This window comes from Rhizobium sp. 768_B6_N1_8 (assembly GCF_051811225.1).
Classification (GTDB): domain Bacteria; phylum Pseudomonadota; class Alphaproteobacteria; order Rhizobiales; family Rhizobiaceae; genus Rhizobium.
In genome coordinates this window covers 3,783,524-3,841,194 of the sequence record NZ_JBPWPV010000001.1, presented here as the reverse complement: position 1 = coordinate 3,841,194, position 57,671 = coordinate 3,783,524, and the positions used below count along the sequence as shown (strand labels likewise).

The following is a 57,671-nucleotide window of genomic DNA, read 5'->3' as shown; positions in this document are numbered from 1 at the left end:
TCAGCGTCATTCTCTGCGCGGATGATCTGTGTTTCAAGGAGTGTCCGCAGGGTTGGTTCCCGCGTTGCCAGATCGACCGCTTCCGTGCGGATTGCCGACCAGACGGACCAGAACGCGCGCGGCTCATCGGCGGCAGCGTTATTCGGAACAGGCATTGTCGGGTCCTTCTCAAAAATCTTCTTGCGACGGCGTGTCAGCGATGGGCTGGGCCGGGATCATACACCGGTTCTGGTAGGCGGCGCCAATGATAGAGCATGTCGGGCTCTCTTTCCTCGTTGCCGCTGCCGTCTGTTTCTTCAATGGACGAGAATCCATGTGATTCATAGAAGGCACGGGCGCGGCGATTTTGCTGGAAGGTCCAGAGGCGAATATCGTCCATATCATTCATTGCCGAAGAGAGAAGCGTCGTACCGATTCCCGCACGCTGGGCGTCGGGCAGAACGTAGAGCTGCTCGATCCAACCATTGCCGTAGGCGGTAACGCCAACCAGCCGTCTGTCGACAAGCGCGCCAAGAACCGTGTGTTCTCGCAGCAGATGTGTTCGCCAGTATTCCTCGTCTTCCTCAGGGGCGTGAAGATCGGGAAGGTGCGGCATCACGCTCCATAGTGCGATGCGCCGCACCATGGCAGCCTCATACATGTCCTTGGAACCCAGGGCTGTAACTTCGACAGCCATGGGATCAGGCCGTCGCAATATCCACGACGCCGCAATCGCCGGTCTCGGAAGCAAAAGCGAGCAGCTTGCCGTCCTTGCTCCAGCTCATACCGGTGATAGCGCCCCTGCCGGGGCGGCGCAGCAGCGCTTCCTTGCTGTCGGCGAGGCGAACGGCAAGGATCATGCCGTCGATGAAGCCAATGGCGAGTATATCCTCGACCGGGTGGAATTTCACCGCAGTTGCCATGATGTTGGAGCGGGTGCCGAGCTCCAGCGGCGCCTTGCCCATCGGACCGTCCTTGCCCTGGAAGGGCCAGACGATGGCGGCAGGCGCACCGGAGGAGGCAAGCCACTTGCCCTTGGCGGACCAGGAGAGCGACTTCACCTTGGCCGGATAGCCGGTCATACGCATGTGGCGGGCTTCGGTGCCCGACTTGACGTCGAGCTTCCAGCCGTGAAGCGCATTTTCCTGCATTGATGTGACCAGGAAATTGCCGTCGGGCGAGAACGTGACGCCGGTATGGGCGCCCTTCCATTCGAGATCAACAGGCTTGGCGCTTGTGCCGACCCAATGCAGCGATACGCCGTTATAACGGGCTGCTGCGATGCGCAGGCCCTTGGGTGCGAAGGCGATGCCTTCGACCGTGCGCTCTTCGGGAAATTCCTTCGTCGTGCCATCGGTGAGGCGCACGAGCGTGCTCTTGCCATAGGAATAAGCGATCGCACCCTGCGGGCCGGCGGCGACTTGCGAAATCCACTTGCGCGGGGCCGAGGCAATTTCGCTGACGCCGCCGTCAGCGCTAATGCGCAGCACCTTGCCATCCTCGCCGCCCGAAATCAGGCTTTCGCTGTAGGGGTCGCGGATCGCTGTCAGCATGCCCTGATGGGCTTCGATCACCTTATCGCCGCCATCGAGCCGGTGAAAGGTACCGTCGGCATTCGCGAAAAAGGGGACATCACCTAAAAATTCGACGGCCAGAACGTGGCCGTCGAGATCAAGCGGTGCAACTGTTGGCATCAGGCGGTCGCCTCGCACGCCTTGAAGGATTCTTCCAGCTTTGCGCGATCAAGGTCGCGACCGATGAAGACGAGACGGCTTTCGTGCTTTTCGCCATCCTTCCACGGACGCTGGTGATCGCCTTCGATGATCATATGCACGCCCTGGACGACATAACGCTCGGCGTCCTCCTTGAAGGCGATGATGCCCTTGAGGCGCAGGATGTTCGGGCCCTGCGTCTGGGTGATCTTCTGGATCCAGGGGAAGAAGCGCTCCGGGTTCATCTCGCCGCCGCGCAGCGAAACGGACTGCACCGTTATGTCATGGATGGCCGACATCTCACCATGATGATGGTGGTGATGGTCGTGGTCATGATCGTGATGATGGTGGTCATGACCATGGTGATCATGATCGCAGTCCGGGCCGCAGACATGATCACCATGGTCATGCTCGAGGAAATGCGGATCGTTTTCCAGCGCGCGCTCGAGGTTGAAGGCGCCCTGGTCCAGAACGCGGGCAAGATCAACGCCGGAACGGCTTGTCTTGTGGACGCGAGCAGCGGGGTTGATGGCGTTCACGATGTCTTCGATCTGGGCCAGTTCTTCTGGCGTGACGAGATCGGTCTTGTTGATGATAACGACGTCGGCGAAGGCGATCTGGTCTTCGGCCTCGCGGCTGTCCTTCAGGCGCAGCGGCAGGTGCTTGGCATCGACGAGGGCAACAACGGCGTCGAGTTCGGTCTTGGCGCGGACGTCATCATCCATGAAGAAGGTCTGGGCAACCGGAACCGGATCGGCGAGGCCGGTGGTTTCGACGATGATGCCGTCAAAACGGCCGGGACGGCGCATCAGGCCCTCGACGACGCGGATCAGGTCGCCTCGGACCGTGCAGCACACACAGCCATTGTTCATTTCGTAGATTTCTTCGTCGGATTCGACGATCAGGTCGTTGTCGATGCCGATCTCGCCGAACTCGTTGACGATGACTGCATATTTCTTGCCGTGGTTTTCGGAAAGGATGCGGTTGAGCAGCGTCGTCTTGCCGGCACCGAGATAACCGGTGAGCACGGTGACGGGGATGGGCTTCTGCTGTGTCTGGATCGCGTCGGTCATGAGAACCTCGAAAGTAGGATATTGACCCCGAGGGCAAAGTGCGGGGCCTGAATGGGTCGGTTTCATATAGGCGCTTGGAAGCGGCAGTTCAAAGGGTTTTGTATGTTATAAGATCACATTGCTTTCTATGCAAAGCCGCGCCTTCATCGCAGCGTTTCTGCGTCGAAAGCATCGACATCCTGCAGCAGCTCCACCAATCCGCTGACCGCATGGGCTATCAGCGCCTCACCCTTTTCTGCAGTCGCCTTTTTCGCATTGCCTGCAGCGCCTTGCGGGTTGAGATCGGACATCTTCCAGCCGAAGGCATGCGGGCCATAGGCGCGCAGGTGCTTGAAGCACCGGGCGAACTCTGTCTGGTTGGAAGGGAAGTCGGCAGCTTTCTCCATATCCACCCTGTCCGGATAGAGCGCCAGCATGACGGATGTTTCGATATCTCCGCCATGAATGTCTACAGCCTTTTCATCCGGCAAGATCACACCCTCCGGCAGGCCGAAGCGGGTCCAGCTCGTGGCGACGGCCAGCATGCTGAAGCGCACACGCGCTTCCGTGGCGACGATGGTCATCAGCGGCGAGTTGCCGCCATGGGCATTCAGCATCACGAATTTGCGGATACCGAGCTTCGAGAGGTTTTCAGCGATATCGAGCCAGCGCTTTACGGCTGTATCGAAAGGGAGCGTCTTCGTTCCTTCAACATCCATGTGCTCTAAGGAGTAGCCGACCGATTCGATGGGGAGTACGGTGACGGGCAAACCGGCCGGCAGGGCGGTTTTCAGCCTGTTGACGATGCCCTGCGCGATCAATGTGTCGGTTTCGAAGGGCAGATGGGGGCCGTGCTGTTCATGTGCGCCGAGTGGCAGGACCGCTATCCACCGGCGGCGTGCCTCCGGAGCGAGTGCCGGATCATTGTCCTCGAAACGGAACGACGGAACCAACATCGGGCGTTGCCTCTTGTTTATGACGAGATGATGGGCAATGTCATAACCCAGCCTGGGCAGTGCTTAAAGATCAAAGGGATGGCAATGGGCAAGAAGCATAAGGACGGCAAGAAGCACAAGAAAAAGAAGGACCAGACCGAGTATACGCTTGTCGATCTTTCGCCGGCTCTGACGCAGGCTGCTCGCTCCATGCGTACGGTCCTGTCGCGCAACCTTCTTGAAAGTGGTCTCTATGCCGGCCAGGACGGGGTCATCACTTCCCTTGCCGAAAGCGATGGTATGACAGCCGGCGGGCTTGCCCAGAAGCTCGGTGTCAAGGCGCCCACCATGACCCGCACCATCGGCCGCATGGAGGCTCAGGGCTTCCTGGAACGCAAGCCTGACGCCGAAGACGCCCGCCTCACCAAGGTATACCTCACTGAACTCGGTCGTGGCAGCGTGCAGGCAATCGAGCTTGCGGCTTCCTCCTGCGACAAGCTGGCGACGCTCGATTTCTCCGAAAAGGAGATCCGCAATCTGGTGCGTCTGCTCAAGGCGATCGACGCCAATCTGCAGGCGGAGGCAATGCATGTCGACGAAGATGAGGAAGACTGAAGATTTCCTCAAAAGGCGAATTGCCTGCGCCGCTTAAATCTTTTAATTAAACTTTTTAAGGCTGGCGTTGCACTGCGGCAGCCGTCGACCAGCTTCACGCGTTGCCTGGAGGAGGAGACGTGGTTCAGAAGATCAAGCTTTCGACGATTGCCGAAACACTCGGCATATCAACAGCGACCGTTTCCCTTGCCTTACGCGACAGTCCGCTGGTTGCCGGCAATACTCGCGAAAAGATCAAGGAACAGGCCCGCGCGCTCGGTTACATCTACAATCGCCGCGCCGCCAGCCTGCGCACGTCACGCTCCGGCATTATCGGCGTTGTCGTTCACGACATCATGAACCCATTCTACGGGGAAATCCTGAAGGCGATCGAAAGCGAACTCGATCGCAGCCGCCACACCTTCATTCTCTCCAATCACTACGATTCCGTCGAGAAGCAGCGCACCTTCATCGAAACCCTGCTGCAGCTCGGTGGTGACGGGGTCATCATGTCGCCGGCGATCGGCACGCCGCCGGAGGATATCCAGCTCGCGGAAGAAAACGGCATGCCGGCGATCCTCGTCGCCCGTTCCATGGACAGCCAGGATGTGCCGACTTATCGCGGCGACGACAGCTACGGCATTTCGCTTGCCACCAACCACCTGATCGGCCTCGGCCATCGCACGATCGCGATGATCGGTGGTACGGACCAGACCTCGACCGGGCGCGACCGCTATCAGGGCTATGTCAATGCGCTGCGCAAGGCCGGCATCGAGGTCGATCCGAACCTGCGCATTCCCGGCCCGCGCTCGAAGCAGGGCGGTTTCGAGGCGGCGGTGCATTTCCTCTCCCTGCCGCAGAAGCCTACGGCGGCCGTCTGCTGGAACGATCTGGTCGCGATCGGTCTTATGAACGGCATAGCGCGTGCCGGCCTCGTGCCCGGCAGCGATATCTCGGTGACCGGCTATGACGATCTGGAGGAAGCCTCGATTGCCACGCCGGCACTGACCACCGTTTGGAACGGCCAGACAGAGGTTGGACGTCTTGCCGCCCGCGCCCTACTTGATCGACTTGCCGGCAGTCATGAGCCTGATGGCATCCATCTCATCAAGCCGGAAATGCGTATCCGCCAGTCCACAAGCCCTTATCGGCCGCGTTCCTGACCGCCGAAGCCAAGAGGAAAAGCCATGTCCCGCATTGCCGTTCTCGTTCCCGGGAAGATACATGATCGCGTTCTCGCCCAGCTGAAGGATCGTTTCGAGGTAGTAACCGTCGATCGCGACGAGACGCTGAAGCTCGATGCCGAGACGGCGAAACGTATTCGCGGTGTGGCGCTCAGCGGGGTTTTTCCGGCCGCCTGGTTCGAACAGTTGCCGAACGTGGAGATCGTCGCCAGTTTCGGGGTGGGTTACGACGGCATCGATGCGAAGCTTGCAGGTTCGAAGGGCATCATCGTCACCAATACGCCCGACGTGCTGAACGACGAGGTGGCCGACACAGCCATTGCGCTTCTGCTTAACGCCATTCGCGAGCTGCCGAAGGCCGAGGCCTGGCTGCGGGGCGGCAACTGGAAGCCGGGTTCTGCCTATCCGCTGACGCGCTTTTCCCTGAAAGGCCGCCATGTCGGCCTCTATGGCCTTGGCCGCATCGGTCTTGAGATCGCCAAGCGCCTGGAACCCTTCAAGGTGAAGATCAGCTATCACACCCGCTCCCGCCATGCCGATGCGCCCTATGATTATCTTCCGACGCTGAAGGGTCTTGCCGAGGCCGTCGACACGCTGATTGCGATCGTGCCGAAAACGCCGCAGACGCACCGCACGATCAACGCGGATGTTCTTTCAGCGCTCGGCCCTGATGGCATCGTCGTCAATGTCGGCCGCGGCTGGACGATGGATGAGGATGCGTTGATTGCTGCGCTCAATACAGGCACCATCGGTGGCGCCGGCCTCGATGTCTTCTATGACGAGCCGAACGTGCCGGCGGGTCTGCTTTCCGCACCGAATACGGTGCTGGTGCCGCATGTCGGCTCGGCCTCCATCCCGACGCGCAATGCGATGGCGGATCTGGTGGCGGAAAACCTCATCTCGTGGTTCGAGCAGGGCAAGCCGGTGACACCCGTTGCGGAAACTCCGGTCAAGCAATAGGCCGTCCCCCACTCCTTCCGTGAAGGCGGAGAGCGCGTTTCGCTTGTTCCTATTTTGCCGTTAGTCTTTTTCCTGTTTCCCACTTGGTCGACCGGGAAGGATTGGCTATTATTACCTCCGGCCGCGTCCATTCCCAGCGGCCGTGATTTCATCGGCGGCATTTCGCCGTCTCAAGCTTACACATAGCGATTTGATCGGGGAGCGTCTGCTCCGCCCGGCGACTTTTCGTGCGGGCAGCCGGCGCCTCTGGAAGGAGGCAGAAATGGATTATCGCAAGCTCGGTCCCAGCGGGGCCATCGTCACCGCATATTGCCTTGGTACCATGACCTTCGGGAAGGAGTCCGACGAGGCGGCTTCCTTCAAGATGCTCGACGACTACTTCGCCTGGGGCGGCAATTTCATCGACACGGCAGACGTCTACAGCAACGGTGTATCGGAGGAGATCATCGGTCGCTGGCTGAAGGCGCGTCCGACGCAGTCAAAGCAGGCCGTCATCGCTACCAAGGGGCGCTTCCCAATGGGTGACGGACCGAACGATATCGGTCTTTCCCGCCGCCACCTCAATCAGGCGCTGAACGACTCGTTACGCCGCCTCGGCGTCGAGCATATCGATCTCTACCAGATGCATGCCTGGGATGCGCTGACGCCGATCGAGGAGACGCTGCGATTCCTCGATGATGCCGTTCGCGCGGGCAAGATCGGTTACTACGGCTTCTCCAACTATGTCGGCTGGCACATTGCCAAGGCTTCCGAGATCGCCAAGGCACAGGGCTATACGCGCCCGGTGACGCTGCAGCCGCAGTATAACCTGCTGATGCGCGACATCGAGCTCGAGATCGTCGATGCCTGCCAGGATGCAGGCATGGGCCTGCTGCCCTGGTCGCCGCTCGGCGGTGGCTGGCTGACTGGCAAGTACAAGCGCGACGAGACGCCGACAGGTGCGACGCGCCTCGGCGAAAATCCCAATCGCGGCGGCGAGGCCTATGCTGCCCGCAACGCGCAGGAGCGGACCTGGGATATCATCAGCACCGTCGAGGAGATTGCCAAGGCACGCGGCGTCAGCATGGCGCAGGTGGCGCTTTCCTGGGTGGCCGCGCGTCCGGCCGTGACCTCAGTCATTCTCGGCGCACGCACATCCGAACAGCTCGCCGACAATCTCGCTGCGGCTGAATTCGTGCTTTCAGCGGAAGAGACGGTAAAGCTCAACGAAGTCAGCGCGCCGACGCCGGGGCAATATCCGTATGGTGCGAATGGCACCAACCAGCGTCACCGCAAGATCGAAGGCGGTCGCTGAGCCACTGAGCTGAAGATGAAGAAGGCCGCCGGAGCGATCCGGCGGCCTTTCCGTTTTCAGGCGATTGCCTGCGCCGGAAGCGATGGCAACTTACTGGCGGCGTAATCTCTGACGGCATCGCCGAAAGCGGTAAAGAGCTTGTTCGAGGGCTTGTCGGTCTCGGCCCAGTATTCCGGGTGCCACTGTACGCCGACTGCGAAGGCCTTGGCGTCAATGACGGAGACGGCTTCGACCGTGCCGTCCTCTGCTGTAGCTTCGACCTGCAGGCGCGGGGCGGTCTTGGCGATCGCCTGGCGATGCAGCGAGTTGACGCGAATTTCGCCGGCGCCGATGATACCGGCGATGCAGGAGCCTTCCTTGACGAAGACGCTCTGGCGGATCGCATACATGCCGTCGCGATCTTTCACATCGGGTTTCCGGTGGTCCCAGATGCCGGGCTGTTCCTGGATTTCGCTCGCAAGCGAGCCGCCAAGCGCAACATTCAATTCCTGAATGCCGCGGCAGATGGCAAGAAGCGGGATGGCCCGATCGATGGCGCGGCGGATGAGCGGCAGGCTGGTGGCGTCGCGGGCCGGGTCAAAGGGGCCATCGGTTTCGGTGGCTTCGATGCCGTAGAGCGAGGGGTGCACATTGCTTGCCGAGCCGGAAACCAGCACGCCGTCCACGCGATCGAGAATGGCATCTGTGTCATAGCCCTCTTCAAAGGCAGGAATGATGAAGGCCATCACGCCGGCGGCATTCAGCGCCGCGCGCACATATTGATGCTGCACGGCATGCCAGGTTGCGCCATCAAGGCTGCGGATATCGGCGGGAATCGCAACGATCGGTTTCGTCATTTTTGCCCCGAAGAAAACAATATCGGACGTTTGTGCGGCCAGATCGGCCGTGAAGTCAACGCTTGGATGCACGCGGTGGCCAAATTGCGGCGGTTCAAAAGTCCGGTGTTTACTGGAAGTTGGCTAAATAATTGATTTTAAAGTTTTCCAGCTCTTTCAAGTTTCAAACGCGACGATATTGGAATGTCGGTAAATACATCCAATATTGTTGGGGATCGTGTTGCCGAGTGTCATCCCTTGAATTACATTCCAGCCGATTTCTGCAACCTGTGTTCGTAATTTTCGTGCGGCTTGACCGTATCGTTAAGAGGACGGACCAAGAGGATTGACGGCATGTCGGAACCGAAGACGACGGCACTCGAGACGAAACCTGACTTCATGCCCTCGATCGCGGCCGGCGGCCCGCCCGCCGTCGTGACCGTCGTGCTTCCGCCGGAAAAGGCTGGCGATATCAGCGATCTGGCAGAGCGGTATCGGTTGGCGACGGCAGAGCCGCATACGCTTGTTACCTTCGGCCAGGAAGCTATCAGCAGTTTCGGTGCCAAGCTGGATACTATTCTCTCGCAGATTACCAACGCCCAGTCGCCGGTGCTTTTCGAGCTTTTCCGCACGATTCGCGAGGGTGTGAAGGATGCGGATCTGAAAGAGCTGGAGGCAAGCATCCGAGAGAAGCTGAAGGGAAGCTTTCTCGAACGTCTGCTGATGGCGGTCGGTCTTGGCGACCCTGCCAAACGGTTGAAGGCCGTGACGGATGAAGTGCGCGGCATGCTACAGAGCAAGGCGAAGTCGCTCAGCGATCTCATCAAGCCGATGGAAGCCCAGATTGATGAGGAAAGCGGCAAGCTCATTCTCGAAGTCTCGCGTATGAGCACCCTGGCGGAGGGATATCGCGATACGATCGTTTCACTTGGGGTTTTCGTCGAGGCCGGCCGTCGCATCATCGCTGGCGCAAGCAGGGATCTAGAACGACTGAAGCAAGAGGCGGTCTCGGGCGATCCGCTCAAGGTTCAGGAAGCTCGCGACTTCTCGCAGAAGCTGGATATCTTCCAGAACCGCGTGCTCGTTCTTGAAACGGCCTACGCCAAGGCGCCGACGGATCTCGACTCGATCGGCATTGCGCGGGGTGCGGCTCTTGCGACGCTCGCTGATACCGTCTCCTCTGCCAATGCCGAATTCAACGACATCAAGTCGATCCTGATCAGGCTGCATGCGCTCTTCCAGATGCAGTCGATCCAGCAGATCAATGCCATGCGGCGTGAGCTGCGGGCCTCGCTGCAGCAATATGGCTCGCAGGTGCTCGAAGATGTTTCGGTCAATGCGGTCAAGGCGGCCGGCGAAACCCGCCTTGCGGATGCCGATCTTGTGCTCGGTACCGCCCAGCGGCTGCGGGCGATCGCCGACAAGGTCATTGCCGAAGGCGAGCGCAACAAGGAGCGCTATGCCGCCGCCCGTACCAAGCTTGAACAAGCACGCCAGATCGTGATTGCCCGCCCGATCTGAGACCTCAGGAGAAGACAGCGCATGGCAACCTTCAATCTCAACAAGGGTCAGTCGTTCCAGATCCAGAAAGAGATCCAGCTCGTTCATTCCGGACTGGTCTGGGATCCGCCGGAAGGCTCCGGCCCGGCCTTCGACCTCGATGTCCATTGTTTTGCGCTGGTTCATCCCGGTGGCGATTCAAACCGGGCGCGGCTCTACAATGACGGTTCGCATGCACTGTGTTACGCATTCGTGCGCAGCTCCAGCAATCCCGAGGGATCACTGTCCAAGAATGCCGATGGATCCTTCCAGACTGATGACGGCTCCATGTGGCATGAGCGCGACGACCGCACCGGACGTGGCGCTCTCACAAAGCCAGACCCCGATGACGATGGTGATGACGATCATCATGGCGGCGGTCATCACGACGAGGGATTTCGCGAGGAGTTCAAGATCGTGCTGGCGAAGCTGCCGCACGAGATTTCCGAGCTCGCCGTCTGGGCAACGATCCACGACGCTGCTCGCAAGAAGCAGGATTTCGGCAAGGTCAAGAACGCCTATATCGAAGTCTGCGATGCCATGGACGACGAGCTCTGCCGATATCAGCTGACGGCCGAATTTGCCGGCAAGACGACGATCCAGGTTGCGTCCTTCCTGAAGCAGGCGGACGGTTCCTGGAAATTCTATGCCGTCGGCGCGGGATCGAATGCCGGGCTCGGCGACGTCATTCAGGCCTATCTCGGCTGAGCGGAGGCTCTGCTTGACCAGCGGCAAGGCAGATGAACCGCCGGAGAAAAAGCCGGGCGGATCGCCCAGGGTGCTTTTCCCGGAAAGTGCCGCGCTCGCGCCTGTCGCCGCTCCGAAAGACGGAAATCAGCCGAAGATACTCTTCGGTGCGCCCCATGCTCCCACGCCCAAGGGCGATCGCCCACGGGTTCTAGCCGCTGGGGAGGTGAGGCAACGCATCTCCTGCGGCGTCGCCGACCTTCAGGGCATGGACGCGAACGCGACCGAGGCTGTCGCAAAAGCGGCCTTGCGGATCGTCGACAGCACCAATCTCGATGATCATTATTTCGATGATGTGGTCCGCTTTGGTGCTCCTCTGCAGACCGAGCACGGCAGACTGGCGGAAAGCGAACTCAAGATCGTCGGCAGTGAAGTTGTGGCAGAGGGGAGACGGTTTGCGGCCGAATTGCTGCAGTGCCTGATGGACCTCGATCCGGAAAGGGTGTTTGCTGTCCGCGGCGGTTTTCTCAATACCGTCAAGGCTCTCGCCGCGCCCCGTGATCCTGCCGGCCTTTTTTCTCGCCTCTATCCGGAGGTGCGGGCTTTGGCGACTGAACTTAACGTGCTTGCGCCCGAGATTGTTGCCGTTGCCAAGCAGGTACGTGCTGTCGGCAAGGCCTATAAGTCACTCTCGAATAACCTTGCCGGGCATATTCTTGCCGGTCGATTTCTCGTCCACCACATCAGTAGCCTTCAAATGTCCGACCGTGAGCGGCAGGTTCATTATGCCTCGCAGTCTGAAGCACTGGAGACACGGACATCAAGCCTTTCGGCCACGAAGGCGACCGTCGAGATGAGTATCTGGACCGTTGCGGCCGTCTCGCAGGAAATCGAAGCGCTCGCCCGCTTGGCCGAGGGCCTGTTGCAGGAAGACCTGCCTGCCTGGCATGCGGCATATTCCGCAGCCCTAACCGCTCAATCGGCCGAGCAGGCAAGGACAACGGCGCCGCTTCGCGACCTTCACACCCGCATTCTTGGAAAACTCAAACTGGAGAGGAATAGGCCGTGACGACATTCAAGCTACAGAAACCGGAGGAAGAGGTTCGCCGCGTCGGCTTCGTTTTGCAAAAGCAGGGCATTCACGAGCGCATTCCGGCGCAGGTCGGCATCAATATCGATGTCTCTGGCTCCATGAGCGACCTTTTCAAATCCGGCGCGGTGCAGGCAGCGCTGGAGCGCATCCTTCCCGTCGCTCTCTATTTCGACGATGATGGCCGTATCGATACCTGGGCTTTTTCCAACAAGCAGAATATGGCGTCACTGACGCCTGCCACGGCCAAGAATTACGAGGGCTACATTCAGCGTGAGATTGTCGGCAACAAGGAAGTCCAGCCGATCCTGTGGGGCGGCACAGACTACGGTCCGGTCATCCGCTCGAACCTCATGACTTACGGGCTGATGGAGGAAGAAGAGGCAGGTGGCCTGCTCGGCATGATCTTCGGCATGCGGCGCGACGCCTTCGGTGAAGAAACGCGATCGGGCATTCCGGCAATCAATTATTTCCTGACAGACGGGGAGAATTCCGACAGGGACGCGGCCTGGGACTTGCTGCAGAAGGCCGAACAGGCTGAATCGCAGATTTACTATGTCATGGTCGGTATCGGCGACGAGAAGTTCGAATTCCTGCGCAGCGCCGCGGAGCATTTCCCGAATGTTGGTTTCGTCAGCGTCAGGGATCTCGGAGAGTTCGTGGGCAGCGACGACGCCTACGAAAAACTGCTTCCGGCCGAGCTCTGCACCTGGCTGAAACATGAGCATGACGACGAGGACGACGATCATCATTGATCGTTTCTCCTGAAGGCAAGCCCGGTCGCTTCATCGCGGAAGCGGCCGGCACGATACAGCTAAGCTGCTGATTCCGATGGATGTGTGGCGTGTGCCACAGAAGCGTCGTGATCCCAAAGACTAATAGACTAAAGCTTGAAACGCTTCTTCCGCCATGCTTAGCTTTGCCATTACTGCGGGTAGGGGTGAGGATTGACCACGCAGTGCCATCTATACGGGAGGTTTTTGATGGATCGTCGTTCATTTATGAAGAAGGCGGGAACAGCCGGCGCCGGTGCCGTTGCCGCGACTGCTTTGGCAGCACCTGCAATTGCGCAGGAAAACCCGAAGATTGCCTGGCGTATGACCTCGTCGTTTCCGAAGAGCCTGGACACGATCTATGGCGGCGCCGAAGATATTGCCAAGCATATTTCGGCTGCCACGGACGGTAATTTCACGATCCAGCCTTTCGCAGCCGGCGAAATCGTCCCCGGCCTGCAGGCCGTCGATGCGGTGGCGGCGGGTACTGTCGAGGCAGCCCACACCACCTCCTATTATTTCGTCGGCAAGGATCCGACCTACGCCATCGGAACGGCCATTCCGTTTGGACTGAACAGCCGCCTGACCAATGCCTGGTTTTACCAGGGCAACGGCAATACACTGATGAACGAATTCTATGCCACGCAGGGCATGTATGCCCTGCCGGCCGGCAATACCGGTGCGCAGATGGGCGGCTGGTTCCGCAAGGAAATCAATACGCTCGACGACCTCAAGGGCGTCAAGATGCGCATTGCCGGTCTCGCCGGTCGCGTCATGGAGAAGGTCGGCGTCATCCCGCAGCAGATCGCCGGCGGCGACATCTATCCGGCGCTGGAAAAGGGAACGATCGACGCGGCAGAATTCGTCGGCCCCTATGACGACCTGAAGCTCGGCTTCCACAAGGTGGCGAAGTACTACTATTACCCGGGCTGGTGGGAAGGCGGCCCGACGGTGCATGCCTTCTTCAACCTCGATAAGTGGAGCAGCCTGCCGAAGCACTATCAGGCAGCGCTCAACGACGCCTGCGCCTTCGCCAACACCAACATGCTGGCAAAATACGATACGAAGAACCCGAGCGCGCTGAAGCAGCTTGTTGCGGAAGGCGCAACGCTGCGGCCGTTCAGCCAGGAGATCATGGAGGCCTGCTTCCAGGCCGCGATGGGCATCTACGGCGAAATCTCAGGCACGAACCAATATTTCAAGAAGATCTACGATGACCAGACTGCTTTCAAGCGGGATGCCTATCTCTGGATGCAGCTTTCGGAATACACGTTCGATACGTTCATGATGATCCAGCAGCGCGCGGGCAAGATCTGAGGAGCCCCCGCCGCTAACATTGGTGGTTTACACGCACACGATACCAGAACCCCGGATTTCGATCCGGGGTTTTGCTTTTTTGCTGGCTATTTGGCAGGCGCCGGCGGCGCTCCCGGCAGGCCATTCAGCGGCGGCAGGGTCAGGCCCGGGATCTGCGGCGAGCCGTTGTTGCCGCCGAGCGGGGGCAGGCCGAGCTGACCGCCGAAGCCCGGGACTTCAATCTTGATCGAGTTCGGGTCGACCTTCGGGCCATGGTCCAGCCAGTAGGTCACCGATTGTGGCCAGAAGATCACGATCGCCACCAGGATCAGCTGCATGCCGACCCAGGGAAGCGCACCCATGTAAATATCCGAGGTCTTGACCTCGCGGCCGGCGATCGAGCGCAGGTAGAAGAGCGCGAAGCCAAAGGGCGGGTGCATGAAGCTCGTCTGCATGTTGACGCAGATCAGCACACCGAACCAGATCAGGTCGATGCCGAGATTGGAGGCGACCGGGGCGAGCATCGGGATGACGATGAAGGCGATCTCGAAGAAATCGAGGAAGAAGGCGAGCACGAAGATGAAGATGTTGACAAAGATCAGAAAACCGACCGGGCCGCCGGGAATGCCCGATAGCATATGCTCGATCCAGCGCGAGCCGTCCATGCCCTGGAAGACCAGGCTGAAACAGGTGGAGCCGATAAGGATCATCACAACCATGGAAGTGATGTGCGTGGTCGATGTCATCGCCTCGCGGATCAGCGGCCAGGTGAGGCGCCGGTTCATGGCCGCGAGCGCCATGGCGCCGACGACGCCGAGCGCGCCGGCTTCCGTCGGCGTCGCAAGACCCATGAAGATCGTGCCGAGCACGAGGAAGATCAGCACGATCGAGGGCACCATGCCCATCAGTACCTTCATGAGCAGCGCCCAATTGAAGTCGCCGCGCACTTCCTTTGGCAGCGGCGGCATCGATTTTGGCCGGAAGATCGACAGCACCAGGATGAAGAGCACGAAGATCGCTACCTGCAGGATCGACGGGCCGATCGCGCCGCGATACATGTCGCCGACCGATTTGCCGAGCTGGTCGGCGAGAACGACGAGTACCAGCGAGGGCGGGATCACCTGGGTGATCGTGCCGGAGGCGGCGATGACGCCGGTAGCAAGGCGCGGATTGTAGCCGTAGCGCAGCATGATCGGCAGCGAAATCACACCCATGGTGATGACCGAGGCGGCCACCGTGCCGGTGATCGCGCCGAGCACGGCGCCGACAAGGATGACAGCATAGGCCAGGCCGCCGGGAACGCCACCGAAGAGCTTGCCGGTGCCTTCGAGCAGATCTTCGGCCAGCCCACAACGCTCTAGTATGGCGCCCATGAAGGTGAAGAAAGGGATCGCGAGCAGCAGATCGTTGGAGACGATGCCGAAGAAGCGCAGTGGCAGCGCCTGCAGGAAGACCTCTCCGAAATGCCCGGTCACAATGCCGATGATACCGAAGAAAAGACCGACGGCGGCGAGCGAAAAGGCGACGGGGAAGCCGTAGAGCATGAAAATGACCATGCCCAGGAACATCGCCGGCGGGATGATACCGTAGTCAAACAAATTTGTTCCTCCAGGCGCGCGTTACTGCAGCGGCTTTTCGTATTTCGTATCGATCTCGATCGTGCCGGACAGCGCGGCGATCCTCTTGATCAATTCCGAAATGCCCTGAAGGGTCAGAAGCGCGAAGCCGGCAAAAAGCACCAGCTTCACAGGCCAGCGGATGAGGCCGCCGGCATTGGCGGAAACCTCGCCCTGCTGATAGGCGAGTAGGAAATAGGGCCAGCAGAGAATGGAAAGGAAGATGCAGGCCGGGATGAGGAAGACGATCAGGCCGACGATGTCGATCCACATCTTTGCCCTGTCAGAGACAGAGCCGTATATCAGATCGACCCGCACATGTTCGTTCTTGCGCAAGGTGTGCGAGGCGCCGAGCACGACGACGAAGGCGAAGAGATACCACTGGATCTCGAGCCAGCCATTTGAACTGTAGTTGAAAGCGTAGCGGACGACGGCGTTTCCGGCGCTGATCAGGCAGCAGAACAACACCATGTATTCGGATAGTTTGCCAATGAACTCGCTGATCGAGTCAATCAGCCGACTGACGGCCAGGAATACCGACATTCGCCTCCCCTTATTGTCTTGCCGTTTTCGGCAGTTCTCCCTCTGCAATCGGTGTAAACTAGGGTTTTTGAAATTGGAAGGATAAATGACCCGCCTTGGAGTATAGTCTTATGCGGCTAGACCCTGTGATCCCTTTGAAAAATTCTGGCAACTCAGCGCGGATATTTTTTTCAAAAACCTCGCGAGAAAGCTGTATTATCGCGCCTTGGATGAGTAGCTCATCCTATGGTTTTAGAAAAATTGACCAAATGTTTGAACCGTTTGAAATCAATTTTTAAAGGGTTCGGTTTACATTTCCCGCGCACAGGGAAAGTATGGATGAAGCCACATAACCCGAACAGGGTCCCTAAGGATGTGTATCTGTCGTTTGTGAGTTCCCTCTCCGGGAACCGCATGACGCTTCTCGCTGGCGTCATTGTACACTCCGCCACTTTCCTTGCTGTTGCTGCTAAGACTGACTCTCCCGTCTATATATTCTTGGCTGTCGCCGTCATCATGGTGTTCTGCGCCCGCATGGCGATTTTCCGGCTGTTCGATAAGGTAGACAAGGAGAAGCTCTCCTTTGCCGAGATCGAGCGCTGGGAGAAGATTCTCGTGGTCGGCGCAGCCGGCATTACGACACTTCTTGGCATCGGCAGCGGCTATGCCATCTTTTTCACGCGTGATTCCTTTGCCGAGCTCGCCTGTATTGCAGTGACCATGGCGACGATGGTTTCGGTCGTCGGCCGCAACTACGGCTCGCGCATGGCGGTCGACCTGCAGACCTTCTCCTGCTGTCTACCGATGATCATCTGCAGCGTCATGACGCTGGATTTCTACCGCGGCATCCTGTCGGTCTTCCTCATTCCGTTCTGGCTGACGACACGGGCCATGGCCACCGGCGTGCGCGAGTTCCTCTATGAGAACGTGATCGCACGGCGCGAGATCGCTTCGATTGCCGATCGCTTCGATACAGCACTGAACAACATGCCGCATGGCCTCGTCATGGTCGACGAGGAGAACCGGATCCAGGTCATCAATCGCAAGGCCTGCGAACTCTTGAAAATTGGCGTGCCGGATCGGCTGAAGGACCGCGATCTCGGCGCTGTGTTGCGTTACGGCGCACGCTACAGCTTCATGGACGCTTCGCAGCCGGAGCTGATCCTGCGGCAACTGACACAAGTGGCCGAAGGCAGCCTGTCGCGCACGCTCATTCATTTCCCTGAGGGACTGTCGCTGGAATTCTCGGCAAGCCGGCGCGCAGATGGCGGTGCGGTATTGATCTTCGAAGACGTTTCGAGCCGTGTGAAGGCCGAGCAGAAGATCCTGCATATGGTGCGCTTCGACGCGCTGACCGGCCTGCCGAACCGCGAATATTTCGGCCATCTCGTGCAGGATTATCTCGCCAGACATTCGAAGAAACGCGGTCCCCTCGGCTTTATGATCCTCGATATCGACGAGTTCAAGCATGTCAACGACATGCGCGGCCATGTGACCGGTGACCACCTGCTCTGCGCCATCGCCGTGCGGGTCAAGGAGATGGCCGGCAACGCCATCGTCGGCCGCCTGATGGGCGACCAATTCATCCTCTTCTTCCCGCATGCGCGTGACCGGCAGGTGTTGGATGCCGACATCCGCAAGCTGCATGCCGCGATCCAGGGTCAATATGAAGTCGATCAGGTGACCTTCCTCGTCTCGCTCAGTGCCGGGTACGCCGTCCTCGAGAGCGACGCCTTCGCCATGGACGAATGGAGCGTCAAGGCTGACCTTGCGCTGTTCGAAAGCAAGTCGCGCTTGAAGGGCGGCATCACCGGTTTCGAGCACGAAATGGACGGTCGCTATATCGAGCAGCAGAAGCTCAAAGCGGATCTGCGCGAGGCTGTGGCTGCAAATGCGCTGCACCTCGCCTTCCAGCCGATGTTCAAGGCTGATGGTACGCGCATCGAATGCGCCGAAGCACTGGCTCGCTGGGTGCATCCGGAAAAGGGCTCCATTCCGCCCGACGTCTTCATCCGCCTCGCTGAAGAGATGGGCATCATCTCGCAGATCACGCGTTTCGTGCTCTTCAAGGCCTGTGAAGAATGCATGAGCTGGCCGGATCATATCGCCGTTTCAGTCAACCTGTCGGCGCGCGACCTGCGTGACGCGGACATCCTGTCGGTCGTTGCGGACGCGCTGGCGTATTCCGGTCTTGAGGCATCGCGCCTGCATCTGGAAATCACCGAAAGCAGCCTGATCGACGAGCCGGCGGTCGTGCGCGCCATCCTCGCCGAATTGCGAAGCCGCGACATCACCATCGCCATCGACGATTTCGGCACCGGCTTCTCCAGCCTCAGCTATCTCGACACGCTGCCGCTCGACATCGTCAAGATCGACCGTTCCTTCGTGCGTAACATCGTTGAAGATACGCGCCGTCTGAAACTGTTGCGCGGCACGGTCCACCTTGCCCGCGAGCTCGGCCTCAAGATCGTCGTCGAGGGTGTCGAGACCCCGGAGCAACTGGCGCTTCTCAACAAGCACCGCAGCACGGATCTCGTACAGGGTTATGTCTTTTCCCCGCCGGTCCCCTCGAAGGAAATTGGCATCCTCTCCCACGCTCTCAACCGCCGCACGGCACCGCGTCGCCGCAGCAAGGTCGCCTGATCAGGGCGCTACCTGACGGTGTGACCACGGGCATATTCGCGGCCGTTAACCTTAATGATTCAAATACGTCCAAAATTCTTATCAAATCTTGCGCTTTACTGAATGTGGTATGATTAATGACCCGTTAACAACGGGGTGCATCTATGGCGTCTGTCCCTTTGAGTACGAGTGACTTTTCGAAAAAGGTTCTCGAAGTTCTTGATAATGTCGAATATCGCCGCGTCGAAAGCACTGAGGACATGGAAGGTGTCGAGCGGCTGCGTTACAAGGCCTACAAGGCGCACGACACGCTGGCGCTGGCCCCAAAGGGACTGCTCGACGACACGGATTTCGACAGCCATGCTCATGTTTTCGGGCTCTATTATTACGGCGAGCTGGTCAGCACGATCCGTATCCACCATGTGACACCGGAACATCGCGTCAGCCAGTCGGCCGGAGCCTTCCCGGAAGCAATCGATGCGCTTCTCGATGCCGGCCTCAGCTTGATCGATCCGGCGCGTTTTGCCGCCGATCCTGATCTGACCGCCGATCTGACCTGGATTCCCTACCTGACGCTGCGGCCAAGCATCGTCGCGGCCGCGCATTTCCGTGCACATCGGGTTCTGCAGTTCGTCCGCCCGCCGCATGCGGCATTCTACAAGCGTGTCTTCTATGCAGACACCGTCGTGCCGGGCCAGAAGGCCAAAAATTACGGGATCGACATGACGCTGATGGCGACCAACGTCGTCGAGGTCGGCCGCAAGCTTCTCACGCGTTATCCCTTCTTCATTTCCAGCGCCAGCGAGCAGCGGATGATGTTCGCGCGCGGCCCGGAAAACACGCTGCCTTCGCTCACTATCGTTCCCACCGCCCGTTTCGTGCCGGAAGGCCAGCTCGGAACGGATCTGCCGCTTTGATTCTTCCATAGGGAATGCCCTCTGCGCATCAGGAGAGGGCGTTCCTGCGGCATTCTCATGCATTGCGCTTTCGCCCGTCATTGTGTAATCCCTGCGGTGGGGATTTGCCTCGCTGAGGCGAGGGAATCAGGCAGCGCTAAGGCATTTCAGGGAGACGATATTCATGGCCGAACATCATACCGGACCGGTCGAGACCGGCGCGCCGATGGACTACAAGGAACATGAAAAGACCTACAACATGTTCATTGCCGGCACGAAATACGGCTCGATGCTTCTGATCGCCCTGATGCTTGCCATGGCTGCCGGTTTCTTCGGCGGTGCCGGTTTCCTCGGCGGCATCCTCGTCTTCCTCATCATCCTCGTTGCCGGCATCTTCCTGCTCCGCTAAGCGCGGCCTGCGGGAAGACACGGTCTTCCGAACTTTGTGATGTAGATGCTTGGCCCGTGCAGGCAAGCAGCCTGCCACGGCCCAGCTGACCCGGAGGAGGGGGCAGTTGGCCAATATCGTTTTCGTAGCAAAGGAAATCACGGGCGATGAGGCGCGCGTTGCCGCGTCTGTCGAAACCGTGAAAAAGATAAAGTCGCTCGGTTTCGATGTCATCCTCGAAGCGGGCGCCGGAGCACTTTCTCGCATTCCGGATAGTGAGTTCGAGGCCGTGGGCGCCACAATCGGGACGTTCGCGGATGCAGCGTCCGCCGATGTGGTCCTCAAGGTCCGCCGGCCGACCGAAAGCGAAATTTCCGGCTATAAGACCGGTGCCGTCGTCATTGCCATCATGGATCCCTATGGCAATGACGAGGCGGTCGCCGCGATGGCCCGCGCCGGTCTTTCCACCTTCGCCATGGAGCTGATGCCGCGCATCACCCGTGCGCAGTCGATGGATGTGCTTTCGTCGCAGGCCAATCTTGCAGGCTATCAGGCGGTCATCGAGGCAGTCGTCGTCTATGACCGCGCCATGCCGATGATGATGACGGCAGCGGGTACTATTCCTGCGGCCAAGGTTTTCGTCATGGGTGCGGGCGTTGCCGGCCTCCAGGCGATTGCGACGGCGCGCCGTCTCGGTGCCGCCGTTTCGGCAACCGATGTCCGCCCCGCAGCGAAGGAACAGGTTGCATCTCTCGGCGCGAAGTTCATCGCTGTCGAGGATGACGAGTTCAAGGCGGCGGAAACGGCCGGCGGCTATGCCAAGGAAATGTCGGCCGACTATCAGGCGAAGCAGGCTGCACTCGTTGCCGAGCACATCGCCAGGCAGGACATCGTCATTACCACGGCTCTCATTCCCGGCCGTCCGGCGCCGCGGCTCGTCTCGCGCACCATGCTGGCCTCGATGAAGCCGGGGGCGGTTGCTGTCGATCTCGCAGTCGAGCGTGGCGGCAACATTGAAGGCGTGGTTACAGGGCAGGTCGCCGATGTCGAAGGTGTGAAGGTGATCGGCTTTCCGAACATGGCGGGTCGTGTGGCGGCCAGTGCCTCAGCGCTTTACGCCAAGAACCTCGTCACTTTCCTGGAGACGATGGTGAGCAAGGAAACGAAATCGGTCGTGCTCAACCTCGAGGACGAGCTCATCAGGGCGACGATGCTGACCTATGCGGGGGATGTCGTGCATCCAGCATTCGGCGGCGCCAAGAAGGGGGATAACTGATGGCCAGTGAAGCAATGGACAAGGCTCTGGAGCAGCTCGACCAGGCCGTCACCGCGGTCATCACCGCTGCTGCCCAGGCGCCTGAAGCGGCAAGTGCCGCCACCGGCGGTGCGATCGATCCCTTCGTTTTCCAGTTCGCGATCTTCGTGCTGTCGATCTTCGTCGGCTACTACGTCGTCTGGTCGGTAACGCCGGCGCTACATACGCCGTTGATGGCCGTTACCAACGCGATCTCCTCGGTCATTGTCGTTGGTGCGCTGCTCGCCGTCGGCATTTCGACCAGCGGTCTTGCGACCGGCTTCGGTTTCGTGGCGCTCGTGCTCGTCTCCGTGAATATCTTCGGCGGCTTCCTCGTCACGCAGCGCATGCTGGCGATGTACCGCAAGAAGGACAAGTGAGGGGCCGATGACCAATCTTGCAGCCTTCCTCTATCTCGTCTCCGGCGTTCTCTTCATCCTTGCGTTGCGGGGGCTCTCGCATCCGGCGACTAGCCGCAAGGGCAATCTCTACGGCATGATCGGCATGGGGATTGCCATCCTCACGACGCTGGTGCTGGCGACGCCTGACTTCGGCGGCTTCGTGCTCATCATTCTCGGTCTTGCCATCGGCGGCAGCGCCGGCGCCTATATTGCCCGCACCATTGCCATGACCTCGATGCCGCAGCTCGTTGCCGGCTTCCATTCGCTGGTTGGTCTTGCCGCGGTTCTGGTCGCGGCATCGGCGCTCTATACGCCTGATGCTTTCGGTATCGGCGAGATTGGCCAGATCCATACGGAAGCGCGCATCGAGATGGCGATCGGTGTGGCGATCGGCGCGCTGACCTTCACCGGCTCGATCATCGCCTTCCTGAAGCTCGATGGGCGCATGTCCGGCAAGCCGATCCTTTTACCCTTCCGCCATCTGATCAACATCGCTCTCGCTGTCCTGATCGTGCTCTTCATCATCGGTCTGGCGGTGACTGAGAGTCACCTGGATTTCTGGGCGGTCGTTGCGCTCTCGCTGTTACTCGGCATCCTGCTGATCGTGCCGATCGGCGGTGCAGACATGCCTGTCGTCGTGTCGATGCTGAATTCCTATTCGGGTTGGGCTGCCGCCGGCATCGGCTTCACGCTCGGCAATCTGGCGCTTATCATTACCGGTGCGCTGGTCGGCTCATCGGGTGCGATCCTGTCCTACATCATGTGCAAGGGCATGAACCGCTCTTTCCTTTCCGTCATCCTCGGCGGTTTCGGCGGCGAGATGGCAGGCGGCGCTGCGGATACGTCGGAGAAGATCGTCAAGCTCGGCTCGGCTGAGGATGCGGCCTACCTGATGGCGAATGCCTCCAAGGTCATCATCGTGCCGGGCTACGGCATGGCGGTGGCGCAGGCACAACATGCGTTGCGCGAACTCGCCGACAATCTCAAGAAGAACGGCGTGGAAGTAAAGTATGCGATTCATCCGGTCGCCGGCCGCATGCCGGGTCATATGAACGTGCTGCTTGCCGAGGCCAATGTGCCCTATGACGAAGTCTTCGAGCTTGAGGACATCAACTCGGAATTCGCCCAGGCCGATGTCGCCTATGTCATTGGCGCCAATGACGTCACCAACCCGGCGGCGCGCGACGACAAGTCCTCGCCGATCTACGGTATGCCGATCCTTGACGTCGACAAGGCCAAAACCTGCCTCTTCGTCAAGCGTTCGCTCGGCTCGGGTTACGCCGGCATCGACAACACGCTGTTCTACAAGGACGGCACGATGATGCTGCTCGGGGACGCCAAGAAGGTGACCGAAGAGATCAACAAGGCAATCGCCCACTAACCGAAAAAGCCCGCTTCGGCAGGCTTTTCTTTTATCATCGGCGAACCGTCAGATCTCGCCCGGCACCAGCGTCATCTTCTCGACACCGATGGCGAGATTGAGACCTTCCTGAGCCTGCAGGTTCAGCGGCTGCAGCATGAAGGCCTTGTCGGTGCCACCGGCAATGACTTTGGCACCTCCACCGGCGCCGAGGCTGGCATCTGCGCCGATGCCGTAATATTCGCCGGCGAGTGCGAAATCAGGCATGTTGGTGCCGGTCTTGGCAAGCACCTGCCAGATCATAACGCTCTTGCCGGTCTGGCCGATATCGATACCGAATTTCTCGATCTTGCCGGCGTAGACCGCCTTAGGGCCACCGGAAGCCGGCGTATAGGTGCAAATCAGGTTTTTCTCAGAAGTGACGATCAGTCCCTGGCCGCCATCCGATCCGCAGACGAGCCGGCCAAGCGACATATAGTCGGCTGCTGCGGCCGAGCTGGCCCAGGTCGCGGCCGAAACGATTGCGGCAGCAATCATGGTTTGCTTGAACATGGTCCTTCTCCTTTTGAATGACCTGTTCCAAACGGGCGATTGCATTGATTGTTCCGGTTGCGCTACTCGCGCTCCATCGTCCCACGCTGGGCTGTGAGGGTCCAGACGAGACCTTCCGGATGGAAGTCGACATCGACCTTGCCCCGGAAAGCGGAGGCGGCATGTGCCTTGATGACTGTGGTGCCGAAACCGGTGCGCGACGGCGGGCTGACGGGCGGGCCGCCGCTTTCAGTCCAGGTGAAACGCAACATGTTGTCCTCTGCCGGCTGCCATTCGAAGCGCACGCGGCCCTGTGGCACGGAGAGCGCTCCGTATTTCACCGAATTGGTGGCGAGTTCATGGAGCGCCAGGCCGAGGTTCTGTACGGCATCGGGCTTGAGGATGAAATCCATGCCCTCGATTTTCACCTGCTCGCGAGCCTGTGGAAAGGCCTGGAGATGAATATCGATGACGCGATGCAGCGAGACGCCGGACCATTGCTCGCCCGTCAGAAGCTCGATCGAGCGCACGAGTCCTTCAAGGCGGTGAGCGACGGCCAGCCGGAATGTCTCGACGCTGTCGGCCTGCTTGGAGAGCTGGCGCATCATTGCGAGAACAAGCGTCAGCAGGTTCTTGGTGCGATGAACCAGCTCATGCATGACGAAGCGCAGCCGGTCTTCGCTCTGGCTACGGTCGAAAGAGGCATTGGAAAGCGCAATCGCCACCTGGTTGGCCTCGATGACACTGGTTTCGACGGGAGAGACGATATGGCCTTCGCCGAGCCGGTTCGCCATGTCTGCTATTTCGCGGATCGTCGAGCGGACCTGCCGGGCAACGGCATAGGTGGCAAGTACGGCAACGAGCAGCAGCACGAGGCCGCCGATCAACAGGAAGCGCCAGGTGCTGAGGATCGGTGCCTGGGCGGTGGCGATCGGCCCCCATACCACAGTTTTCCAGGACCAGCCGGGAATTTGCGCATAGCCCAACAGGGCATGTGGGAGGATATCGCTGTCTTCGAAAACGCCGCTGGATGCGACGAGCGAAGGCAGGATGCGCGGGTCGAAGGGTTCGCCAGGCTGCAGATTGGCAGGGCCGCGGCTCGCCACGACATGACCACCCTGATCGATGACCGCCGCCGACCAGCCGGAGGCAAGGCCCTCTGTCGTGACGAGCTTTGCAAGATCGGTGGCATTCTGGGTGATGATCAATGCGGCGACAGGATCCTCGTCACGCGGCAGGGTGACGTTATAGACCCACATGCCGCTCGTCGCGCCCATGAAGACGTCGGAGGCTTCGATCCGGCCGGACTTCATTGCGGCTTCCAAAGCCGCGATGTTCGTCGTCTTGCCGAGCGGCGTGCCGAAGGCGCGACGAGTATTCAGAAATTGCTGCCCGGCCCTGTCGACGGCGATCACATAGAGCGTATCGCCGCGCAGCGCTGTTTCCGTGCGATTGTAGAAAGACTCATAGTCGCCGCTCTCCAGCTCCGGCGAGGAGGACAGCAGCCGAAGCGTAGTTGCCATATCCTGAAGCTGGCGGTCGATGGTGCGTGAGAGGGCGAGCGCATCCTGCGCGGTTTCGCGCTTGAGCGTAGACCGCTGATTGTCTTCCAGCTGCATGAGAAGAAGGGCAACGAAGGCAAAGATCGGCAGCGCAATCGCCACGGCCATGGCGATAAGATATGTTCCGATGGAAGCTTTCGGAAAAAGACGTACGGCGAACCTCATCGATACCGCCCCCGAACTGCCGGGACTGGATGCTGGGGAAGCTCGGTTTCGCAGAGTCTAACGAAAGCAAGAATCCGCATCGCTCGCAAACGCCCCTTACATTTCGTACCGCCGAATAGCCCACTATCAAAGCAGGATCATGTTAGGGGGCGGGGCATTTGGTTGCAACCTACTAAAATAGTCAGGTGCAAAATCGTCAATTTTTTAAGGACTATCTTGCGTCCGTGAAGCGCTGCAACCGGAAGGGCATGAGGCTTTCGTCATTCTTGCCTGACAGAAGCTCGTCGGCAGCAAGTAGGCCCGCAAGTGGAGCAAGCGTGACACCGGAGTGCATTACCGTGACATAGAGACCCGGCAGGCCAGCATTGCCGATGATGGGAAAACCATCAGCCGGTGTCGGGCGATAGCCGACCGTGAAGAAATCAAGCTTCAGATCGGCATTGTCTATGATCATTGCTTTTACGCGTGCGAAGAGTTCCGCTGCACTTGCCTGATGATCTTCACCGGGATCGCCGCCACCGAAATCCGAGCCGGCGATGATACGGCCTTCCGCCGTCTGGCGCATATGCAGCTGCGGTGTCATGACGAGGCCGTTCAACCGCTTCGAGACAGGACGCGAGTGCACGATCAGGCCGGCTGGTGCAGACAGGGGCAATGTGATCCCTGCTGAGGCGGCGATCGGAACTGCGCCTGCACCTGCGGCCAGCACGACGTGATCGGCTTCGAGCATGCCTTCCGACGTGACAACCCCGACGATTCGTCCGGCACTCTGCAGCAGACCGTTGACCGTGGCATGAACGAATGTCGCGCCATGTGCTTCGGCATCAGCAAGCATCAAACGTGCGGCGGCAACAGGCTCCACCGCACCTTCTTCTGCGACATAGAGGGCGAAATCCGGATATTCGCCAAGGCCTGGCTCGAGCAGCGCGATTTCTTCCCGGTTCAGCCGGCTGATACCGTAGCCCCAGCGGCCATGTTCATCGGCATAGGCTTCGAGATCGGCCGCCGGCATATCCCAGCAGAGGCTGCCGCACCAGGCGAGCGGCAGGCCGGGTAGTTCCCGTGCCAGTCGCTTCCATTCGGCCATCGCCCGACGGCGAAGATGGAAATAGAATTCGGGATTGCCCCAGCTCGCATTGATCCAGGCAAAAGAGCAGGGTGTCGCCACGCCGCCGAGTTCTTCGCCGACGACGGTGACTGCTGCACCCTTGTGTGTGAGATGCCAGGCAATCGAGGCGCCGATAATGCCGGCGCCGACGACGATCACATGCGGTTTCGCTGTCATCGTCGTCACCTCTTCCCGTTATCCGTCAGCCGGTGGTGCCGCCGACGCGGGCAAGTCCGTCCCGGGCCGGCTGGTATTTCGGATCGAGGCCGACAGCGTGGCGGTAGGAGCGGATGGCCTTGTCCTTCTCGCCGCGGCGCTCGTAGACGAGAGCCTGGTTTGCCCACGATTCGGCGAGGTTGCCGTTGAGCTCGATCGCGTGGTTGAAGTCGGCGAATGCGTTGTCGTTGTCGTTCAGCGCGATATAGGAAATGCCGCGGCCATTATAGGGCTCGGGCGAGTTCGGCGACAGCGAGATCGCCTTCGAGAAGTCGTCGATCGCCTTATCCTGCTGATTGCGCTTCTGGTAGATCAGGCCGCGATTGTGATAGGCGCGGCCATCCGTCGTGCCGAGCTGAATCGCCTTCGAGAAATCATTGAAGGCCTGATCGTCCTGGCCGGCCATGCGATAGACATTGCCGCGACCGATATAGGCGACGTCATAGCTCGGATTGATCTGCAGAGCGGCGTTGTAATCGGCGATCGCCTGCGGCTGCTGACCCATGTTGCGGTAGACCAGCGCGCGGTTGGCATAGGCCTGGAAGAAGCGCGGGTTGAGCTGTAGGGCGGTGTTGAAGTCATCGAGCGCCTTGCGGAATTCGCCGGCGCGGCCATAGGCCGAGCCGCGAACGTTATAGCCTTCCGGATCGCGCGGATTGGCGTTGATGACGCCGGTTAGCGAAGCGATGTTTTCCTGCGAGCCCTGTGCCTTGTCGATGCGGATCACGGCATCCGAGGTGTTGGTCGTTTCACAACCGGCAAGGCCGAGCGCGGCGGCAAGCGCCAGCGAGACAAGCATGACCGATTTCTGCGAACGCAAAGAGCAGGACGGATTGAAGGTTATTACAGCCATTCGGGCTCGCTTTCCCCATGCATCATATCCGGACAAGCGGATATGCAATCTTCAGCGGCAAAAATTAAAAAGGCGGCGGCGACACTGATCGCCCCCGCCACACATGCACCTGAAAACGTCGAAAAAACGACGACACCGCCTCAGCGTGCTGCAACCAGACCTTCGCGCTGAGCGCGCTTGCGTGCCAGCTTGCGAACACGACGAACAGCCTCGGCCTTCTCGCGAGCACGCTTCTGCGACGGCTTTTCGTAGTAGTCGCGCATCTTCATTTCGCGAAAAATGCCTTCGCGCTGCATCTTCTTCTTGAGAGCGCGGAGAGCCTGGTCAACATTGTTATCGCGGACAAGTACCTGCACGAGAATCACGTTCCTTTGGTTTGGTTGATGCCGAAAGGCGGCGCAGCGCCTGGGGCAAAAATATAACGTTCGCGCGGCCGCGGCCTTGCGATTGGTGTTGCGAAATATCAGATCGACGGAATGAAGTCCAGACGGGATATGCGATCGGTGGAAAAATCCCGCCCATGCCTCTACGGAGCTAGGAGCGTGGCTTCTCGGGTTTCGTTTCGTCCAGAGCTGCGATCGCTTCCTTCAGCGCCGCGATAACACGGGAGCGATCCGCCGGCTCAAGCCGAGCCGTGTCCAGATGCAGGTCCAGTCCGGCCAGATGTTCGCTGAGAATGCGGCTCTTGTGATCGGCGCCGAGCATCAGCCCGTCCACGGCGTAGGGTACGATCTCGCGCTGGATACCCTTCATGGTGATCGGCGGCAAAGGATGGGCATCAACAATATCTTTCACCAGCGCATAGGTTTCGTAGCTGATGACGATCTCCCCGCCCTGGGCGATCGATTGCAGGCGCGCGGCGAGGTTCGCTTCGGCACCGATAATAGTATAGTCCATGCGGTCACTGCTGCCGAAATTGCCGACGTTGCAATAGCCGCTATTGATTCCCATGCGCACCACGAAGGGCTCTTCCGTGCCGTTCCGGCGCCATCTCTCTTTCAGTTCGCCGAGCCGGCGTTGCATGTCGACTGCCATGCGCAGGCAAGCCTTGGCATCTTCTTCGGCTCCCTTGGTTTCCGGATCGCCGAAGAAGACCAGCATGGCATCGCCAATGAACTTGTCTACCGTGCCGCCATGTTTGAGCGCGATCGTGGACATTTCGGTCAGATATTCATTCAGCATTTCCGTCAGCGCTTCCGGCTGCAGACGCTCGGTCGTGGCGGTGAAATCCTTGATGTCGGAGAAGAAGATCGTCAGGCGCTTTCGCTCGGTATGGACGACCACATCCTTCTGGCCGCTGAAGATGCTCTTGTAGATCTGCGGTGAGAGATAGCGGGAAATCTTCAGGGAAACGCTGGCGAGGAATTCGTTAGCTGCTTCAAGATCGCGGTTGGCACTGTGTATGACGCGTGTCTGCTGGCGCTGCAGAACAATGAAGCTGATGCCGATGATGGCGACGAAGAAGAAATAGCAGAGCAGATATTTGAAGGCGAGAACGTTGCTCGCATAGGGCTGGCGGATGATGACTTCCTGAATGCCGCGCACATCGCCTACCTTCCAATCCCTCTTCGGGCTTTCAGGATGAGTGTTGTGACAGGCGACGCAAGCCTGGCCCATGATCACAGGCGTGATAAGCCGCAGCGTATCGGTAAATCCGACGCGGGTGAGGTCGGTCAGTGTTTGGCTGGAATTGGCGCGCAAGGATGCGAGTGAGGCCGTTTCGAAATTGTCGAGATCGTGAGGCGCGCGATTCTTGAAGGGCAGGTCGGAGAGGAAGCGGTAGGTGATGTTGGCCTGCTGCTCCTTGATGACGTCGCCGAGTTCCAGTGAAAGCGTGGCGGGTAGCGGAATGGCGCCTGGAATATTGGCATAGTTGTGTGAGACGACCGTGCCGCTGACATCGCCCGCCTGATGGGCGGCGAGCACTCTGCCGACGACATTCGCTGAATAATAGGAGCGTATGCTGGTGACGAGCGAACTCATGTCCCGCGCCTGCCGGCGCAGCGCACTTTCGGAGAGGTCGCTGATATCAAGCCAGACGGCGAGCGGCAGCCCGGCCAGCATCGCCAGCACGACGGCGATCAGCCAATAGCCGCTTCTGCGGGCGGCAGAGGCCGAGTTTTCCGCAGTTCTTGCCGTGGTCTCTCCTTGCGGATCTGCCATGGCTCATCCCTTCGACAATGATCGAATTGTTAAATCCCCTGAAGGAGAAAAACATTTCGTCGCATGCGCGGCAAGGCCGAAGCTGGAAAGTCTGGCCGCAACGGTTGGCCAAATCTGGAAGTAATTGCTTACTGTGTTGCTGTTACACCGGAGCGAAAATGCTTGGGCGGAACCGACAGCCATATTTCACACGGTTTTTCAGCTTCTGAGCATGAACGAATAGTCTTTGGCGTCAAACAGGCGTAGCTTGCCGGCGGACAGGAAAGCTTTGGTGCGCTTGTAAGGGACTTCGACGGAAGCATGACGCGTTTGCAGCAGATCGGTGTCCTGATCGGCCTCGTCATCGTGGCTGCACTCACGATGTTCCGAGCAAGCGATCCGCCGGTGCTCAGGCAGGTCCGCGACGTTACCTTCGACGAATATCAGCGCCTCGTGCCGCGCAGCTTTGAGGCCATGCCCGTCAGAGTCGTCGATATCGACGAGGCTTCCCTGCGGGAGTTCGGCCAGTGGCCTTGGCCCCGCGACAGGCTGGCAATGCTGGTCCAGCGTCTCTCGGATATGGGAGCGGCGGCCATCGCCTTCGATGTCATCTTTGCCGAGCCCGACCGGATGTCGCCGCGCAACGTCATCCAGGAGGTGGAGGGCGTCGATCCAGCGCTTGCGGCGCAATTGCCTGACAATGACGAGATATTCGCGCAATCGATCGAAGGAAAGCCAGTCGTTCTCGGCTTCGGGCTTTCCAACGAAGGCAATTACAAGCCGCCGGTAAAAGCCGGCTTTGCCTTCATCGGCGAGAGTCCGCTGTCGGCACCTCCGCATCTTGGCGCTTCGACGCCGCTTCGGCCGGGGCTGGAGGCGAATGCCGCAGGGCTTGGGCATGTCAGTCTCAATCCAGGCAGCCCGTCATCGGTCGTGCGCGCAGTGCCGCTGTTCCTCAGCGATGGAGAGCAGTTTTACCCCAATCTTGCGATCGAAGCGTTGCGGGTCGCGCAGGGTGCCTCGACCTATGTGCTGGCCGGCGCGCCCGACCAGACGGGGATCATCACCTCGGCGAAGATCGGCGATTTCATCGTTCCGCTGACGGCTGCCGGGGAGATCTGGCTTTACGTGACGCCGAACCGCGGAGAGCGTTATGTCTCGGCCGGAAAGGTCCTTGCCGCCGGTGGAGTGGCCCCTGATATCGCTGCCCAAGTCGAAGGCAGCATCATCTTCATCGGCACCTCGGCTGTCGGGCTGCAGGACATTCGCGCCACCGCTCTCGGAGAAAATGTGCCGGGTGTTTCGCTGCAGGCACAGACTGTCGAGCAGATCCTTTCGGGCCGCTACTTGTCACGGCCGGACTGGGCCGACGGGCTGGAGATCCTGTCTATCGCCGTGGTTGGCTTCCTGCTCGTCATCATAACGACCTTCGTCAGTCCGGCCGTGGCGCTGGTCTGTGGCCTGGCGATCACCGCGATGGCGCTTGCCGCTTCGTGGCTGTGCTTTCTTTATGCCGGTCTGCTGTTCGATCCGCTGGCGCCTATTATCAGCGGCTCCATCACGCATTTCGCGGCGACATCGTTCCGTATCCTCGTCATCGACAGGGAGCGGCGGGAGGTGCGGCGCGCCTTCGGCCATTACCTCTCGCCTTCGCTGCTCCACAGGATCGAGCATACGCCCGATGCGCTGAAGCTTGGCGGGGACGAGCGCGAGCTCACCATGATGTTCGTCGATGTGCGCAATTTCACCGAGATCAGCGAAAGGCTGACGCCGACCGCCGTCGTCCAGTTTCTCAATACGCTGCTGGATGCGCTGAGCCGTCATGTTGTCGGGAACGAGGGAACGCTCGACAAATTCATCGGCGATTCCATCATGGCATTCTGGAATGCGCCGGTCGATGTTTCGGATCATGGGGCAAAGGCGCTGCGGGCGGCGCTCGCCATGCGGGAGACGCTAGCCGAGCTCAATGCCCGTGACGCCTTCGGTTTCGGCAGCGCTCAGCAGGTGAGGATCGGCATCGGCATCCATACCGGTCTCGCCTGTGTCGGCAACATGGGCGCGAAGACACGCTTCAACTATTCGGCGGTGGGCGACGCGGTGAATGTCGCGGCGCGCATCGAATCCTGCTGCAAGGACGTCGGCTTCGATATCCTGATCTCCGACACCACGGCACGGGCGCAAAGCGGGGCGGCGCTCTTGGAGGCAGGAGCCATTCCGCTCAAAGGAAAGAGCAGCCGAACGCAGATCTTTGCCGTGGTCGGCGATGAGAAGGTCGCTGCCTCGCCGGAATTCGGCGCCCTGCATCTCGTCCATGAGGAGGTAATGGGCGCCTTGCGCGAGCGTTCGAGGAACAGCCGCAAGCTGATCGGTGCGGCAAAACTCGCCGGGGTACAGGTGCTGGCCGGCCTCACAGAATTCTACGAGCGGATATCGGCCAGGAACGATCATTTTCGGGAGGATATCGGCCTGCCGGAACAGCAGGCCGTCGAATAGTCAGTCAGCGGTTGCGGTCCCGATTTCCGTTTCCGCCCCAGCCTCGATTCCGGTTCTGATCCCGATCGTGGCCACGGTCACGATCCCGATCTCTTCCCGCGCTCTGGTCATTGCCGGCAGTTTGATTTTCGCCTCCGCTTCTTTCCTGCGTGCTCGGTCTGTCCTGATGGCTGCGGTCCTGGTGACTATCTGCCCCTTCCGTGCGGCTCGGCCCGTCAGGTGCGTCGTGCCGGTCCGGCCTTCCATAATCGCCATGGTGGTCGTCTCTATCGTGCTTGTCCCTCCAGCCATGCCCGTCGTGTTTGTCATGCCAGTCGCGCTCCGGCTTATCATGGTGGGGCTTATCATGGTCATGATGCGGCTTGTCGTGATGCGGTTTTTCCGGCCGCTGCGTCGGCGGAGCATCCTGCTTCTGTGGTTGCTGCTGGGGCTGTGGATCCGGATCTCGCGGTCGGGGTGTCTGGCGAAGCCGGTCTTTGCGCTCAGGGTCGACCGAGGCCATCCGGCAGCCGCCAAGTAGACCGAGGCCGCCCGTTAAACTCTGATTGCCAGAGAGGAAGGGAAGGGCGCGCTGGTTGCCCAGCCTCTGCAGCACGCTGCGGTTGACAGGCTGAGCATCCGTCATGTTGCCGTTCGGCCGCGCAATGACGCAATCGCAACGCTGCTGTAATTGCCGGCAGCCGCCAGGACCGCAGAAGGTTGCCGCGCCATTCAGCAGCACCACGGCAGTCGTACCGTCGGGGCCGACGTAGAAATCGAAAGCAGTGCCGCGCACGCCGATCGTGCCCGCCGGCGTCTGGATTTGGTAAGCCGAGGATTTCGAATTGCCGCTGACCCAGCGGAACGTACCCTTGGCCGCCTTGATGGAGAGGCGTTTGACTGAATCGGTATCGTCGTAGACATACTTGTCGATGACAACGGACGAGCCCCAGCCGACGGCAAGCTTGGTGCCGTCGCGGAAGATGAACTGGCCGAGCCCCGATTGGGAGGTGCGGATACGCTCGTTGCGGTGGACCTCGTCATTGACGATGATCGGCCCGCCCTGTCCCGTCACTTCAGTTTTGATGAGAGTCGCCTGGCCGACGGGTTCAGCGGCGAACGCCGGCCACGCGCCTGACAGCGCGAAGCAGATGCCCGCGATCCATATGCTACGCCAACCAGACATTTTACACCCCACATAAGGAGACACTAACATTTCCAGCAGGCCCGTACTGCCTGCCCTGTTGGGTGAGAAAAGGGTTATGTCGCATTTGCGAAGGCCGATCGCCGCCAAGCGGCGCGATGCAGCCGTCGCCGTGTCAAAACAAAAGCTCTTTCACGTCGCAAAAGAACCGTTGTGCCGCAATTCGATTTGCGATTTGTATGGCCACGACGAAAATGCCTTTGCCTGAAGGAGATGATGGCGGATGCGGAAATATTCGGTTTTTGCCGTAGCGCGGGAGGCTCTGCGCGGGCACAGGGGCTGGGAAAAGCAGTGGACTTCGCCGGAGCCGCGACCCGAATATGACGTGATCATCATCGGCGGTGGCGGTCATGGGCTGGGCGCAGCTTATTACCTTGCCAAGGAGCACGGCATCACCAATGTGGCGGTGCTGGAAAAGGGCTGGCTAGGCGGCGGCAATACCGGCCGCAACACCACGATCATCCGCTCCAACTATCTCTATGACGAGAGCATGCACATTTACGAGCATTCGATGAAGCTCTGGGAAGGGCTGTCGCAGGAGCTCAATTACAATGTCATGTATTCGCCGCGCGGCGTCATGATGCTGTCGCACAATGTGCATGACATGCAGAGCTTCAAGCGGCATATCCATGCCAACCGGCTCTACGGCATCGACAATGAATGGCTGACACCCGAGCAGGCCAAGGCCTATTGTCCGCCGCTCGATATTTCGGCGACGGCCCGCTACCCGATCAATGGCGCCGCCTTGCAGCGCCGCGGCGGCACGGCGCGTCATGATGCGGTTGCCTGGGGTTATGCACGTGCGGCGTCAGACCGCGGTGTGCACATCATCCAGAATTGCGAAGTCACCGGCATTCGCCGTGGCCCGGACGGTCGGGTCACCGGCGTCGAGACCAACAGGGGCTTCATCGGCGCGAAGAAGATTGGCGTGTCGGCTGCCGGCCACACGACAACAATCATGAAGATGGCGGACGTACGCGTGCCGCTGCAGTCGAGCCCGCTGCAGGCACTGGTTTCCGAGCCGCTGAAGCCGATCTTTCCCTGCGTCGTCATGTCGAACACGGTGCATGCCTATATCTCGCAGTCTGACAAGGGTGAACTCGTCATCGGAGCGGGTACGGACCAGTATAATTCCTACTCCCAGACTGGTGGCCTGCAGATCATCACGCATACGCTCGACGCCATTTGCGAGCTTTTCCCGATGTTCCGCCGCGTGAAGATGATGCGCCAGTGGGGCGGTATCGTCGACAATACGCCGGACCGTTCGGCCATCCAGTCGAAGACGCCTGTTCCCGGGCTCTACGTCAATTGCGGCTGGGGTACTGGCGGCTTCAAGGCGACACCGGGTTCGGCCAATCTCTTCGCCCATCTGATCGCCCGCGACGAGGTGCACAAGTTCAATGCCGGGCTGACGCTGGAGCGGTTCCGCTCCGGTCGGCTGATTGACGAGGCGGCGGCTGCCGCCGTCGCGCACTGACAGGAGGACGACATGCTGCTGATCTATTGCCCTTACTGTCAGGAAGAGCGCTCCGAGCTCGAGTTCCGTGGTGCCGGTGACGCTCACATCGTTCGGCCGGCCAATATCGCCTCAATCTCTGACGAGCAGTTCGAAGAATATTTCTTCCTGCGCGACAATCCGAAAGGCCTGATCTTCGAGCGCTGGCGGCACATGCACGGCTGCGGGCGCTTCTTCAACGCGGCGCGCGATACGATCAGCGACAAGTTCATCATGACCTATAAGGCCGGCGAACCGAAGCCTGCTATCGGGACTGCGGCCGAGCCGCATGCGCCGGTCGAGACCTACGAAGCAGTTGAAGGAGAGGCCCAATGAGCGGCGCGAACCGTATTGCCGGCAAGGGCCGGCTGACGCCCGCCAAAACCGCGCGTTTCACCTTCGACGGCAAGAGCTATACAGCGCTCGAAGGCGATACTGTTGCCTCGGCCTTGATTGCCCATGGTGTGCATCTTGTCGGCCGTTCGTTCAAATACCATCGCCCGCGCGGCATTCTTTCGGCCGGCGCCGAGGAGCCGAATGCGCTGATCGATGTCGCGCGCGACAGCGCCCGCAAGCAACCGAATGTGCGGGCAACCGTGCAGGAAGTCTTCGACGGCATGATCGTGAAGTCGCAGAACCGTTGGCCGTCGCTTTCCTTCGATGTCGGTGCGGTTAATAACCTGTTCTCGCCCTTCTTCGCGGCGGGCTTCTACTACAAGACATTCATGTGGCCGCGGGCCGCCTGGAAACGTGTATACGAGCCGATGATCCGCCGTGCTGCCGGCCTTGGCGTCGCGCCCACGGAAGACGATCCCGACCACTATGCCAGCCGTTATGCCCATTGCGACGTGCTGGTCGTCGGTGCCGGTATTGCCGGTCTTTCGGCAGCGTTGGCTGCTGCGGAAGCCGGAGCAAAAATCATCCTCTGCGACGAGCAGGCGGAAGCCGGTGGCGCATTGCGCTTCGACGCTGGCGTGAAAGTGGATGGGCTTGACGGTTACGCCTGGGTGCAGAAGACCCTTGCACGCCTGAAGGCCATGGAGAACGTGAAGGTCCTGACCCGAACCACGGCCTTCGGCTACTACAACCATAATTTCATCGGCCTCGTCGAACGCGTCACGGATCATATCGCCCGCCCCGGCCGCGATCTGCCGCGCGAACGGCTGTGGCAGGTCCGCGCCAAGCGCGTCATCCTGGCGACCGGCGCCATCGAACGGCACATGGTGTTTCCGAACAATGACCGGCCGGGCATCATGCTCGCTTCGGCCGGGCGGATGTATCTCAATCATTACGGCGTTGCGGTCGGCCAGAAGGTCGGCATCTATACTGCGCACGATTCAGCCTACGAGGTGGCCTTCGACCTGAAGCGGGCGGGTGTTTCGATCGCTGCGATCGTCGATAGTAGACAGGCGCCGGGTGCAGCAGTATTGGCCGAAGCCCGTACGCTCGGCATCGATGTGCTGACCGGTCAGTCGGTCGTCAATACGTCGGGTGCGCTGCGCATCTCGTCGATGACGGTCGCGCGCAACGGCGGCGCATCACCACGCAAGATCGCCGTCGATGCGCTGCTGGTCTGCGCTGGATGGACACCCTCCGTGCATCTCTTCTCCCAGTCGCGGGGCAAGGTTGCCTTCGATGCCGAGACGCAGCGTTTCCTGCCCGGCACCTATGCGCAGGACTGCCTTTCCGTCGGCGCCTGCAATGGTACGGATGGTCTGCAGCAGACCGTCGAGGAATCGCTTGCCGCCGGCGAGCTGATGGCGCAGGCCGTCGGCAGGCAGGCGGGCAGCAAGATCGGCATTTCTGTCGAGCAGGCCTTCGACTGGACGGGTGGCATGATTGGTGCTGCCGAAGGTGCCGGGCCGGAGACGAATGCCAAGGCATTCATCGACTTCCAGCACGATGTCTGCGCCAAGGACATCCGCCTTGCGGTGCGCGAGGGCATGCATTCGATCGAGCATATCAAGCGCTTCACGACGAACGGCATGGCTTCCGACCAGGGCAAGCTTTCCAACATGCATGGCTTGGCGATCGCCGCCGAAATGCTTGGCAAGGATATTCCGCAGGTCGGTCTTACCACTTTCCGCGCGCCTTACACGCCGGTGACTTACGGAGCGCTGATCGCACATTCGCGTGGGCCCTTGTTCGACCCGACGCGCAAGACGCCGCTGCATGCCTGGGAAGAGGCCAAGGGCGCCGTCTTCGAAGATGTCGGCAACTGGAAGCGCGCCTGGTTTTATCCGCGCGCCGGCGAAACGATGCATCAGGCCGTTGCCCGCGAATGCCGCACGGCGCGCGACGTTGCCGGTATCTTCGACGCCTCGACGCTCGGCAAGATCGAGATCGTCGGACCCGATGCCGCCGAATTCATGAACCTCATGTACACCAATGCCTGGGACACGCTGAAACCAGGCAAATGCCGCTACGGCATCATGCTGCGCGAAGACGGCTTCGTTTATGACGACGGCGTCGTCGGTCGTCTCTCCGATGACCGTTTCCATGTGACGACCACGACCGGCGGGGCGCCGCGTGTTCTCAACCACATGGAAGACTATCTGCAGACGGAATTACCGCATCTGAAGGTATGGCTGACCTCGGTGACCGAGCAGTGGGCTGTAATCGCCGTGCAGGGGCCAAAGGCGCGCGATATCGTGGCGCCGCTGGTGGAAGGGCTTGATATATCCAACGAAGCCTTCCCGCACATGAGTGTCGCCGAGTGTAAGGTGGCAGGTATTCCGGCACGTCTCTTCCGTGTCTCCTTTACCGGCGAGACCGGCTTTGAAATCAATGTGCCCGCCGACTATGGCCAGTCGGTGCTGGAGGCAGTCTGGGCCAATGCCGAGCCACTCGGCGCCTGCGTCTACGGCACCGAAACCATGCATGTGCTGCGCGCCGAGAAGGGCTACATCATCGTCGGCCAGGATACGGATGGTACGGTGACGCCTGATGACGCCGGGCTCTCTTGGGCTGTCTCGAAGAAGAAGGCGGACTTCGTCGGTATTCGCGGACTGAAGCGGCCCGATCTTGTCAAGGACGGCCGCAAGCAACTCGTCGGTCTTGCGACGAAGGACGCGAAGCTGGTGCTCGAAGAGGGCGCGCAGATCGTCGCCAACCCGAACCAGCCTAAGCCGATGACGATGCTCGGTCACGTGACATCGGCCTACTGGTCTGAGAATTGTGGTCGCTCGATCGCCTTTGCACTGGTTGAAGGTGGCCGCAATCTGGTGGGCGAAACGCTCTATGTGCCGATGCCGGACCGGACCATTCCGGTCGAGGTGACGGATCTGGTGTTCTTTGACAAGGAAGGAGGCCGTATCCATGGCTGAGGTCGCAATTCGCAAACCGGCTCTCTCTGGTCTCCTTGCTGGTTCGGCGACGGTGCGCCTGACGGTGGCACCGGTCGCAAGCCGCCTTGCGCTGCGTGCGCCGGCTGAATCCGTATCGGCACTCTCTTCCGCGCTGGGGCTGACTTTGCCGACATTACCCAAGACCTCCGGCCGTGCCGGGGGGCGTTCGGCGCTCTGGCTCGGCCCGGACGAATGGCTCGTAATTGACGAGGCTGGTTCGGATCTTCCGGCGCTTCTTTCAGGCGCTGATGTCCCGCATTCGGCGGTCGATGTCTCCCACCGCAACGTCGGTATCATTGCTTCCGGACCGGGTGCGGAGACGACGCTGTCCGCCGGCTGCCCGCAGGACCTCTCTCTTGAAATTTTCCGGGTGGGCGCTTGCTCGCGGACGATCTTCGGCAAAGTCGAGATCGTGCTCTTCCGCACCGAGGAGGATACGTTCCGGGTGGAATGCTGGCGGTCGTTTTCGGATTATGTCTTCGGGCTGCTCGCCGAAGGCGCCGAGGACGCGAGCCATTAAGGCCTGCAAAGGTCCTTAAACGTCTTCCGGCCGGTCTTTCGGGTCGAACTGGATGATGGTGATCCAGCGGGTGGTGAGCGCCGGCTTCTTTTCGTTCTCGATTTCGATCGAGACATCATAGGTCGTCATCAGCATGCCGGCGCCGCGGAAGCGGGCGTCCGAGAGCACGAAGTGGCCGCGGATGCGGGTGCCGCTCTTGACCGGCGACATGAAGCGGACTTTGTCGAAGCCGTAATTGATGCCCATCGTCTGCTCACGCACGTTGGGCAGGCAATTGTAATTCATCGTCGACAGCAGCGAGAGTGTCAGGAAGCCGTGGGCGATGGTTCCGCCGAAGGGACTTTCGGCTGCTGCGCGAACAGGATCGACGTGAATGAACTGATGGTCGCCGGTTGCCTCGGCAAAGGCATCAATCATCTTCTGATCGACGAGGATCCAGTCAGACAATCCTGTTTCCGTGCCAACCAGCCCCCGGACATCCGAGAGCGAAATTTCCATGACCATGCATTCCTCGTAAAAAGCCGCAGCCGCAAGCCTTATCGCGCATTCGTGACGATTGCGATAACGATTCGTACTCGCGGGTTTCGTGGATCAATTTTCCACGAAATAGGCAACCGAACGCGGCTCAACGGTGGCGCGACCACCGACTTTCCGTGCGCCATCCGGCAGAAGCTGGCGCCAGTTTGCTTCGCCGGCTGAGGGAAGCGTGAAGAGTTGATGCTGTTCGGAGCGGTTGAAGAGCACGGCGAGGCGGGTCTCTTTGCGGTTGGAACGATCGTGCGTTGCAAGCACTATGCCGAGGGTGGAGAGCGAGGGCGTTTCCCATTCGCTTGTTGTCATCGGCTCGCCGGCGAGCGAAATCCACTCCACATCGCCGTTACCGGAAAAGAAGGCCAGGTCGGAGAAGACCGAGAAACGGCGGCGAAGCGTGGCGACGAAGGCGGTATGGGCGATCAGGTCTTCGTCCAGCAGCTTCCAGTCGACCCAGGTGATCTCGTTGTCCTGGCAATAGGCATTGTTGTTGCCGTGCTGCGTGCGGCCGCCCTCGTCTCCGGCCGTCAACATCACGCTGCCGCGGCTGGCAAAGAGGGTGGAGATGAGCGCTATGACATCGGCCTTGCGGCGTTCCCGGATGACGGGATAGGCGGTTTCACCTTCGACGCCGTTGTTCCAGGAATGGTTCTCGTTGTGGCCGTCGCGATTGTTCTCGCCGTTAGCCTCATTGTGCTTGCCGCTATAGGACACGAGGTCGAGGAGCGTGAAACCGTCATGGGCAGCGAGGAAATTGACGCTTCGGGTCTCTGTCCCGCCGTTGGCTGAGAAAATGTTCGACGAGCCGGCCAGCACGGTCGCGAGCGAACCCGTCTTCCAGCCATCGCCACGCCAATAGCACCTGATGTCATCGCGGGCACGGTCGTTCCACTCCAGGAAGGGTGCCGGGAAATTGCCGAGCTGATAGCCGCTTGGGCCGATATCCCAGGGTTCGGCGATCATGATGCGATCGGCGAGCAGGTCGTCGGCGAGGATCGCGGCCAGAGTGCCGTTGCGGTCGAAGCCGTTTGCTGTGCGGCCGAGAACGGGAGCGAGGTCGAAACGGAAGCCGTCGATGCCGGCATTGCGGACGAAATGGCGCAAGCTGTCGATGATGAGCCGCTGGACATAGGGATGGTCGCAGGCAACCGTATTGCCGGTGCCGGTATCGTTGACGAGCACGGATGGCCGGTCCGCTACGTGGCGGTAGTAGCTGAGATTATCGATACCGCGCAGCGACAGCGTCGTGCCGTATCGGTCGCTTTCGCCAGTATGGTTGAAAACGAGGTCGAGGATGACGGCGATGCCTTCCTCATGCAGCTTCGCCACTGTTTCGCTGAGCTCTACGATACCACCCGGCACGATACGCGGATCGAGTGCCATGAAGGCAACGGGATTGTAGCCCCAGCCGTTCGTCAGGCCGAGCGGCGGCAGATGCCGCTCGTCGATCCAGGCGGTGATCGGCATCAGCTCGACAGCATCGACGCCGATGCGCTTCAGGTGAGCGATTACGGAGGGATGAGCCAGAGCGGCGACGGTGCCGCGCTGAGCTTCCGGCACGTCCGGATGCAGGATGGTGAAGGGCTTGACGGCCACCTCATAAATAAAGCCGCCCGGTTTGAAGAGCGGCTTTCGGCTTTTGAGGGGCGCGTCTTTGGTGACGACCGACTTCGGGATCAGGTGCTGCGTATCTTCGCCGAAGATGCCGAGCCGCGGGTCGTAATGGAAAGGCCCATCGACCGCCTTGGCATAGGGATCGATCAGCAGCTTCGAGGGGTCGAACCACAGGCCGTTATCCGGAGCGTAAATGCCGTCCGCGCGGTAGCCGTAGCGCGCGCCTTCCTTCAATCCATCGACAAAAAGACGGAAGATGTGGTCGCTGTCGCGGGCCATGGGGAGCCTCGCATATTCCTTGCCGTCATCGTCGAAGAGGCAGAGATCGACCTGCGCTGCATGATGCGACCAGACAGAAAACTCCACGCCTGTTTCAAAGACGATGGCACCGCCCTGTGCGGAACTGTTGCCCCCCATATGCCCCCCGGGATCAGGTGATCACGGTCGGCTCGTTGCGTCCCGTGCGCTCACGAATGTTGGCGATGCTTTCGGCGGCCGCGATGAGATCGGCGAGCGCTTCCTGCGTTTCGATATTATGGCGAGTCGAATCCGGCTCATAGCGTTCGATATAGACGCGCAGGGTTGCGCCAGACGTGCCGGTGCCGGAAAGGCGGAATACGACGCGGGAGCCGCCCTGGAAAAGGACGCGGATACCCTGATGTTCGCTGACCGACTTGTCGACCGGATCGTGATAGGCGAAGTCATCCGCCTTCTCGACGGTCAGATCGCCGAAGGTCTTGCCGGGCAATGTGGAAAGCTGGCTGCGCAGATTGTCGACCAGACCATTTGCAGCATCACTGTCGACGCCTTCATAGTCATGGCGGGAATAGTAGTTGCGGCCGTAAGTCTGCCAGTGCTGGGTGACGATTTCCTGAACGCTCTCGCCGCGGACGGCCAGGACGTTCAGCCAAAGCAGAACGGCCCAGAGGCCATCCTTTTCGCGGACATGGTTGGATCCGGTGCCGGCGCTTTCTTCACCGCAGATCGTCGCCATGCCTGCGTCGAGCAAGTTGCCGAAGAATTTCCAGCCGGTCGGGGTCTCGTAGATGCCGATGCCGCGCTTTTCCGCCACACGGTCTGCCGCGCCCGATGTCGGCATGGAGCGGGCAATGCCGGCGAGGCCGCCGGAATAGCCGGGCGCCAGGTTGGCATTGGCAGCGAGGATTGCAAGACTGTCGGACGGGGTGACGAAAATGCCGCGGCCGATGATGAGATTGCGGTCGCCGTCGCCGTCGGACGCAGCGCCGAAATCGGGCGCATCCTCACCCATCATCTCGTCATAGAGTTCCTTTGCATGAACGAGGTTCGGGTCGGGGTGATGGCCGCCGAAATCCGGGAGCGGCATGAAATTGCGAACGGAGCCGGAGGGCGCGCCGAGACGGTTCTCGAAGATTTCCTTGGCATAGGGGCCGGTAACAGCACTCATGGCATCGAAGGCGATGCGAAAGCCAAGGCTGATAAGATTGCGGATTGCGCCGAAATCGAAGAGTTCTTCCATCAACGCGGCATAGTCCTCGACCGGGTCGATGACCGAGAGGATCATGCCGCCCGGCAGCTCTTCCTTGCCGATGCGGTCGATGTTGACGTCGGCGAAGTCGGCGATCTTGTAGCTCTCGATTGCCTTGGAGCGGGCAAAGATCGCGTCGGTGATCTTTTCCGGGGCCGGGCCGCCATTGTTGACATTGTACTTGATGCCGAAGTCTTCGGTCGGGCCGCCGGGGTTATGGCTGGCCGAGAGGATGATGCCGCCGAAGGCCTTGTACTTGCGGATGATGTGAGAGGCTGCGGGCGTCGAAAGAATGCCGCCCTTGCCCACCATGACCTTGCCGAAGCCATTGGCAGCGGCCATCTTGATCGCCTTCTGGATGACTTCGCGGTTGTAGTAGCGTCCGTCGCCGCCGATGACCAGGCACTTGCTCTGATAGCCTTCCAGCGAATCGAAGATCGACTGGATGAAGTTCTCCGCATAGTTCGGCTGCTGGAAGACGGGAACCTTCTTGCGCAAACCTGAGGTGCCGGGTTTCTGGTCCTGATAGGGCGTGGTGGGAACGGACTTGATCATTTTAGTTCACATGCCTTTCGAGACGAGGCTTGAATACAGGGCAACATAACGTTCGGCGCTCTTCTCCCAAGAGACATCCGACTTCATGCCCTGCTTTTGCAATTGGGTCCAGACTTTTTGATCCGCGTAAAGGTGCATGGCGCGGCGCAGTGCCTGTAGCATGCTTTCTTCGTTTACAGGTGCGAATTGTATGCCTGTCGCCACCTTTGCCGCAAGTGCGGCATGATTGGCATCAATCACGGTATCGTTGAGACCGCCGGTGCGCGCCACGATCGGCACGCAGCCATAACGCAGACCATAGAGCTGGGTAAGACCGCAAGGCTCGAAGCGTGACGGGATGATGATTGCGTCGCAGCCGGCCTGCATGAGGTGGGACATCGGCTCGTTGTAACCGATGGAAACGCCGATGCGGCCGGGGTTGCGGTTGGCGGCGGCGAGCAGCGCACCTTCGAGGGCTGCCTCGCCGGATCCGAGCACGACGAGCTTGCCACCGAGTGCGACGATCTTATCTGCAGTGCTTGCGACAAGATCCATGCCTTTTTGCCAGGTCAGCCGGCTGATGACGCAGAAGATCGGCGCGTCGTCATGGTCGAGATGGAAGAATTCCTCGATCGACCTGCGGTTCTCCAGACGGTTTTTCAGCGTCGTCGGGCCGTAGTGCGTGTGGACGACCGGATCAGTCGCCGGGTTCCAGATGTCAGCATCGATGCCATTGACGATGCCATGCAACACGTCACGGCGGCTGGCGATGACGCCTTCGAGACCCATGCCGAATTCGGGAGTGAGGATCTCGTCGGCATAGGAGGGACTGACCGTGGTGATGGCGGAGGCAGTCTGCAGGCCGCCCTTCAGGAAGCCAACGGTGCCGTAGTATTCGATGCTTTCGGTGGCAAAGGCATGGGGCGGCAGACGCAGGCCGGGGAAGATATCGGCGCCGAACTGGCCCTGGAAGGCGATGTTGTGGATCGTCAGGATGCTCGGCAGTTCGGGTGTCGGATAATAGCGCATATAGACCGGCACCATAGCGGCCTGCCAGTCATGGGCATGCACGAGATCCGGCCGCCAGCCAGGCAACAGGCCTGCCGCGATTTCGGAACCAGCCAGCGAAAGGGCGGCGAAACGGCGCCAGTTGTCCGGATGATCCTTGCCGGTCGTATCCAGATAGGGACCACCCGGGCGGTCGTAATAGACTGGAGCGTCGAGCACGAGGATGTCGAGACCCTGATGCTCCACCTCCAGCACTCTTGCCGGCTGGCCGAGCAAATCCGGAAACTCCAGCCGGACGACCGGATTCTGCAGCATCCTCATGACGCTGGGATATCCGGGCATAAGGGTCTTGGTTTCAACGCCGAAGGATTTGAGGGCTATTGGCAGGGCGCCTGACACGTCGGCAAGGCCCCCTGTCTTGATCAATGGGAAGACTTCGGACGAAACCGAAAGAACTTTCATAAGTCAGATATCCAGCTTGTCGATCATCGGTTGCGTGATCAGGCAAATGCCGCTTTCGGTCCGTCTGAAGCGCCGCGCGTCGAGCTCCGGATCCTCGCCGACGACAAGACCTTCCGGGATCACGACACCATGGTCGATCACAACATCTTTGAGCTGCGCGCGCCGGCCGATCTTCACGTTGGGCAGGATGACCGCTCCATCCAGCTTGGAGAAGGAATTGGCCCGCACGCCGGTGAAGAGAAGGCTCCGGTTGAGGCTTGCGCCTGAGATGATGCAGTCGCCGGCAACGACCGACGAGGTCGCCGAACCGCGGCGGTCTTCGTCGTCATGGACGAATTTCGCCGGTGGGGTGATCTCGGCATAGGTCCAGATCGGCCAGGACTTGTCATAGATATCGAGGGCCGGAACGATCGCTGTCAGATCGATATTGGCCTGCCAGTAGGCGTCGATCGTACCGACGTCGCGCCAATAGGGCTCATGCTCGAAATCAGAGCGCACGCAGGACTTGGCGAAGCGGTGGGCGACTGCCTTACCGTGCTCGACGATGTAGGGAATGATATCCTTGCCGAAGTCGCGGCTGGAGGTCGGATCGGCGGCATCACGGCGCAATGCCTCGATGAGGAACTTGGTGCGGAAGACATAGATGCCCATCGAAGCTAGCGCGAAATCCGGCTTGTCGGGAATGCCTGGCGGATCGGCCGGCTTTTCGATGAAGGCGAAGATTTCGTCCTTCTCGTTGACATGCATGACGCCGAAACCGACCGCATCCATGCGCGGGACTTCAAGGCAGCCGATGGTCACGTCCGCGCCGGTATCGACATGCTGCTGCAGCATGTATTCATAGTCCATCTTGTAGATATGGTCGCCAGCCAGGATGACCATGTACTCGACGCCGTAATCCTCGATGATATCGATATTCTGATAGACGGCATCGGCGGTGCCTTCGTACCACTGCGTTTCGGAAACGCGCTGGGAGGCAGGCAGGATGTCGAAGCTCTCGTTGCGCTCCGGCCGGAAGAAGTTCCAGCCACGCTGCATGTGGCGGATCAGTGAATGTGCCTTGTACTGGGTGGCGACGCCGATGCGGCGGATGCCGGAATTCAAGGCATTGGACAATGCGAAATCGATGATGCGCGCCTTGCCGCCGAAATAGACGGCTGGTTTGGCGCGTCGGTCGGTCAGTTCCTTGAGGCGGCTTCCCCTACCGCCGGCGAGAACATAGGCCATTGCATCGCGGGCAAGTGGCTGAATGCGCTTTTCTACCATTTTCTCCTCCCACCAGTCACTAATTCTCAGGTTCAAGCATGATCGTCGCCAACGGCGGCAGGGTTATCGAGCAGCTTATCTCGCCGCCGGCATCGACGGCCTGCACGCGCCCGCCATTGCCTTTTCCGCTGCCGCCATAGATGTCGGCATCGGTATTGAGGATTTCCCGCCAGCGCCCCGGCGAAGGCAGCCGGATCGAATAGTTCTCGCGATAGACAGGCGTGAAGTTGGTGATGACGGCAACCGGCTTCTGGCCGGGCGCCTTGCGCAGCCAGGCGAAGACCGAGTTCTCGTAGTCATCTGCGATCAGCCACTCGAAGCCGTCGCCTTCGCAGTCGCGTGCATGGAGTGCTGCCTTGCTGCGGTAGGTGAAATTGAGGTCGCGCACCAGGCGGCGCATGCCTTCGTGCATACGATATTGGAGCAGATTCCAGTCGAGCGACTTGTTTTCGCTCCATTCGGCCCATTGGGCAAATTCCTGCCCCATGAAGAGCAGCTTCTTGCCGGGATAACCCCACATGAAGGCGTAGTAGGCGCGCAGATTGGCGAATTTCTGCCAGTCGTCGCCCGGCATCTTGGCGATCAGCGAGCCCTTGCCGTGCACGACTTCGTCGTGGGACAGTGGCAAGACAAAATTTTCCGAATAGGCGTAGAGCAGCCCGAAGGTCAACTCATTGTGGTGATGCTTGCGGTGCACCGGTTCGCGGCTCATGTAGCTCAGTGTGTCGTGCATGAAGCCCATATTCCACTTGAAACCGAAGCCGAGGCCGCCTTCGTGAACTGGTTGCGAGACTTTCGGCCAGGACGTCGATTCCTCGGCGATGGTCATGACGCCGGGATGCTCACCATAGATGCGGGTATTGAGGCTTTGCAGAAAGCGGACGGCTTCGAGGTTTTCATTGCCGCCATACTCGTTCGGGATCCATTCGCCGTGCTTGCGCGAATAGTCGAGATAGAGCATCGAAGCGACTGCATCGACGCGCAGACCGTCGAGATGGAATTTCTCCGCCCAGTAGAGCGCGTTGTTGACGAGGTAAGATACGACTTCGGTGCGGCCAAAATTGTAGATCGCCGTATTCCAGTCCGGGTGGAAACCCTTGCGCGGGTCTTCGTGCTCGTAAAGCGCGGTACCGTCGAACCAGCCGAGACCATGTTCGTCGGTTGGGAAATGTGCCGGTACCCAGTCGAGAATGACACCGATGCCGACCTTGTGACAGCCGTTGACGAAGCGGGCGAACCCCTCCGGCTCACCGAAACGGGCGGTCGGGGCATAAAGACCGGTCGTCTGATAGCCCCAGGAGGGGTCGTAAGGGTGTTCGGTAATCGGCAGGAATTCGATATGGGTGAAACCCATGTCGACGCAATAGGGGATGAGGCTCGAAGCAAGCTCATCCCATGACAGCATGGAGCCGTCCTGGCGGCGCTGCCAGGAGCCGGCATGAACTTCGTAAATGCTGATCGGCTGACGGCGTTTGTCAGTCTCGCGCCAGTGCTTCAGATGCGGCTCGTCCTGCCAGTCCTGTATAAGCTCGGCTGCGGTCACGGAGGCCGTCTTTGGGCGCAGTTCGCTGCGGCGGGCAAAGGGATCAGCCTTCAACGGCAGCAGAACGCCGTCATGACCGCGTATTTCGAATTTATAGGGAACGCCGAGCGGCACGTCGGGAGCGAAGATCTCCCAGATCCCGCTGTCGGAACGGAAGCGCATCACATGACGCCGTCCGTCCCAGTTATTGAAATCGCCGACAACGGAAACGCGCTGGGCATTCGGCGCCCAGACGGCAAAATGGATGCCGGTCGCGCCTTCATGCTTGATGCGGTGGGCGCCCATCTTGTCGAAGAGCCGCAGATGCGAACCCTGCCGGGCGTAATAATCGTCCATCGGGCCGAGTACGGGGCCGAAGCTGTATGGATCCGTTACTGCCCATTCGGCGTCGGCGCGCCGGGCGCGATAGCGCACCGGCTGGAATTTTGTGATGGAGACCTGGCCGCCGAAAATACCGTCAGGATGGAGTTGGTGGAGATCGCCGATCGGCGTTCCATCCAGCGCCATTGCCGTGACAGCTTCGGCGCCCGGAAGGAAACACCTGGTGATGAAGGCCTCGCCGGCCTGATGCACGCCCAGGACGGCAAAGGGATTGTCATGCGAGCCACTGAGGATTGCCGCTATTTCGTCAGCCGAAATTTCCCAGGGAAGCTTCACTTCAGGGGCGGCTTTCGGCGGCTTCATCAAGCTCTCCAGATCTCGTCTGCATATTGCCGGATTGTGCGGTCGGAAGAGAACCAGCCCATCCGCGCCGTGTTGTTGATTGTCTTCTCATACCAGGAGGACTGGTTGGTCCAGATCTGGTCGACCTCGCGCTGGGCGGCGGCATAGGCATCGAAATCGCCAGCGACCATGAACCAGTCATGGGAATATATGCCGTCGATGAGGCCGGTGTAGCGGTTGCGGTCGTCAGGAGAGAAGACGCCCGAGCTGATGGCGGCAAGCGCCTGTGCCAGCTCACGCGAACCTTCGATGATCGCACGAGGATTATGGCCCTCGCTACGGATCTTGGCGACTTCGTCTGCCTGCAAGCCGAAGATGACGATGTTGTCTTCGCCGACATTGTCGCGCATTTCGACATTGGCGCCGTCGAGCGTGCCGATCGTGAGGGCGCCGTTCAGGCCGAATTTCATGTTGCCGGTGCCTGATGCTTCCATGCCGGCCGTGGAAATCTGCTCGGAGAGGTCTGCCGCCGGTACCATGACTTCCGCGAGCGTGACATTATAGTTCGGCACGAAGACGACCTTCAGCAGGCCGCGGACCGACGGGTCATTGTTGATGGTGCGGGCGACATCATTGATGAGCTTGATGATGAGCTTGGCGTTATAATAGCTCGGCGCCGCTTTGCCGGCGAAGAGTTTTACGCGCGGCACCCAATCCAGCTCCGGATGCGAGCGGATCTGATCGTAGAGCGCGACGGCTTCGACGATGTTGAGGAGCTGGCGCTTGTATTCGTGGATGCGCTTGATCTGGATGTCGAACATGGCCGACGGATCGAGCTTCACGCCCATGCGGCTGGCGACGAGATTGGAAAGAGCCACTTTGTTGGCGCGCTTCACGGCCGCGAACTTCTGCTGGAAACTCGGGTCCGTTGCAAACTTGTCGAGTGCACGCAGCTTCTCGGCGTCATCGAGGAATTCGTCGCCGATCGCTTCGCGCACCAGGCCGGTCAGACCGGGGTTGCACTGCTGCAGCCAGCGACGGGGGGTGATGCCGTTGGTCTTGTTGTTGATGCGATCAGGGTAGAGCTTGTGCAGGTCCGCAAAGACCGTAACCTTCATGAGGTCGGTGTGCAGCGCGGAGACGCCGTTGATCGAATGCGAGCCGACGAAGGCGAGGTTGCCCATACGCACGCGGCGGTCACCGCTTTCATCGATCAGCGAGATCGAACGGATTTCGGTGTCGGAGAAATTCCGCGTCTTGCGCGCTTCGATCAGGATCTTGGCGTTGATCGCGTAGATGATCTGCATATGGCGCGGCAGCAGACGCTCGAAGAGCGGAACCGGCCAGCTTTCCAGCGCTTCGGGAAGGAGCGTGTGGTTGGTGTAGGAGAAGGTGCGGCGGGTGATATCCCAGGCCGTATCGAAATCCAGGCCGTGTACGTCGCAGAGAAGACGCGTCAATTCGGCGACGGAAACTGCCGGGTGGGTATCGTTGAGCTGGATCGCCACCTTGTCCGGCAACGAGGTGAAGTCGTCATACTGCTGCAGGTGACGGCGCAGGATGTCCTGCAGCGAGGCAGAGGAGAAGAAATATTCCTGGCGCAGGCGCAGTTCCTGGCCGGCAGGCGTTGCGTCGGCCGGATAGAGAACGCGGGTCAGGCTTTCAGCTCTGTTACTCTCACGCAGCGCGCCGATATGGTCGCCGGCGTTGAAGGCGTCGAGCAGGATCGGGTCGATCGGCTGTGCCGACCAGAGGCGAAGCGTGTTGACGCGCTTGCCGCGCCAGCCAACGACAGGCGTATCGAAAGCGGCGGCAATGACGCGCTCGGCCGGCTTCCAGACGTATCGTGGCTGCTCGTCATGGCTGTTGATGACCTCGATCGAGCCGCCGAAGCCGATTTCATAGGCGCTTTCGCGGCGCTCGAATTCCCAGGGATTGCCGTGCGCAAGCCAGTTTTCTGGCAGCTCGACCTGCCAGCCATCCGCCATCTGCTGACGGAAAAGGCCGTGGACGTAGCGGATGCCGTAGCCATAAGCCGGAACATCGACAGTTGCCATCGACTCCATAAAACAGGCGGCAAGACGGCCGAGACCGCCGTTGCCGAGCGCGGCATCCGGTTCGAGGCCGGCAATGACGTTGATATCGACGCCGAGCGAAGCGAGCGCATCCCGAACCTCTTCCATCAGGTTGAGATTGGACACGGCATCGCGCATCAGGCGGCCGATCAGGAATTCGAGAGACATGTAGTAGACGCGCTTAGCGCCTGTTTCATAGACCTTGCGGGTGGACTCCATCCACTTGTCGATGATGCGGTCACGCACCACGAGAATGGTTGCCGTCAGCCAGTCATGCGGCTTGGCGACCTTGGCATCCTTGCCAATGCGGTAGGTCAGACGCTCGATGATTTCCTCAGCGAGGATTTCTGGCCGGGAACTGCGCGGAGCTGGTGAGGGGATGATCGGCTTCGAAACAGTATTCATGTCAGGTCTCGCCAATTTTGATTTGGTTACAGTATCTTACGCCTGATTCAATCGATTTGTCGCTTATACCGACAGGGCAGTTTATGCACCGTTATCACGCACTTGCAACAAGGGAATTGGGCAAACGAAAAATTTGCGGAACCTTCATATTCGACAGGCCCAAGGGACTTGATTTCAATCGGTTTTCCCGATCTGATGGGCCGAATAAAGTCTAAACGAAAAGCCGCCCCGGTTTGTTCCGGAGCGGCTTTTTGCTGTGGTGAAGTATAGGCTTTTTAGTTGGTCAGGCGCGTTACTTGGTTTGCTGCCTTGGCGCCGATCGACTTGAAAGCATTCAGAAGCGCCGTCATATTCTCCGCCGCGAAATAGTGCGCGGAGGTCGTGGCGCAGTAGTTCAGCAAAGCTTTTCCGCCGGCCGGCGCCATGAGGGCGACTGTATAGACCTGGATCTTCTGGTCGCGGGCTTTGTCGCAATATTTCTTCGTGTCGGTGTCTGCCGAGGCTACGTTGTTGTCTCCATCGGTCATGAAAACAATGTATTTGGTCGGCGTCTGTCCGGTCTTATCCTGATGCGCCTTGTCCTCCTTCGGGTCCACCAAGCTATCATAGGCCTTCTTGAAGGCCGCGCTGGAATCGGTGCGACCCGAGGCGGTCAGCGCGTTGACGTAGCTGACAACCTTGGCGGTGCCCCAATCGAGCGGCTGTGCGGTCTGCATCTTGTCATTATAGGAAACAGAGCCCGTGCGAACGTAGGTGCTATCGGGGTCGGCAGTATTGAGCTGACCGGCCAAACTGGCAACAGCAAGCTTCAGCGCCTCGATCTTGGTGTAGTAGTTCGTGACTGTATTTGTGCAGGTCTTGCTGACCCATTTGCGGGTATTGCTGTCGTAATAGCTGCAATCCTCAGTCTCGTCCCTCGTCGGCTCCGAAGCGTTGACCGTCGTGGTGTATTCAGCCATGGAGCCGGAACGGTCGAGGACGAGATACATGGAGACCGAGCCCTGGGTTTCCGAATGGCCGCTGACTGTCGTGCCTGATGCGGCGATGTTCTGCGTTTTGAAGCCGATCACGCGCATCATCGGGTTTACGTTGATCGTGTAGCTCGGCGCTACGGTAACTTGGTACGAGACAGACTTGCCGGAGGTCGTCGTGGAGACGTTCACCGCGGTGCTGTTCTTGATATCGGTCGTCGAAGGATCCGTGTCCTGAAGATAGTTCGCCATCTGGCCGGCGACGAAATCGCGGGCAAAGGCCTGGGCATCGGCGGGCTGAATAGTCTTGTTTGCAAGCGCAGTCGCGGTTGCGAGCGCGGCCGCGTCGGCCGCTTCCTGCAGTTGTCGCTGCGAAACCAGCATGTCTGTTACCTGAATGGAGACACCCGCGGCGCCGATAAGCACAGGCAGCAAGATGGCCGTCATGATACCGAAATTGCCGCCACGGTCGCGCCGCAGCCGATCAAGAAGCGAATGCAGGGTGTTCATCATGTCCACCGGTTCGAAGGAGCCCTATTTGGCTCTTGATGGACCAGATGACTTTAATGGGTACTAAAGCCAGTATCTAAAATTGCAGCCAACTGGCTGTTTTTTCCAATTTCGGGATTATTTGAGCGGAATTACGTCCACTGCCTGCACGGAACGTTGGCTGCCATAACTCTTGAGCACACCGATAACGGGAGCGACATCGGCATAGTCGCGGCCGTATGCGACGACGATATGGTCGGTTCCAGCAGGGATATTGTTGGTGGGATCGAGCTCGATCCAGCCGGCCGTTTCGCCGCACCAGACGCGGACCCAGGCATGCATGGCGTCAGCCCCTTCCAGCCGCTCCTTGCCCGGCGGCGGGATTGTGCGCAGGAAGCCGGAGACATAGCCGGCGGGAATGCCGAGGCTGCGCAGCGCGAGGATCATGACATGAGTGAAATCCTGGCAGACGCCACGCTTCAGTTTGAAGGACTCCAGCGGCGTCGTGTCGACGGTCGTCGCTTCCGGATCGTAGGTGAAATCCTTGTTGATGCGAGCGCACAGCGCATAGGAGATCTGCATGACGGTCAGCGACGGCTGTACACAGGTCTTTGCGTATTCACTGATCGCCTTGGTTTCGGTCAGGCGCGGACTGTCGCCAAGGAAATGGTGGGGCGATTCCGAATCGAGCGACCAGATTCCGGCGACTTCCTCCGGCAGGTTAGCCAGCAGCGGCGAGAAGTCCGCCGACATGACCTGGCTTTCGACCTGCACGCGGGCCTGCATGCGGATATCGAGCGTTTCATGCGGCGAGCGCAGCAGGAAGGACGTTGCCGGATGCTGGAAGAAATCGACGAAATGCGACTGTTCGTCCGGCTGCGGCGAAATGCTGATCGAGCCAGCGACAAGCCGCTGGCGGTTCGTCAGCGAGAGTGGCATGAGGCGCATGATATGGCGCGCGCCTGACGCGGGCGTGTCGTAGGCATAGCCCATATGCAGGGTGAGATCGTAAAGCACCGCCGTCATCCGAGATAGGTCTGCGCCAGGAGGTCGGAGAGGTGTTCCAGTTCGCGCTCCAGCCGATGATAGACATCGTCGCTCATCGTCTCCGGCGTCATCACGGCTAGGCCCGAATGCAGGCGCATCGCCTCGCGGTAGAAGGGCGACATCTGGCCGTTCATGAAGGCATTCGGAAGCTGCTCCACCTCGCGATGGATCTCGTTCATCTGGAAGAGGATCGAGCGCGGATTAAGAGGATCGAGCGCCAGGAGATCGGTGACCGTCAGCCGCGCCGTGTTGACGTTGTAGCGGCGGCGGTGGGTCATGACGCTGTCGCCGATTTCGAGCAGCATGTCGAGCGCGCCATCGGGCGCTTCCGGGCCGGACATGTGGCCGAGCAGCCGCGTCATATGCAGGCCGCGCTCAATGTATCGGCCAAGCGAGAGGAAGCGCCATCCGGTGAAGCGGTACATGTTTTCATGCACGAGACCGGCGAAGCCCGCGAGCTTGCGCAGCAGGATGGTCATGGCGTGGCTGGCATCGTCACCGGCGGTGATAGTCGAGTGGAAGCGGCGGGCGGTCTTGGCGAGATCGTTCAGTGCCAGCCAGCCATCCGGCGAGAAGCGGTCGCGGATATTGCTCGCCGAATAGACGGCGCTGTCGATATTGCGCAGCAGCGATTCCGGCACAGGCTCGGCGGTGTCGATATCGACGGCGGCAAGATATTCGGTGACGTCGGCAAGCAGCGGCTGGTTCGGGTCGGCCGCCTCGGCATAACGTGCATGCCAGGCGCGCAGGATGCGCAGCGCCCCTTCGGCGCGTTCGATATAGCGGCCCAGCCAGAAGAGGTTATCGGCCGCGCGGCTCGGCAGGCTGCCCGGCATGTTGCGGGTGAAGCTGCCCTCGGCGGGCAGAAGAGTGTGGCGCTCGACCGGCTTGTCGCTGACGATCCAGACATCGGCCGCCGCGCCACCGGATTGCATGGCGATGGCGGCGACATCGTCTCCCGAGCCGATGCGGGCAAAGCCGCCGGGCATGATCTGCCAGCCGTTGGCGGTACGGGCGGCGAAGACGCGCAGCGACATCGGCCGCGGCGTCAGCTTGCCGTTGACCCAGGCGGGTGTGGTCGAGAGGGTGACGACTTCCTGACCGACGAGCTTTGCGCCGTCGCTTGTCAGCCAGTCTGTAATCGAGTTCTTCGCTGTGGCGCGCAGCGACGAGCCGAGGACGGATTCGCCGCTGTCATCGAAGAAGGGCGCGCGGGAATAGGCCGGGCCGATCACCATCTTCTCGATATTGGCAGCCACGTGGTCACGCTCGTCCTTCTGGCCGCACCACCATGTGGCGATGGACGGCAGGCGCAGATCTTCGCCCAGCAGCTGGCGACAGACGGCGGGCATGAAGGCGAGCAGGGCGCGCGTTTCCAAAACGCCGGTGCCGAGCGCGTTGACGATGGTGATGGTTTCGGCGCGCAGCGACTCCACAAGGCCGGGGGTGCCGATATGCGAGTTCTGGTTCAGCTCCAGCGGATCGGCATAGGCGGAATCGAGACGCCGCCACAGAACGCCGATCGGCTTCAGGCCGGCGACGGTGCGCACCATGACGCGGCCGTTGACGACAGTCAGATCCTCGCCTTCCAGCAGCATGAAGCCGAGGTAGCGGGCAATGTAGGCGTGTTCGTAGTAGGTTTCGTTTGCGGGGCCGGGCGTCAGAACTGCGATGCGGTCGTCACCCGAATGTTTCATCGTCTGCAGTGCATCGCGGAAGGCGCCGAAGAAGGAAGCGAGGCGGTGGACCGGCGTTTCGGCGTAGATATCGGAAAAGGCGCGGGTGGTCGCAACCCGGTTTTCCAGCGCAAAGCCTGCGCCCGAGGGGGCCTGCGTGCGGTCGGCAAGTACCCACCAATTGCCGTCAGGGCCACGGCCGATCTCGAAGGCGCAGAAATGCAGATAGTGCCCGGTTGCCGGTTTTACGCCAACCAGAGGCCGTTGGAATTCCGGATTGGCAGCGATGAGGGCGGGCGGAACGATGCCCTCCTCGACGAGCTCGTTGTCGCCGTAGATATCGGCAACCATCGCTTCGAGGAGATTGGCGCGCTGCACGAGGCCTGCCGAAAGAGCCTGCCATTCACGCTCGTCGATCAGCACTGGAATGTGGGAGAGCGGCCAGGCACGCTCGCCGCTGCCCTTGGCGCCGTAAGCCCGGTAAAAGACGCCGGCGTCGCGCAAATAGCGGTCGGCGCGGGCGAACCGCTCGGCCAGATCCTTTTCCGGCATGATGTTCAGATGGGCGAGGAAGCGCTGCCAGACCGGACGGATGGTGCCGTTATTATCCACCATCTCGTCGGCGATACCGGGCAAGGGCTCATAATCGAAGACCGCGTCCGCGCCGGCGCGTTCTTCGATTTCGTCCCTCAGTTCTAGTGCAGGCTTCTTGCCCATCAGACCCAGTTTCTTCAAATTCCAGCGGGCCGCCTCAGATCCAGCGTGAGCGGGAATTCAGGCGAAACCGTTTCGGCGCGCGGGATATAACCACCCGCCGTATGCCCCCACGGTTCGAAACGGGCAAGCCGCCGCGCTTCCGCTTCGTTGCCGTTGACCGGGAAGGTTTCATAATTCCGACCACCCGGATGGGCAACGTGATAGATGCAGCCGCCGATCGAACGTTTCGACCATGTATCATAAATATCAAAAGTCAAAGGCGTATTCACCGGCAATACAGGGTGCAGGCCAGAAGCCGGCTGCCAGGCCTTGAAACGCACGCCAGCGACCGACACGCCCGATGTGCCCGTCGGCATCAGCGGTACGATTCGGCCGTTGCAGGTGACGATGTAGCGCGAGACGTTGTTCGTTTCGAGCCGAACCTGAAGGCGCTCGACGGAGCTGTCGACGTAACGGACAGTGCCGCCCGGCGCGCCTTCCTCGCCCATGACGTGCCAGGGCTCCAGCGCCTGGCGCAGTTCCAGCTTCGAACCCTCGTATTCGACCTCGCCGCAGAAGGGGAAGCGGAATTCGAGCTGCGCCTTGAACCATTCGGGGCTGAGGTCGAAGCCGTTTTCGCGCAGGTCGGCGAGCACATCGAGGAAATCCGTCCAGACGAAATGCGGCAGCATGAAACGGTCGTGCAGTGTCGTACCCCAGCGGACGAAATTGCCATCGGCGGGGTTCTTCCAAAAGCGGGCGATCAGCGCGCGCACCAGCAATTGCTGGGCAAGCGACATACGCGCGTTCGGCGGCATCTCAAAGCCGCGGAACTCGATGAGGCCGAGCCGTCCAGTCGGGCCATCCGGCGAGAACAGCTTGTCGATGCAGATCTCGGCACGGTGCGTGTTACCGGTGACATCGGTCAAAAGATTTCGGAACAGCCGGTCGACGAGCCAGGGCAACGGCAGTTGACCGCGACCCGGCGCTCCGATCTGCGCCATCGCGATTTCCAGCTCATAGAGGCTGTCGTGGCGGGCCTCGTCGATGCGCGGCGCTTGGCTGGTCGGCCCGATGAACATGCCGGAAAAGAGGTAGGAGAGCGAGGGATGGCGTTGCCAGTGGAGAATGATGCTTTTCAGCAGGTCCGGGCGGCGCAGGAACGGGCTGTTGTTTGGATTGGCGGCGCCGACGACGACGTGGTTGCCGCCGCCGGTGCCGGTGTGGCGACCATCGACCATGAACTTGTCGGCGCCGAGCCGGGTGGCCCGCGCTTCCTCGTAGATCGCCGTGGTGATGTCGACGCAATCCTGCCAGTTGGAAGCTGGATGGATGTTGACTTCGATGACGCCTGGATCGGGAGCGACGCGGATGACGTTGATGCGCTCGTCCTGCGGCGGCGGATAGCCTTCGATGTGAACCGGAAGCTTGAGTTCGGCAGCGGCGTTTTCGGCAGCGGCGATCAGCTCGAGATAATCCTCGACGCGCTCGACCGGCGGCATGAAGACGCAGAGCCTGCCTTCGCGCGGTTCGACCGACAAGGCAGTGCGCACGGCACCGCCTATGTCGCCAAGGGTCTGTTCGACACGGACGGCGTGGCTTTCGTCCGTCTGGAATGATGCTTCCGGCATGGCGCGGCCGGCGGGTACGAAGACGTCAGGCAACGGCGGGCGCGGTATCGACGGATCTGCGGCGTGGATATAAGGGTAGCGCGCCGGCGGGACATAGGGCAGCGTGCCGAGTGGCAGGCGATAGCCGATCGGGCTATCACCCGGTACGAGAAAGATCTTTCCGCGGCGCGTGCGCCATATTTCGCTGACCCAGGTGCGGCTTGCGGCAGCCTTAGCATTCCATACCTGAACGGGAAGGATATAACCCGTCGGCACGGTGAGGCCTCGGGCGAAGACGCGGGCAATGCGGTTGCGCTCCTCGGGGTCCTTCAGCTTCGAATTCGACGGATCGACATTTTCGGGAAGGCTGCCTTCCTTGATGATCCAGTCTGCAGGATCCTCATAGGCCGGCTGCACCATATCCGGCTTGATTGCCAGTTCCCTGGCGATCGCCGTCAGAAGCTTTTCGGCATCCTCGGCCTTGACGCCGGTATCCTTGCCTTCAGCGGCGATCAGGTCGAGGTTCTGCCAGATCGGTTTGCCGTCACGGCGCCAGTAGAGAGAGAAGGTCCAGCGCGGCAGGCTTTCGCCGGGATACCATTTACCCTGGCCGTAATGCAGGAAGCCGCCGGGCGCGAAGCGCTCCTGCAGCCTGCGGATCAGGCTGTCGGCCTTTTCGCGTTTGGTCGGTCCGACGGCGGCGGTGTTCCATTCCTCGGACTGAAAATCGTCGATCGAGACGAAAGTCGGCTCGCCGCCCATCGTCAGGCGTACATCCTCGGCTTCGAGGACGCGGTCGACCTTCTCGCCGAGCTGGTTGAGCTCGTCCCAGCTCTCATCAGAGAAGGGTTTGGTGATGCGCGGGTGCTCGGCGACGCGGGAGACCTTCATGTCGAAGGCGAATTCGGTTTCGGCCTCGCCGAAATAACCGCCGGAGATCGGGGCGGCAT

The 57,671-nt window shown here is 60.3% G+C and carries 46 protein-coding genes (2 of these 46 running past the window's edge); 20 read left to right on the top strand and 26 right to left on the bottom strand.

Going from position 1 to position 57,671, the window contains the following annotated elements; all coding sequences use genetic code 11:
* The 5 genes from cysE to AB8B33_RS19650 form a co-directional block, all read right to left on the bottom strand.
* A protein-coding gene (gene cysE, locus AB8B33_RS19670; protein WP_439016604.1) for a serine O-acetyltransferase crosses the window boundary here: on the bottom strand, window positions 1-155 show its 5' end (the start). Its footprint begins 658 nt before the window's first position; the window shows 155 of its 813 coding nt (coding positions 1-155); its start codon is at window positions 153-155; its stop codon lies off the left edge, out of view.
* Between the two features lie 38 nt (window positions 156-193).
* Complete coding sequence (locus AB8B33_RS19665; RefSeq protein WP_439016603.1) at window positions 194-676, bottom strand: GNAT family N-acetyltransferase; 483 nt, start codon at window positions 674-676, stop codon at window positions 194-196.
* Between the two features lie 4 nt (window positions 677-680).
* Window positions 681-1,673 carry a WD40 repeat domain-containing protein gene (locus AB8B33_RS19660; RefSeq protein WP_439016602.1) on the bottom strand — a complete coding sequence of 331 codons (993 nt, stop codon included), beginning with the start codon at window positions 1,671-1,673 and terminating at the stop codon, window positions 681-683.
* Window positions 1,673-2,764, bottom strand: a complete 1,092-nt coding sequence (locus AB8B33_RS19655) for a CobW family GTP-binding protein (RefSeq protein ID WP_439016601.1) — start codon at window positions 2,762-2,764, stop codon at window positions 1,673-1,675. Before AB8B33_RS19655 ends, AB8B33_RS19660 begins: the two co-directional genes overlap by 1 nt.
* Before the next feature lie 143 nt (window positions 2,765-2,907).
* Complete coding sequence (locus tag AB8B33_RS19650; protein ID WP_439016600.1) at window positions 2,908-3,699, bottom strand: creatininase family protein; 792 nt, start codon at window positions 3,697-3,699, stop codon at window positions 2,908-2,910.
* 84 nt (window positions 3,700-3,783) lie between these two features.
* Between AB8B33_RS19650 and AB8B33_RS19645 the strand changes: the two genes are divergently transcribed.
* The 4 genes from AB8B33_RS19645 (at window position 3,784) to AB8B33_RS19630 (ending at window position 7,710) form a co-directional block, all read left to right on the top strand.
* A complete protein-coding gene (locus AB8B33_RS19645; protein ID WP_113321898.1) occupies window positions 3,784-4,293 on the top strand; it encodes a MarR family transcriptional regulator in 510 nt (169 codons plus the stop codon).
* 119 nt (window positions 4,294-4,412) lie between these two features.
* Window positions 4,413-5,435, top strand: a complete 1,023-nt coding sequence (locus AB8B33_RS19640) for a LacI family DNA-binding transcriptional regulator (RefSeq protein WP_113321897.1) — start codon at window positions 4,413-4,415, stop codon at window positions 5,433-5,435.
* A gap of 24 nt (window positions 5,436-5,459) precedes the next feature.
* On the top strand, window positions 5,460-6,416 hold the full coding sequence (locus AB8B33_RS19635; RefSeq protein ID WP_439016599.1) for a 2-hydroxyacid dehydrogenase: 957 nt from the start codon (window positions 5,460-5,462) through the stop codon (window positions 6,414-6,416).
* 262 nt (window positions 6,417-6,678) lie between these two features.
* Window positions 6,679-7,710 (top strand): aldo/keto reductase, encoded by a 1,032-nt coding sequence (locus AB8B33_RS19630; RefSeq protein ID WP_439016598.1) that lies wholly within the window; start codon window positions 6,679-6,681, stop codon window positions 7,708-7,710.
* Window positions 7,711-7,766: 56 nt separating this feature from the next.
* On the opposite strand, the gene AB8B33_RS19625 is transcribed toward AB8B33_RS19630, so the two are convergent.
* On the bottom strand, window positions 7,767-8,546 hold the full coding sequence (locus tag AB8B33_RS19625) for a gamma-glutamyl-gamma-aminobutyrate hydrolase family protein (RefSeq protein WP_439016597.1): 780 nt from the start codon (window positions 8,544-8,546) through the stop codon (window positions 7,767-7,769).
* A 333-nt stretch (window positions 8,547-8,879) separates the two neighbouring features.
* Here AB8B33_RS19625 and AB8B33_RS19620 point away from each other — a divergent pair, with 333 nt between their 5' ends.
* From AB8B33_RS19620 to AB8B33_RS19600, 5 genes are all read left to right on the top strand, one after another.
* Window positions 8,880-10,046, top strand: coding sequence for a toxic anion resistance protein (locus AB8B33_RS19620; protein ID WP_439016596.1), 1,167 nt, complete (start codon window positions 8,880-8,882; stop codon window positions 10,044-10,046).
* Window positions 10,047-10,067: 21 nt separating this feature from the next.
* On the top strand, window positions 10,068-10,772 hold the full coding sequence (locus tag AB8B33_RS19615) for a TerD family protein (protein WP_439016595.1): 705 nt from the start codon (window positions 10,068-10,070) through the stop codon (window positions 10,770-10,772).
* Window positions 10,773-10,785: 13 nt separating this feature from the next.
* Complete coding sequence (locus AB8B33_RS19610) at window positions 10,786-11,820, top strand: hypothetical protein (RefSeq protein ID WP_439016594.1); 1,035 nt, start codon at window positions 10,786-10,788, stop codon at window positions 11,818-11,820.
* Window positions 11,817-12,596, top strand: a complete 780-nt coding sequence (locus AB8B33_RS19605; protein WP_310383741.1) for a VWA domain-containing protein — start codon at window positions 11,817-11,819, stop codon at window positions 12,594-12,596. The genes AB8B33_RS19610 and AB8B33_RS19605 overlap by 4 nt, the downstream gene beginning before the upstream one ends.
* Window positions 12,597-12,824: 228 nt before the next feature.
* A complete protein-coding gene (locus tag AB8B33_RS19600; protein WP_439016593.1) occupies window positions 12,825-13,931 on the top strand; it encodes a TRAP transporter substrate-binding protein in 1,107 nt (368 codons plus the stop codon).
* Window positions 13,932-14,017: 86 nt separating this feature from the next.
* Here the strand turns inward: AB8B33_RS19600 and AB8B33_RS19595 are convergent, their stop codons facing one another.
* Together AB8B33_RS19595 and AB8B33_RS19590 are read right to left on the bottom strand one after the other, a co-directional pair.
* On the bottom strand, window positions 14,018-15,508 hold the full coding sequence (locus AB8B33_RS19595) for a TRAP transporter large permease (protein WP_439016592.1): 1,491 nt from the start codon (window positions 15,506-15,508) through the stop codon (window positions 14,018-14,020).
* A gap of 21 nt (window positions 15,509-15,529) precedes the next feature.
* Entirely contained in the window at window positions 15,530-16,069 is a 540-nt protein-coding gene (locus AB8B33_RS19590; protein WP_113325766.1) for a TRAP transporter small permease subunit, read from the bottom strand.
* 318 nt (window positions 16,070-16,387) lie between these two features.
* On the opposite strand from AB8B33_RS19590, the gene AB8B33_RS19585 reads away from it, so the two are divergent.
* From AB8B33_RS19585 to AB8B33_RS19560, 6 genes are all read left to right on the top strand, one after another.
* Entirely contained in the window at window positions 16,388-18,691 is a 2,304-nt protein-coding gene (locus AB8B33_RS19585; RefSeq protein WP_439016591.1) for a putative bifunctional diguanylate cyclase/phosphodiesterase, read from the top strand.
* A gap of 143 nt (window positions 18,692-18,834) precedes the next feature.
* Window positions 18,835-19,587, top strand: a complete 753-nt coding sequence (locus tag AB8B33_RS19580) for an N-acyl amino acid synthase FeeM domain-containing protein (protein WP_439016590.1) — start codon at window positions 18,835-18,837, stop codon at window positions 19,585-19,587.
* A gap of 163 nt (window positions 19,588-19,750) precedes the next feature.
* Complete coding sequence (locus AB8B33_RS19575; RefSeq protein WP_007817412.1) at window positions 19,751-19,975, top strand: aa3-type cytochrome c oxidase subunit IV; 225 nt, start codon at window positions 19,751-19,753, stop codon at window positions 19,973-19,975.
* 106 nt (window positions 19,976-20,081) lie between these two features.
* On the top strand, window positions 20,082-21,230 hold the full coding sequence (locus AB8B33_RS19570; RefSeq protein WP_439016589.1) for a Re/Si-specific NAD(P)(+) transhydrogenase subunit alpha: 1,149 nt from the start codon (window positions 20,082-20,084) through the stop codon (window positions 21,228-21,230).
* Window positions 21,230-21,628, top strand: a complete 399-nt coding sequence (locus tag AB8B33_RS19565; protein WP_007817406.1) for a proton-translocating transhydrogenase family protein — start codon at window positions 21,230-21,232, stop codon at window positions 21,626-21,628. Before AB8B33_RS19570 ends, AB8B33_RS19565 begins: the two co-directional genes overlap by 1 nt.
* Window positions 21,629-21,635: 7 nt before the next feature.
* Window positions 21,636-23,030: an NAD(P)(+) transhydrogenase (Re/Si-specific) subunit beta gene (locus AB8B33_RS19560; protein ID WP_439016588.1), complete on the top strand. Its 1,395-nt coding sequence runs from the start codon at window positions 21,636-21,638 to the stop codon at window positions 23,028-23,030.
* A 48-nt stretch (window positions 23,031-23,078) separates the two neighbouring features.
* Here the strand turns inward: AB8B33_RS19560 and AB8B33_RS19555 are convergent, their stop codons facing one another.
* The 6 genes from AB8B33_RS19555 to AB8B33_RS19530 form a co-directional block, all read right to left on the bottom strand.
* Window positions 23,079-23,561 carry a DUF992 domain-containing protein gene (locus AB8B33_RS19555; RefSeq protein WP_310383724.1) on the bottom strand — a complete coding sequence of 161 codons (483 nt, stop codon included), beginning with the start codon at window positions 23,559-23,561 and terminating at the stop codon, window positions 23,079-23,081.
* 62 nt (window positions 23,562-23,623) lie between these two features.
* On the bottom strand, window positions 23,624-25,267 hold the full coding sequence (locus AB8B33_RS19550; RefSeq protein WP_439016587.1) for an HWE histidine kinase domain-containing protein: 1,644 nt from the start codon (window positions 25,265-25,267) through the stop codon (window positions 23,624-23,626).
* 211 nt (window positions 25,268-25,478) lie between these two features.
* Window positions 25,479-26,552 carry an NAD(P)/FAD-dependent oxidoreductase gene (locus tag AB8B33_RS19545; RefSeq protein ID WP_439016586.1) on the bottom strand — a complete coding sequence of 358 codons (1,074 nt, stop codon included), beginning with the start codon at window positions 26,550-26,552 and terminating at the stop codon, window positions 25,479-25,481.
* A gap of 25 nt (window positions 26,553-26,577) precedes the next feature.
* The gene (locus AB8B33_RS19540; protein ID WP_439016585.1) at window positions 26,578-27,444 is read right to left on the bottom strand and encodes a tetratricopeptide repeat protein; all 867 of its coding nucleotides are present in this window, start codon (window positions 27,442-27,444) and stop codon (window positions 26,578-26,580) included.
* A 140-nt stretch (window positions 27,445-27,584) separates the two neighbouring features.
* Entirely contained in the window at window positions 27,585-27,800 is a 216-nt protein-coding gene (gene rpsU, locus AB8B33_RS19535) for a 30S ribosomal protein S21 (protein ID WP_003542939.1), read from the bottom strand.
* Between the two features lie 178 nt (window positions 27,801-27,978).
* On the bottom strand, window positions 27,979-29,607 hold the full coding sequence (locus tag AB8B33_RS19530; protein ID WP_113320965.1) for an adenylate/guanylate cyclase domain-containing protein: 1,629 nt from the start codon (window positions 29,605-29,607) through the stop codon (window positions 27,979-27,981).
* Window positions 29,608-29,907: 300 nt separating this feature from the next.
* Between AB8B33_RS19530 and AB8B33_RS19525 the strand changes: the two genes are divergently transcribed.
* Window positions 29,908-32,079 (top strand): CHASE2 domain-containing protein, encoded by a 2,172-nt coding sequence (locus AB8B33_RS19525; protein WP_439016584.1) that lies wholly within the window; start codon window positions 29,908-29,910, stop codon window positions 32,077-32,079.
* A 4-nt stretch (window positions 32,080-32,083) separates the two neighbouring features.
* On the opposite strand, the gene AB8B33_RS19520 is transcribed toward AB8B33_RS19525, so the two are convergent.
* Window positions 32,084-33,244, bottom strand: coding sequence for a FecR family protein (locus AB8B33_RS19520; protein WP_439016583.1), 1,161 nt, complete (start codon window positions 33,242-33,244; stop codon window positions 32,084-32,086).
* Window positions 33,245-33,485: 241 nt separating this feature from the next.
* On the opposite strand from AB8B33_RS19520, the gene AB8B33_RS19515 reads away from it, so the two are divergent.
* Genes AB8B33_RS19515 through AB8B33_RS19500 form a run of 4 tightly spaced genes read left to right on the top strand, consistent with a single transcriptional unit; the run spans window position 33,486 to window position 38,624 of the window.
* Complete coding sequence (locus AB8B33_RS19515; protein WP_439016582.1) at window positions 33,486-34,739, top strand: sarcosine oxidase subunit beta family protein; 1,254 nt, start codon at window positions 33,486-33,488, stop codon at window positions 34,737-34,739.
* 12 nt (window positions 34,740-34,751) lie between these two features.
* Entirely contained in the window at window positions 34,752-35,093 is a 342-nt protein-coding gene (locus tag AB8B33_RS19510; protein WP_007817381.1) for a sarcosine oxidase subunit delta, read from the top strand.
* Window positions 35,090-38,083 carry a sarcosine oxidase subunit alpha gene (locus AB8B33_RS19505; RefSeq protein WP_439016581.1) on the top strand — a complete coding sequence of 998 codons (2,994 nt, stop codon included), beginning with the start codon at window positions 35,090-35,092 and terminating at the stop codon, window positions 38,081-38,083. Before AB8B33_RS19510 ends, AB8B33_RS19505 begins: the two co-directional genes overlap by 4 nt.
* Window positions 38,076-38,624 (top strand): sarcosine oxidase subunit gamma, encoded by a 549-nt coding sequence (locus AB8B33_RS19500; protein WP_439016580.1) that lies wholly within the window; start codon window positions 38,076-38,078, stop codon window positions 38,622-38,624. The genes AB8B33_RS19505 and AB8B33_RS19500 overlap by 8 nt, the downstream gene beginning before the upstream one ends.
* Before the next feature lie 15 nt (window positions 38,625-38,639).
* Here the strand turns inward: AB8B33_RS19500 and AB8B33_RS19495 are convergent, their stop codons facing one another.
* The 11 genes from AB8B33_RS19495 to AB8B33_RS19445 form a co-directional block, all read right to left on the bottom strand.
* Window positions 38,640-39,128 carry a MaoC family dehydratase gene (locus AB8B33_RS19495; RefSeq protein ID WP_439016579.1) on the bottom strand — a complete coding sequence of 163 codons (489 nt, stop codon included), beginning with the start codon at window positions 39,126-39,128 and terminating at the stop codon, window positions 38,640-38,642.
* A gap of 87 nt (window positions 39,129-39,215) precedes the next feature.
* Complete coding sequence (gene glgX, locus AB8B33_RS19490) at window positions 39,216-41,186, bottom strand: glycogen debranching protein GlgX (protein ID WP_439016578.1); 1,971 nt, start codon at window positions 41,184-41,186, stop codon at window positions 39,216-39,218.
* A 13-nt stretch (window positions 41,187-41,199) separates the two neighbouring features.
* Complete coding sequence (locus AB8B33_RS19485; RefSeq protein WP_439016577.1) at window positions 41,200-42,831, bottom strand: alpha-D-glucose phosphate-specific phosphoglucomutase; 1,632 nt, start codon at window positions 42,829-42,831, stop codon at window positions 41,200-41,202.
* Between the two features lie 6 nt (window positions 42,832-42,837).
* Window positions 42,838-44,280, bottom strand: coding sequence for a glycogen synthase GlgA (gene glgA, locus AB8B33_RS19480; protein WP_439016576.1), 1,443 nt, complete (start codon window positions 44,278-44,280; stop codon window positions 42,838-42,840).
* Window positions 44,281-44,283: 3 nt separating this feature from the next.
* Complete coding sequence (glgC, locus tag AB8B33_RS19475) at window positions 44,284-45,546, bottom strand: glucose-1-phosphate adenylyltransferase (RefSeq protein ID WP_113320954.1); 1,263 nt, start codon at window positions 45,544-45,546, stop codon at window positions 44,284-44,286.
* Window positions 45,547-45,565: 19 nt separating this feature from the next.
* Entirely contained in the window at window positions 45,566-47,773 is a 2,208-nt protein-coding gene (glgB, locus tag AB8B33_RS19470) for a 1,4-alpha-glucan branching protein GlgB (protein WP_439016575.1), read from the bottom strand.
* Entirely contained in the window at window positions 47,773-50,232 is a 2,460-nt protein-coding gene (locus AB8B33_RS19465) for a glycogen/starch/alpha-glucan phosphorylase (protein WP_439016574.1), read from the bottom strand. Before AB8B33_RS19465 ends, glgB begins: the two co-directional genes overlap by 1 nt.
* Before the next feature lie 275 nt (window positions 50,233-50,507).
* Window positions 50,508-51,716 carry a VWA domain-containing protein gene (locus tag AB8B33_RS19460; RefSeq protein ID WP_439016573.1) on the bottom strand — a complete coding sequence of 403 codons (1,209 nt, stop codon included), beginning with the start codon at window positions 51,714-51,716 and terminating at the stop codon, window positions 50,508-50,510.
* A 114-nt stretch (window positions 51,717-51,830) separates the two neighbouring features.
* A complete protein-coding gene (locus AB8B33_RS19455) occupies window positions 51,831-52,718 on the bottom strand; it encodes a transglutaminase family protein (protein ID WP_439016572.1) in 888 nt (295 codons plus the stop codon).
* Window positions 52,715-55,132: a circularly permuted type 2 ATP-grasp protein gene (locus AB8B33_RS19450; RefSeq protein ID WP_439016571.1), complete on the bottom strand. Its 2,418-nt coding sequence runs from the start codon at window positions 55,130-55,132 to the stop codon at window positions 52,715-52,717. The genes AB8B33_RS19455 and AB8B33_RS19450 overlap by 4 nt, the downstream gene beginning before the upstream one ends.
* A 14-nt stretch (window positions 55,133-55,146) precedes the next feature.
* A protein-coding gene (locus tag AB8B33_RS19445; protein ID WP_439016570.1) for a DUF2126 domain-containing protein crosses the window boundary here: on the bottom strand, window positions 55,147-57,671 show its 3' portion. 802 nt of this gene lie beyond the right edge of the window; 2,525 of the gene's 3,327 nt are visible here — the last part of the coding sequence; its start codon lies off the right edge, out of view; its stop codon occupies window positions 55,147-55,149.

Coding starts and splice junctions, on each gene's coding strand:
- AB8B33_RS19515 (WP_439016582.1), top strand. CDS start 33,486: ATGCGGAAATATTCGGTTTTTGCCGTAGCGCGGGAGGCTCTGCGCGGG.
- AB8B33_RS19450 (WP_439016571.1), bottom strand. CDS start 55,132: ATGGGCAAGAAGCCTGCACTAGAACTGAGGGACGAAATCGAAGAACGC.
- AB8B33_RS19665 (WP_439016603.1), bottom strand. CDS start 676: ATGGCTGTCGAAGTTACAGCCCTGGGTTCCAAGGACATGTATGAGGCT.
- AB8B33_RS19615 (WP_439016595.1), top strand. CDS start 10,068: ATGGCAACCTTCAATCTCAACAAGGGTCAGTCGTTCCAGATCCAGAAA.
- AB8B33_RS19645 (WP_113321898.1), top strand. CDS start 3,784: ATGGGCAAGAAGCATAAGGACGGCAAGAAGCACAAGAAAAAGAAGGAC.
- glgB (WP_439016575.1), bottom strand. CDS start 47,773: ATGAAGCCGCCGAAAGCCGCCCCTGAAGTGAAGCTTCCCTGGGAAATT.
- AB8B33_RS19635 (WP_439016599.1), top strand. CDS start 5,460: ATGTCCCGCATTGCCGTTCTCGTTCCCGGGAAGATACATGATCGCGTT.
- AB8B33_RS19620 (WP_439016596.1), top strand. CDS start 8,880: ATGTCGGAACCGAAGACGACGGCACTCGAGACGAAACCTGACTTCATG.
- AB8B33_RS19585 (WP_439016591.1), top strand. CDS start 16,388: ATGAAGCCACATAACCCGAACAGGGTCCCTAAGGATGTGTATCTGTCG.
- AB8B33_RS19625 (WP_439016597.1), bottom strand. CDS start 8,546: ATGACGAAACCGATCGTTGCGATTCCCGCCGATATCCGCAGCCTTGAT.
- AB8B33_RS19550 (WP_439016587.1), bottom strand. CDS start 25,267: ATGAGGTTCGCCGTACGTCTTTTTCCGAAAGCTTCCATCGGAACATAT.
- AB8B33_RS19565 (WP_007817406.1), top strand. CDS start 21,230: ATGGCCAGTGAAGCAATGGACAAGGCTCTGGAGCAGCTCGACCAGGCC.
- AB8B33_RS19495 (WP_439016579.1), bottom strand. CDS start 39,128: ATGGTCATGGAAATTTCGCTCTCGGATGTCCGGGGGCTGGTTGGCACG.
- AB8B33_RS19530 (WP_113320965.1), bottom strand. CDS start 29,607: ATGGCAGATCCGCAAGGAGAGACCACGGCAAGAACTGCGGAAAACTCG.
- glgA (WP_439016576.1), bottom strand. CDS start 44,280: ATGAAAGTTCTTTCGGTTTCGTCCGAAGTCTTCCCATTGATCAAGACA.
- AB8B33_RS19590 (WP_113325766.1), bottom strand. CDS start 16,069: ATGTCGGTATTCCTGGCCGTCAGTCGGCTGATTGACTCGATCAGCGAG.
- glgC (WP_113320954.1), bottom strand. CDS start 45,546: ATGGTAGAAAAGCGCATTCAGCCACTTGCCCGCGATGCAATGGCCTAT.
- AB8B33_RS19540 (WP_439016585.1), bottom strand. CDS start 27,444: ATGGCTGTAATAACCTTCAATCCGTCCTGCTCTTTGCGTTCGCAGAAA.
- AB8B33_RS19520 (WP_439016583.1), bottom strand. CDS start 33,244: ATGTCTGGTTGGCGTAGCATATGGATCGCGGGCATCTGCTTCGCGCTG.
- AB8B33_RS19560 (WP_439016588.1), top strand. CDS start 21,636: ATGACCAATCTTGCAGCCTTCCTCTATCTCGTCTCCGGCGTTCTCTTC.
- AB8B33_RS19525 (WP_439016584.1), top strand. CDS start 29,908: ATGACGCGTTTGCAGCAGATCGGTGTCCTGATCGGCCTCGTCATCGTG.
- AB8B33_RS19555 (WP_310383724.1), bottom strand. CDS start 23,561: ATGTTCAAGCAAACCATGATTGCTGCCGCAATCGTTTCGGCCGCGACC.
- AB8B33_RS19510 (WP_007817381.1), top strand. CDS start 34,752: ATGCTGCTGATCTATTGCCCTTACTGTCAGGAAGAGCGCTCCGAGCTC.
- glgX (WP_439016578.1), bottom strand. CDS start 41,186: ATGGGGGGCAACAGTTCCGCACAGGGCGGTGCCATCGTCTTTGAAACA.
- AB8B33_RS19505 (WP_439016581.1), top strand. CDS start 35,090: ATGAGCGGCGCGAACCGTATTGCCGGCAAGGGCCGGCTGACGCCCGCC.
- AB8B33_RS19580 (WP_439016590.1), top strand. CDS start 18,835: ATGGCGTCTGTCCCTTTGAGTACGAGTGACTTTTCGAAAAAGGTTCTC.
- AB8B33_RS19630 (WP_439016598.1), top strand. CDS start 6,679: ATGGATTATCGCAAGCTCGGTCCCAGCGGGGCCATCGTCACCGCATAT.
- AB8B33_RS19500 (WP_439016580.1), top strand. CDS start 38,076: ATGGCTGAGGTCGCAATTCGCAAACCGGCTCTCTCTGGTCTCCTTGCT.
- AB8B33_RS19455 (WP_439016572.1), bottom strand. CDS start 52,718: ATGACGGCGGTGCTTTACGATCTCACCCTGCATATGGGCTATGCCTAC.
- AB8B33_RS19660 (WP_439016602.1), bottom strand. CDS start 1,673: ATGCCAACAGTTGCACCGCTTGATCTCGACGGCCACGTTCTGGCCGTC.
- AB8B33_RS19460 (WP_439016573.1), bottom strand. CDS start 51,716: ATGATGAACACCCTGCATTCGCTTCTTGATCGGCTGCGGCGCGACCGT.
- AB8B33_RS19600 (WP_439016593.1), top strand. CDS start 12,825: ATGGATCGTCGTTCATTTATGAAGAAGGCGGGAACAGCCGGCGCCGGT.
- AB8B33_RS19575 (WP_007817412.1), top strand. CDS start 19,751: ATGGCCGAACATCATACCGGACCGGTCGAGACCGGCGCGCCGATGGAC.
- AB8B33_RS19545 (WP_439016586.1), bottom strand. CDS start 26,552: ATGACAGCGAAACCGCATGTGATCGTCGTCGGCGCCGGCATTATCGGC.
- AB8B33_RS19650 (WP_439016600.1), bottom strand. CDS start 3,699: ATGTTGGTTCCGTCGTTCCGTTTCGAGGACAATGATCCGGCACTCGCT.
- AB8B33_RS19465 (WP_439016574.1), bottom strand. CDS start 50,232: ATGAATACTGTTTCGAAGCCGATCATCCCCTCACCAGCTCCGCGCAGT.
- AB8B33_RS19655 (WP_439016601.1), bottom strand. CDS start 2,764: ATGACCGACGCGATCCAGACACAGCAGAAGCCCATCCCCGTCACCGTG.
- AB8B33_RS19485 (WP_439016577.1), bottom strand. CDS start 42,831: ATGATCAAGTCCGTTCCCACCACGCCCTATCAGGACCAGAAACCCGGC.